Source organism: Dactylosporangium sp. NPDC051485 (assembly GCF_040682015.1).
GTDB lineage: Bacteria > Actinomycetota > Actinomycetes > Mycobacteriales > Micromonosporaceae > Dactylosporangium.
This window is the reverse complement of record NZ_JBFAZW010000025.1, coordinates 57,433-98,430: the sequence shown is the minus strand read 5'-3', so window position 1 is coordinate 98,430 and position 40,998 is coordinate 57,433. Positions and strand designations below refer to the sequence as shown.

The window sequence follows — 40,998 nt, the reverse complement described above, 5'->3', positions numbered from 1 at the left end:
ATCGGTGGGTCAATGCTCGTGTAAGTGGCGTCACCGAGGCGACCCGCCGGTGCATGCGACGGCGAATGGTGGCGATCACCGCGGCTGTCCGCTGGTCACGTGGCCCGCTCGTGCCGCTGGGCGGGGACGGCCTCGTCGGCGCGCGGGGTCACGTCCAGCGGATCGTGGCTCGCTCGCGCCACTGGGCGAGGACGGCCTCGTCGCCCTCGACGTGCAGGTCGGTGGTGGCGCGGCGGTTCCACAGGGCGAGGTAGAGCTCGCCGGCCGGGCCGCGCAGGGTGCAGTCGGTCGGGCCGGTGACGCCCCGGGTGATTGCGGCGCCCGTGGGGGCCATGGTGACCGTCCACGAGTGCGGGCCCTCGGCGCGGGCGCCGTCGGTGATGTGGACCGCCAGGCTGCACGGGGCCTCGCAGCGCAGGCGGCCTCCGCGCGCACCGTAGAAGCCCATGAGCAGCTCGTCGATGCCGTCGATGCCGAGGTCGGCGTCGACGCCGGCGATGTCGCCGATCGCGCCCTGCAGGTCGGCGCGGTGCACCGTGGTCTCGTGGGCCTGGCGGCGGGCCCAGAAGGCGAGCGGGGAGCCGGCCGGCAGGAAATACCAGCAGGCGAGGTCGGGGGCGGCGGCCCGCAGCACGTCGACCAGGTCGGTGTGGCCGGACTGGAACCAGGCGACCAGGTCCCGGTCGCCCGGCATCGGGCCGACCGCGTCGGCCTCCTCCTCGTCGGACAGGACCGCGGTGCGCCGGTCGCGGACATAGGTGGCCGCCCAGCGGTGCACGTAGCCGACGTGCTGCACCAGCTCGCGGACCGTCCACTCCGGGCAGGTCGGGACCGCGGCGTCGAGGCCGGCCTTCGCCGCGGCGTCGACGAGATCCAGGCCGGCCCGCTCCAGGGCGTCGATGTGGCGACCGATCTCCATGCGGTCACTCTGCCAGAGGGGTACGACAATTTTGGCCGGCAACCGGATCGACGGGTCAACGGCAGGGGTCAGCCGAGCCAGACCCCGGCGAGCCAGATCACCGTGATGAGCAGGGCGGTGCCTAGCTCGATGAGGGTGGACACGCCGGCCGCCTTGAGCGCGTGCAGGGTGGCCTGCCACGCCCTGCCCCCGTTGCGGCGGCGGGCCAGCTCGACCAGGAACACGCCCAGCACGAAGCCGAGCACCAGGCCCACCACCGGAACGACGAAGAAGCCGACGATCCCGCACAGCCCGCCGAGCAGCAGGGTGAGGTTGGAGACCCCGGCGCGCTTGAGGTTGCGGCCGGGGACCAGATACTTCGCCACGAGCCCCAGCGCCAGCACCACGGTCGCCGCGATGCCGACCGCCCAGCCGGTCGCGCCATGGCCGCCGAACGCGGCCCAGACGGCGACGCCGGCCCAGCACAGCACCAGGCCGGGCAGCATCGGGACGAGCACGCCGAGCAGGCCGGCCACCACGGCGACCGTGGCGATCAGCGAGACCAGGCCGCCGCTGTCGGTCGGATGCACCTCGACCACTGTGCCCCATCACGGGGCCGGGCGCATCAGGAGCCGGCAACCTCCCGCAGCACCGCGGCGAAGTCCTCTGGGCGCTCGATGTGCGGGCTGTGGCCGACGCCCTCGTAGACCACCTCGCGGGAGGTGCCGCCCTGCTCGACGTACCGCTGCAGCACCGCCCTGGTCTGTCCGACCATCGGCTGGGGCGGGCAGGCCTCCTCGCCCGGCCAGCCCGGGACCAGGCCGAGCTTGCCCAGCTGGGCCAGGTCGAACAGCGAGGCATCGGAGACGATCGCGTCCTGGTCGCCGCGGATCCAGACGATCGGCGGCTTGACCGGCAGCTCGGTGATGCCCGACAGGTTCAGCCAGCGCGGGGAGATGGTGTTGAGCACGCCGCGGGTGCCGGGGGCGGTGCCGGGCCAGTTCTCGCTCGCGGTGCCGTCGCCGGGGTACTGGCCGTCGGCGACGACCGTGGACAGCATCGTGTCGAGCAGGAGCTCCTCGTCGTCGCCGAAGTCGAAGCCCGGGGCGGCGTAGAAGGCCCGCATGACGTTGCGCGGGCTGGCCTGCTCCTCGGTGCCGCGGTCCTTGGCGGCGAGCAGCCGCACGAAGTCGGGGTTGACCGCGCCGCCGCCGGAGCCGGCGAAGTCGGGGCTGGTCGGCGTGCCGTCCAGGTCGCGGGTGCCGCCGAAGCCGTACGGCGAGACCGGCGACTCCAGCACGAGCGCCTTGACCTTCTCGGGATGGTCGAGCAGCAGCTGCATCGCGACGCCGCCGCCCAGGGAGTGCCCCACGACCACGACCTGTCCCGATTGCTCGTACAGCTCGGACAGGATCGGGGCGATGTCGTCGGCGAAGTCGCGCACGCCGCGCGTGGCGTCGAGGGCGAGGGTGGGGCCGTCGCCGTACCCGCGCAGGTCCGGCGTGACCACCCGCCAGTCGGCGGGAAGATGACGCAGCAAAGGGGCCCAGAAGCCCGACGAGGAACAGTTGCCGTGGATGAGCAGTACCGGTGAAGTCGTGACGGACATCACCGCATGGTGGCACCGAGCGTGGGCCGGTCACATGTGGCCGGCCCACATACCTCTAGTGCAACACCGCCTCGTCGCGCCCATAGCGGGTGAGTGCCCAGATGACCGCCACATCGGCCGCGATGATCAGCATCGACCACAGCGGGTAATACGGCAGGAACACGAAGTTGGCCACCGCGCTCAGCGAGGCCAGCACGATTCCGAGCACCCTCCCCCACAGTTGCCCGGCCAGTACGGCACCCCCGCCGACCGCCACGACCACGCCGAGGGCGAGGTGGATCCACCCCCAGGTGACGACGCCGAAGCCGAAGAGGTAGTTGTCGGTCAGGACGTAGAAGGTCCGCTCGAAGATGGCGGTCAGGCCGACCACGGCCTGGAAGATGCCGATCACGATCATCATGCTGCCGCCGAAGACGGCGAAGCCGGTGACCCATCGGGACTGCCGCGGCAACGTCTCCATGGGCTCACGGTCTGCCGGGCCGGGGTGAACGCCCCTCACCCGGGCGTCAGGAAAGCAGGAGCTTGACGCTTCAAGTACGTGACCCTAGATTCACTTGAACCGTCAAGTATGAGAGGTACATCCATGAACATCGTGCTGTGGGTCCTGCAGATCCTCCTCGGCGCCGCGTTCCTCATGGCCGGTGTCATGAAGACGACTCAGCCCAAGGAGAAGCTCGCGGGCAACATGTCCTGGGTCAACCGCCGCTCGGCGGGGACCGTGAAGTTCATCGGCGCCACGGAGCTGCTCGGCGGCCTCGGGCTGATCCTGCCGTGGGCCACCGGCATCGCCCCGGTGCTGACCCCGCTGGCCGCCGTGGGCCTTGCGATCATCATGGTGCTGGCCATCGGCGACCACGTGCAGGCCAAGGAGTACAACGTGATCCTGGTCAACGTCATCATCGGCGCGCTCGCCGTGATCATCGCGGTCGGGCGATTCTAAAGGCACCATGGAGCACATGACCGACGAGCCACGATGGCTGGACGACGACGAGCGCCGCGCCTGGATGTCGCTGCTGGCCGTCGTGCTCGTGGGCTTCCCGCAACTGGAGCGCACCTTCCGCCCGCACGGCCTGGTCCACGTCGAGTACGGGCTGCTGGCCGCGCTGGGCAGCGCCGGCGAGGGGCTGCGCCTGTCCGACCTGGCCGGCCGGATGAACATGTCCCCGAGCCGGCTCAGTCACCGGATGCGCAAGCTGGTCGACCTCGGCTACGTCGAGATCACCGGCGACGCCTGCGACGGCCGGGTGAGCATCGCCCGGGTCACCGAGGCCGGCCGGGAGTTCGTCGAGTGGGCCGCCCCTGCCCACGTGGCCGACGTGCGCCGGCTGATCTTCGACCACCTCGACCCGGCCCAGACCGCGGCCCTGGCCGACGCGCTCGGCACGGTCGCGGAGAACCTCGGCGAATCCTGCCCCGGCTCCCCCGCCGCGCCGAAGGGACCATCCGTGCCCGGTGCCCGGCCCATGGGAATGCACGCCCGACAGGAATAGAGTGACCGCATGCGTGCCGTCGTGATCACCGGGGTATCCCGCGGCCTGGGCGCCGCCCTCTTCGACGTGTCCATTGCCCGTGGTGATCGGGTCCTGGCGATCGGCCGCCAGTTCTCAGCCGAACAGCAGCAGTTACGCGACGAGCGCCCCAGCGACGTCACGCTGTTCTCCACCGATCTCGCCGACGCCCACTGGCTGCCCGACTACGACACCGTGCGGTCGTTCCTGCGCGACGCCGACGAGGTGGTGCTGATCCACAACGCGGCCGTGGTCGAACCGATCGGCGCGGTGGGCCGGCTCACCACCGAGGCGATCACTCACGCGATCGCGGTCAACCTCACCGCGCCGGCCGTGCTGACCAACACGTTCCTGCGGGCCGCGCCCTCCGACGCCCGGGTGCGCCTGCTGTTCGTCTCATCGGGTGCGGCGCACCGGATCATCGACGGCTGGGCGCTGTACTGCACCACGAAGGCCGCTGGCGAGACCTTCTTCGAGGCCGTCGCCTCCCAGGTGCGCGACGATCCGCGCATCAGCGTGGCCAGCATCGACCCGGGCCAGATGGACACCGGGATGCAGCAGAACATCCGCCGGGCCGCGGGCTCCGGCGCCTTCTTCCCGGGCCAGCAGCGCTGGCTCGACGCGGCCGCCGAGGGCCGGCTGGTCGACCCGCTGGTCGTCGCCGAGCGCATCATCAAGGAGCACGCGTCATAGCCGAGACGCGCTAACCGAGGACTTCGCGGAGACGCCGCGCGAACGGCGCGGCGTCGCCGAAGCCGCCGTGCCCGCCTGGGAAGACCTCGGCCGCCTTCTCCAGCCGCGCCGCCAGCTCCAGCCCGGCCCGGTTCGGCGGCTCGCCCGTGCTGGCCGACCCGACCGCCGGCACCACGCGCACCGGGAGCGAGCGCAGCCCGTCGAGGTCGGGCACGTAGGCGGCGACCGGCGGGATCTCGGCGGCCACGAACGTCTCGAGGTTGCCGCCCATCCGGGCCGCGAACTCGGGCGACGGCGGGGCGCCCTGGGTGTTGTCGTCGCCGCGCATGCCCATGGCCGTGCCGAAGGTCTCCATCGCGGGGCCGACGCCGCCGTCGCGGTACGCCTCGGCCACCTCCCCCATCACGGCGCGCCAGTGCTCGAGGTCGGGCAGCAGCTCGAACACGGGCGGCTCGTGCGCGACCACGGTGCGCAGCATCTCCGGGTGGCGGGTGGCCAGCTCGAGCGCGATGGTCGCCCCGGAACTGTTGCCGAACACGTCGGCCGGCTCGTCCTCGGTCACGCCGACCGCGCCGAGGATGCGGTAGGCGTCGTCAGCCTGCTCCTCGACGATCAGCCGGGCCGGCGGCCCGGTGAGCGCGCTTCGCGAGTTGCCGCGCCGGTCGTAGGTGACCACGGTGCGCTCGGCGGCGAGGTGCTCGGCCAGGCCCGCGAAGCCCTCGGCGTCGTAGATGCCGCCGCAGATCAGCAGCAGGACGGGGCCGGAGCCGCGGACCTCGTAGTACAGGGTGGCGCCGGGGACGGACAGCTTCTCGGTCTGCACGGGATTCCTCCTCGGGATGGTGTACCCATCGGTCGGAACTGGACGCGGGCGCTCGACGACGAATCCTGGCCTACTCGTGAGTAATTTCCGGGTTTACACTCGCGCCATGACCGCCACGCGAACGCCCGGCGTCCCCGCCATCGACGAGGGCTCGCTGATCTCGACCAACCCCGCCACCGGCGAGGAGGTCGGCCGGTTCCCGGTCGCCTCCCCCGATTCTGTCACCGCGGCCGTGACCCGCGCGCGTGACACGGCCGCGTGGTGGGCCGGGCTCGGCTTCGACGGGCGCAGGCGCCGCCTGCTGGCGTTCCGCAGCGTGCTGACCAACCGCCTCGACGAGCTGGCCGCGCTCATGCACCGGGAGGGCGGCAAGCCACGGGCCGACGCGCTGGTCGAGGCGATCGCCGCGATCGACCACGTGGCCTGGGCCGCGCAGCACGCGCGCAAGGTGCTGGGCCGGCGGCGGGTGGGCAGCTCGATCCTGCTCAAGGAGCACGCGTCGTACCTGGAGTACCTGCCCTACGGGGTGATCGGCGTGATCGGGCCGTGGAACTACCCCATCCTCACCCCGATGGGCTCGATCGCCTACGCGCTGGCGGCGGGCAACGCGGTGGTGTTCAAGCCCAGCGAGTACACCCCGGCGGTCGGGCAGTGGTTCGTGGACCGCTTCGCCGAGGTCGTCCCCGAGCACCCGGTCCTGCAGATCGTGCACGGCCTCGGCGACGTGGGCGCCGCCCTGTGCCGCAGCGGCGTGGACAAGATCGCGTTCACCGGCTCGACCGCGACGGGCAAGAGGGTCATGGCGGCCGCCGCCGAGTCGCTCACCCCGGTCCTGCTGGAGTGCGGCGGCAAGGACGCGATGATCGTCGCCGCCGACGCCGACCTCGAAGCCGCCGCGGCCGCCTGCGTCTGGGGCGGCCTGACCAACGCCGGCCAGACCTGCGTGGGCATCGAGCGGGTGTACGTCGCCGACAAGGTCTTCGACGACTTCCTCAACCGCGTGGTGTCCCGGGCGGCCAAGCTCAGCGTCGGCGCCGAGGCCACCGACGACATCGGCCCGATCACCATGCCGTCGCAGATCGACATCATCCGCCGGCACATCGAGGACGCCCTGACCCGCGGCGGCCGGGCCGTGCTGGGCGGCGCCGAGGCGGTCCAGCCCCCGTTCGTCAGCCCGACCATCCTGGTCGACGTCCCGGAGGACTCGGCCGCGGTGCGGGAGGAGACCTTCGGCCCGACCCTGACCATCGCCCGGGTGCGCGACGCCGCGGAGGGCGTCCGCCTGGCCAACGCCACCGGCTACGGCCTGGGCGGCGCCATCTTCTCCCGCTCGCAGGGCCTGGACCTGGCCCGCCAGGTCCGCTCGGGCATGACCTCGATCAACTCGAGCCTGACCTTCGCCGGCATGCCGGCCCTGCCCTTCGGCGGCGTCGGCAACTCGGGCTTCGGCCGCATCCACGGCGCCGACGGCCTGCGCGAGTTCACCCGCCCGAAGGCGGTCGTGAAGCGCCGCGGCCCGACGATCCTGGCCGCGATGACCTTCGACCGCACCGAGAAGACGATGCAGCAGATCGTCCGCGTGGTGAAGCTCGTGCACGGACGCAGCAAGTAGAAACCCCCGCAAGGGCTCTCAGAAGAGCGTCAGCTCGTCGCGCTCGATGCCGCGCAGCGCGTTGTAGTCGAGGACCACGCAGCGGATGCCCCGGTCCTCGGCCAGCACGCGGGCCTGGGGCTTGATCTCCTGGGCGGCGAAGATGCCGGAGACGGGGGCCAGCAGCGGGTCGCGGCCGAGCAGCTCCAGGTAGCGGGTCAGCTGCTCGACGCCGTCGATCTCGCCGCGGCGCTTGATCTCGACGGCGACCGCGGCGCCGGCGCCGTCGCGGCACAGCAGGTCGACCGGGCCGATGGCGGTCATGTACTCGCGGCGGATCAGGGTGAAGCCCTCGCCCAGGGTCTGCGGGGCGGCGGCGAGCAGTTCCTGCAGGTGCGCCTCCACGCCGTCCTTGACCAGGCCCGGGTCGACGCCCAGCTCGTGCGACGTGTCGTGCAGGATCTCCTCGATCGTGATCCGCAGCTCCTCGCCGGACTTGTTGACCACGCGCCACTGGCCCTCGGCCTCTTCCAGGCGGCACGGCGGGCTCATCCAGTTCAGCGGCTTGTACGCCCGGTCGTCGGCGTGGATCGAGATCGAGCCGTCGGCCTTGACGAGCAGCAGGCGGGTCGCGGGCGGGAGGTGGGCCGTGAGCCGGCCGATGTAATCGACCGAGCACTTGGCGATGACGAGGCGCACGGCCGACAGCCTAACCTGTGCGACTGGCACCCCGATGTCATGCTGAGGGGGTGTTGGAGTCATTGACGGGCCTCGGGCTGGCCACATCGGCCGGGCTCAACGCCTATATCCCGCTGCTGGCGATCGGGGTGCTGGCGCGGTATACAGACCTCATCACCCTGCCGTCGAACTGGGCCTGGATGGACAACGGCTGGACGCTGACGATCGTCGCGGTCCTGCTGGCCATCGAGTTCGTCGCCGACAAGGTCCCGATGGTCGACCACGTCAACGACATCCTGCAGACCTTCGTCCGGCCGACCGCGGGCGGGCTCGCCTTCGGGGCCGCGTCCAGCTCGCAGACGGTGACGGTGAGCGATCCCGGGTCGTTCTTCAGCGGCCATCAGTGGGTGCCGATCGTGGCCGGCGGGCTGATATCGCTCGTGGTGCACGGCATGAAGGCGGCCACCCGGCCCGTGGTCAACGCCACCACGGTCGGCTTCGGCGCGCCGATCGTGAGCACGATCGAGGACGTCCTGAGCGTGGCACTGTCGTTGGTGGCGATCGTGCTGCCGGTCGTCGTGCTGCTGTTCCTGGTGCTGATCTTCCTGAGCTTCGGCTGGCTCATGCGCCGGCGCAAGCGGCGCAAGGACGAGAAGGCCGCGGCGCAGTGGGCCGCGGCCCAGGGCTGGAGACCGAGCTAACCGGCCAGGTGGTGCGCCTCGCGGACGACGGTGACCAGCTCGTTCACCACGTCGGTGATGGCGAAGTCCTTCGGCGTGAAGACGCGGGCCACGCCCGACTCGCGCAGGACGGCGGCATCGCCGGGCGGGATGATGCCGCCCACCACGACCGGCAGGTCGGCCAGGCCCTCGGCGCGCAGGCCCTCCAGCACCGACGCCACGGCGGCCAGGTGGGCACCGGAGAGCACCGAGAGCCCGACCAGGTCGACGTCCTCCTCCACGGCGGCCGCCACGATCTGCGCCGGGGTGAGCCGGATGCCCTGGTAGACGACCTCGAAGCCGGCGTCGCGGGCGCGCACGGCGATCTGCTCGGCGCCGTTGGAGTGCCCGTCCAGGCCGGGCTTGCCCACCAGCATCCGCAGCCGGCCGGTGCCGAGGTCGCCGGCGGTGCGCCGGACCCGCTCGCGGACCCGCTCCAGGTCGCCGGCCGCGGCCGGCACCGCGGCGGCCAGGCCGGTCGGCGCGCGGTACTCCCCGAACACCTCCCGCAGCGCCCCGGCCCACTCCCCCGTGGTCACGCCGGCCCGCACGCACTCCAGGGTCGCGGCCATGAGGTTGCCCGGGCCCTGGGCCGCCTCGCGCAGCGCGGCCAGCGCGCCGGCAACGTCGCCCCGCCCGGCCCGCCAGCGCCGGACCGACTCGACCGCGGCCTGCTCGACCGCCGGGTCGATCCGCTCGATCGCGGCGGCGCCGGCCGCCGTGAGCGGCGACGGCTCGGTCTCGGTGAACCTGTTCACGCCGACCACCACGTCGTCGCCGCGCTCCATCCGGGCCCGGCGCTCGGCCAGCGAGCCGACGAGGGCGCTCTTGAGGTAGCCGGACTCGACGGCGGCCACCACGCCGCCCATCTCCAGCACCCGCCCGAGCTCCTCGGTGGCGCCGGTCACGATGCCGTCGACCAGCTCGGTCATGACCTTCGAGCCCTCGAAGAGGTCCGGGTACTCCAGCAGGTCCGACTCGAACGCGAGCACCTGCTGCATGCGCAGCGACCACTGCTGGTCCCACGGCCGCGGCAGCCCGAGCGCCTCGTTCCAGGCCGGCAGCTGCACGGCCCGGGCCCGCGCGTCGCGCGACAGCGTCACGCCGAGCATCTCCAGCACGATGCGCTGCACGTTGTTCTCGGGCTGGGCCTCGGTGAGGCCGAGCGAGTTGACCTGCACCCCGTAGCGGAACCGGCGGGCCGCCGGGTCGCGCACGCCGTAGCGCTGCAGGGTGAGCCGGTCCCACATCGCCGTGAACGCGCGCATCTTCGCGGTCTCCTCGACGAAGCGCACCGAGGCGTTGACGAAGAAGGAGATCCGCGCCACCACGGCGGCGAACCGCCCGGGCGGCACCTGGCCCGAGTCGCGCACCGCGTCGAGCACGGCGATCGCGGTGGCCAGCGCGAACGCGACCTCCTGGACCGGCGTCGCGCCCGCCTCCTGCAGGTGGTACGAGCAGATGTTGACCGGGTTCCACTTCGGGCAGTTGGCCACGGTCCAGGCGATGGTGTCCGTGGTCAGGCGCAGCGACGGGCCGGGCGGGAAGATGTGGGTGCCCCGGGACAGGTACTCCTTGACGATGTCGTTCTGCGTGGTGCCGGCCAGCCGTTCCAGCGCCACGCCCTGCTCCTGGGCGCACGTGACGTACAACCCGAGCAGCCACATCGCCGTGGCGTTGATCGTCATCGAGGTGTTGGCCCGGTCGAGGTCGATGCCGTCGAACAGGGTGCGCATGTCCCCGAGGTGAGCCACCGGCACGCCGACCCGCCCGACCTCGCCCTTGGCCAGTTCGGCGTCCGGGTCGTAGCCGGTCTGCGTGGGCAGGTCGAAGGCGACCGACAGCCCCGTCTGGCCCTTGGCCAGGTTGCGGCGGAAGAGCGCGTTGGACGCGGCGGCCGACGAGTGGCCGGCGTAGGTGCGCATGACCCAGGGACGATCCCGCTCGGGAAGCCTCATGCGAAAACCCTACTGAACGGTAATTAGTGGTAGGCGGTGAAAGTTGTCACCGGTTCTATAGTGGGCGCCGTGACGGATGCGATCACGGTGCGCGGCCTCCACAAGGCGTACGGCAAGCATGTCGCCGTCGACGGCGTGGACCTCGACGTGCGCGCCGGCGAGATCTTTGCGCTCCTGGGACCCAACGGCGCCGGCAAGACGACCACGGTGGAGATCCTCGAGGGCTTCCGCAAGCGCTCGTCCGGCGAGGTCACGGTGCTCGGCATCGACCCGCAGGCGGCCGGCTCGGACTGGCGGTCCCGGGTCGGCGTGGTGCTGCAGAGCACCGGCGAGTTCGACGACCTGACCGCCCGCGAGGTGCTGCAGCACTTCGCCGCCTACTACCCGTCCGCGGCCGACCCCGTCGAGATCATCGCCCGGGTCGGCCTGGCCGAGCACCAGGACCGGCGCACCCGGCGCCTCTCCGGCGGCCAGAAGCGCCGCCTCGACGTGGCCCTGGGCATCATCGGCCGCCCCGAGCTGCTGTTCCTGGACGAGCCGACGACCGGGTTCGACCCCGAGGCCCGCCGCGAGTTCTGGGGCCTGATCCGCCAGCTCACCGCGGCCGGCACCACGATCCTGCTCACCACGCACTACCTGGAGGAGGCCGAGGCGCTGGCCGACCGGGTGGGGGTGCTGGCCGGCGGCCGGCTCATCGCCGTGGACACCCCCGACCGGCTCGGCGGGCGCGGCGAGGGCGAGGCCACCGTCTCCTGGCTCGGCCCCGACGGCCCGGCCAGTGAGCGCACGGCCGCCCCGACCGTGCTCGTGGCCCGCCTCGCCGAGCAGTTCGGCGGCGAGATCCCCGGCCTCACCGTGAGCCGGCCCAGCCTCGAGGATGTGTACCTGCGGATGATTGGCGCCGGCGCATGAACACCCTGCGGCTCGGACTCCTGCGCGGCGGCCTGGAGATCAAGCAGTTCCTGCGCAGCCGCGAGTCGGTGGTCTTCACCCTCGCCTTCCCGCTCATCCTGCTGGTCGTCTTCGGCTCCGTCTTCGGCGGCGAGATCGTGCCCGGGGTGACCTTCACGCAGTACTTCGCGGCCGGCATGATCGCCGCCGGCCTGCTCTCCACCGGCTTCCAGGCCCTGGCCATCCAGATCCCGATGGAGCGCGAGAAGGGCATCCTCAAGCGGCTGCGCGGCACCCCGATGCCCCGCGCGGCGTACTTCATCGGCAAGGTCGTCATGGTCCTGGCCATCGGCCTCGTGGAAACCGTGCTGCTGGTCACGGTGGCCGCGCTCTTCTTCGGCGTGAAACTACCCTCGGCCCCCGGCCGCTGGCTGACCTTCGGCTGGGTGGCGCTGCTGGGCATCGCCGCCTGCACGCTGTGCGGGATCGCCTTCTCGTCGCTGGCCCGCTCCGGCCGCAGCGGCCCGGCCGTGGTGACCCCGGTGGCCATCGTGCTGCAGTTCATCTCGGGCGTGTTCTTCCAGTACTCGGAACTGCCGTCATGGATGCGGGGGATCGCCTCGGTCTTCCCGCTGAAGTGGATGACCCAGGGCATGCGCTCGGTCTTCCTGCCGGACTCGTTCGCGCCCCAGGAGACCGCGCACGCCTGGCAGCACGGCACGATCGCGCTGGTCCTGGGCGGCTGGATCGCCCTCGCCCTGGTCCTGTGCCTGCTCACGTTCCGCTGGACCGACCGGGACTAGTTGCTTTTTTAGGACTCAGGTCCGCGCAACCAGGGGCCGTTGCTCCCGTCAGAGACCGGTCGGCCCTGGGGGGCCTCCCTGCCAGCTCCGTCGTGCCAAGATCCTCAGGCGTCGAGGATCACGGCCGATCAGGTTTGGGTGACGGGTCGGCTACGAAGAGCGGTCCGCCAGGTCGGCGCGACCTCCGTCCTGGCGATCGCCGCGGTGCTCGTCCTCGGCCTCGGGGCCTCCTGGCAGGCCGCCTCGGTCATCCGCCACGGCCAGCACGAACGGGCCCAGGCCGTCCTGGACCGGGCCGCCAGCCTGTCCGAGGCCGCCGTCGGCGACGAGATCCACCGCTACCTCGACACCCTGCGCACCGTCGCCGCCGCCGTCGGCTCGCACGACGAGCTCACCGCCGGCGACTTCGCCGCCATCACCGCGCCCCTGCGCCAGGCCGGCCTGGTCGGCGCCACGTCGCTGGTGTTCCTGGTCGCGGCCGATGACGGGCAGCTCCCGGCGGTCCAGCAGTACTGGCGCGAGCGTGGCCTGACCGGCCTCGAGCTGCGCCCCGACGCCCCCGGCCGCGAGCACCTGTTCACGATCTTCACCCGGACCCTGGACCCCGGCTCGCCGCTGGCCGCCGGCACCGACCTGTCCCAGCTCGCCGAGCCGACCGCGGCGATGTACGAGGCGCGGCGCTCCCGGCAGCCGGCGGTCTCCGACACGTACGTGCTGCTGCGCGACCGCAGCCTGTCCCCGCAGGCCCAGCAGCTGTCGTTCCTGCTGGCCGCGCCCGCCTACGGCGACCCCGCCGCGGACGGGCAGCAGCAGTTCAAGGGCTGGGTGGTGCTCGGCCTGCGCGGCCAGGACTTCGTCGGCGGGGTGCTCAGCCGGGCCACCCAGGGCCAGGCCGGCGCCGAGCTGTGGGCGCAGAACGGCAGCGGCCAGGCGGCCCGGGTGGCCGCCCTGCGCCAGCCCGGCGAGCCCGACCTGCACCGCGACGTGCAGGTCACCATCGCCAACCGGCAGTGGCGGCTGGCCATCTCGGCCGACTCCGCCCGCCTCGGCGGCTCGGCCCCGCAGCTGCCGCTGCTGGTCGGGCTCGGCGGCACCGCCCTCACGCTGCTGGTGTGCGGGATGCTGTGGGCGCTGGCCGGCGGGCGGGGGCGGGCCGAGGCCCGGGTGGTGGCCGCCACCGCCGGGCTGCGCCAGGCCGAGCGCGAGGCCAGCCGCCAGGTCGCGCTGCTCAACGGCATCCTGGACCGGATCAGCGACGGCGTCGGCGTGGTCGACGAGACCGGCGCGTTCCTGGTGCACAACCCGGCGGCCAAGCAGATGCTCGGCCGCACGCTGGACGCCGACGGCTCGGAGCACTGGCAGGAGCACTACGGCATGTTCCGGCCCGACGGCACCACCCCGTTCCCGACCGAGGACATGCCGCTGGTGCGCGCCCTGGCCGGCGAGTCGACCGACCGGGTCGAGATGATCATCCGCAACTCGGACCGCCCCGAGGGCCTCCTGCTGTCGGTGAGCGGCCGCCCGCTGGAGGCCGACGGCCGGCGCGGCGCGATCGCCGTGTTCCACGACATCACCGAGGCCCGCGAGCGCGAGGCCGACCTCACCGCGTTCGCCGGCATCGTCGCGCACGACCTGAAGAACCCGCTGACGGTCATCGGCGCGCACGCCGAGATGGCCCGCGACGCGCTGCCGGACCGCCCGGAGCAGGCGGCGGAGAGCCTCGATCGGGTCGGCGCCGGCGTGGTGCGGATGCGCCGGCTCATCGACGACCTGCTGGCCTACGTCACCGCCCGCGACGCCGCCTTGAAGACCTGCGAGGTCGACCTGGCCGCGCTGGTCGCCGACGTCGTGGGCGAGCGGGTCAACCACCTGCGGACCCCGCCGGACGTGTACGTGGGCGCCCTCCCCCGGGTGCTCGCCGACCCGGCCATGCTGCGGCACGTGCTGGACAACCTGCTCGGCAACGCGCTGAAGTACGTCCACCCCGGCCGCGTCCCGAAGGTCGACATCAGCGCCGGCCCCGTCGGCGAGGAGTGGGTCCGCGTCGAGGTCGCCGACCGCGGGATCGGCATCCCCGAGGAGGACAAGCCGCACGTGTTCGAGTCGTTCCACCGGGCGCATGCCGGGCAGTCCTACGGCGGCACGGGCCTCGGCCTGGCCATCTGCCGCCGGATCGTGGACCGCCACGGGGGCAGCATCGCGGTGACCGACAACCCGGGCGGCGGCAGCCGGTTCAGCTTCACCGTCCCCGCCGCCCCGGCCCTCACCCCCGCGGCCCCGCATCACGAGTACGTGTAGAAGCCCTTCCCGGTCTTCCGGCCCAGGTCCCCGGCCACGACCATGCGGGCCAGCAGCTCCGGCGGGAAGAACTTCGCGTCGTCGGTGTCGGTGTGGATGTTCTTGGCCGCGTGGTAGAGCACGTCCACCCCGGTCAGGTCGGTCGTGGCCAGCGGCCCCATCGCGTGACCGAACCCGAGCTTGCAGGCCAGGTCGAGGTCCTCGGCGCTCACCACGCCGCTCTCCACCAGCTTGACCGCCTCGACGATCAGCGCGGCGATGAGCCGGGTGGTGACGAACCCGGCGACGTCGCGGTTGACCACGATGCAGGTCTTGCCGATCTCCTCGGCGAACGCCCGCACGGTGGCCAGCGCGGCGTCGCTCGTCTTGTACCCGCGCACCAGCTCGCACAGCTTCATGACCGGCACCGGCGAGAAGAAGTGGGTCCCCACGACCTGCTCGGGCCGCTCGGTCGCGGTCGCGATCTGGGTCACCGGGATCGCCGAGGTGTTGGTCGCCAGCACCGCGTCGGCCTTGCAGATCTTGTCCAGCGCCCGGAATACCTCGTGCTTGACGTCGAGCCGCTCGAACACCGCCTCGACGACGATGTCGGCCTCCGCCGCCGCGTCGAGGTCGGTGGTCGGGTGGATGCGCCCGAGCGTCGCCTCCACGTCCTCGGCCGCGATGGCCCCCTTGCTCGCGAACTTCTCGAGACTGGCCCGGATGCCGGCCAGGCCCCGCCCGGTGGCCTCGTCGTTCAGGTCCCGCAGCGTCACCTCCCACCCGGCCTGCGCGGCGACCTGGGCGATGCCCGCCCCCATGAGCCCCGCTCCGATGACCGCAAGACGACCCGCCATAGCTGCTTCCCTTCCACGCCGTCGTGAATGCTGTTGACCATATCCGCCTCCGCCGCGTGATCATGCGGTGGCAGACTGTCATCGTGCCCCTCATGTACCTCGCGGGATGGGCCGCCTCGGCCGGAGTGCTCGCCGCGCTGCTGCTCATCATCCGCCTGTTGAAGTACGGCAGCCCGCTCCCGCCCCGGAGCCCATCGGCGGCCGACTACGGCCTGCTGCGCTCGGTCTCGAGCGTCGGCGACCTGGCCTTCGCCCGCGAGGTCCGCGAACGCCTGCGCAGCAACGGCGTCCGCGCCACGCTGGCCACCGGGCCGGACGGCATGGTGCGAATCCTGGTCTTCGCCGACGAGCTGGACCGCGCCCGCCGCCTGATCAACTCCTGACCCGCCCTACCCACAGATCGGGTCATGTACGAAAAGTCGGGCGCTGCGCGCCACGACTTTCGGAGGCGCACCTGATGATCCTCGGCCCCGGCTACACCTCACCCACCGTCACCCAGCGCCGGCAGACGGCCGCCCAACTCCAACGGCGGGGCGGGGTGGACGTCAACGTCTCCTCCCTGACCATCGTCTCCGTCCCCACCGGCCCGGACGGCGGGTTGGCCGCCAGCCGGGTCACCCTTCACCCCCGGCATGCTCCTGACCGCGCTGCGCCGCGAAACGACCGCGGTCGCCGCCCACACCGGCCGCGGGCCTGGGCCGGGGCTGGTGCGGGCCGGGACCCGGCGCACTGCATGGACCCAGCACTGCCTCTGCGGCCAGCGGGTCCCGAAGGACTTGGCCGACCGCCGCCACCACTGCCCCGGCTGCGGGCTGACCGGGGACCGCGACCTCGTCGCCGCCCTCATCGGCGCGCACACCGTGCTCACCGGCCCCACCCAGCCCGGCACCACAACCGGACTTCGACACAGACCTTAGAAGTCGAACTGATCCGGCGGGGCCGCCGAGCGCTCCACCTCGACGCCCAGCGCGCGCAGGTCCGACTCGAAGCTCGGGTACCCCCGGTCGATGTGGTGCACGTGGCGGATCTCGGTGACGCCGTCCGCGCACAGCCCCGCGATGGCCAGCCCCGCCCCCGCGCGGATGTCCGTCGCCGTCACCGGGGCGCCCGAGAGCCGGTCCTTGCCGCGCACCACGGCGTGGTGGCCGTCGGTGCGGATGTCGGCGCCCAGCCGGGACATCTCGTTGAGGAACATGAACCGGCCGTCGAAGATGTTCTCCGTCACCAGCGAGGAGCCCTCGCTCACCGCGGCCAGGCCGACCGCCACCGGCAGCAGGTCGGTGGCGAAGCCCGGGAAGGGCAGGGTGACCACGTCGACGGCCTTCGGGCGGGTCGGCATCACCACGCGGAAGGAGTCCGGGGCGGTGGTCACGTCGCCGCCGGCGGTCGCCACCTTGTCGAGGGCGATCTCCAGGAACGCCGGGTCGATGCCGTGGACCGTCACGTCGCCGCGGGTCATGGCGGCGGCGAAGGCCCAGGTGCCGGCCACGATGCGGTCGCCCACCGTGCGGTGCTCGACCGGGCGCAGCTCCGGCACGCCCTGGATGACCAGGCGGGAGGAGCCGGCGCCCTGGATGTCGGCGCCCATGTCGGTGAGCATGCGGCAGATGTCGACGATCTCGGGCTCGCGGGCCGCGTTGTCGATCTCGGTGCGGCCGTTGGCCAGGACGGCGGCCATGAGGAGGTTCTCGGTGGCGCCGACGCTGGGGAAGTCCAGCCAGATCGTGGCGCCGTGCAGCTTCGGGGCGGTGGCGATCACGAAGCCGTGCTCGCCGGAGATGTCGGCGCCCATCCGGCGCAGACCCTCGACGTGCATGTCCAGGCCGCGGGAGCCGATCGCGTCGCCGCCCGGGTGGGCGACGCGCACGTGACCGCGGCGGGCCAGCAGCGGGCCCAGCACGCAGATCGAGGCGCGCAGCCGGCGCACCAGGTCGTAGTCGGCCTCGGTGCCGAGCTCGTCGGGCACGTCGATGACCACGCGGTCCGCGTCCTGCTCGACGCCGCAGCCCAGGCGGCGCAGCACCTCCGCCATGATGGCGATGTCGGTGATGCGCGGAACGTTGGTCAGCACGGTGCGCCCGTTGGCCAGCAGCGCCGCCGCCATCAGCTTCAGGGCCGAGTTCTTGGCGCCGACCACCGACACGTCGCCGGCCAGCCGGGCCCCGCCCACAACACGGATCACGTCCACGTCCGTCATCGTAGGGGGGTTCCGTACCGTGAAGACCATGGCCATTCACCTCACGCGTATCTACACGAAGACCGGCGACACCGGCACGACAGGACTGGGGGACTTCACGCGGGTGTCCAAGACGGATCCGCGGATCGTCGCGTACGCCGACGTCGACGAGGCCAACGCCGCGATCGGCGTCGCGCTGGCGCTGGGTGCGCTGGACGAGCAGGTCGCGGCGGTCCTGCGAGCCGTCCAGAACGATCTGTTCGACGTCGGCGCGGACCTGTGCAACCCGATCGTCGCCGAGCCGGCCACCCCGCCGCTGCGGGTCACCGCCGGCCAGGTCGAGCGGTTGGAAGGCTGGTGTGACGAGTTCAACGAGACGCTGCCAAAGCTGGACTCCTTCATCCTGCCCGGCGGTACCCCCGGCGCGGCACTCCTACACGTGGCCCGCACGGTCACTCGCCGGGCGGAGCGCAGCGCCTGGGCGTTGTGGGAGGCCGACGCGGCGCGCACCAACGAGGTGGCGCTGCAGTACCTGAACCGGCTCTCCGATTTGCTCTTCATCCTGTGCCGCGTGGCCAACCCCGGCGGCGACGTGAAGTGGGTGCCAGGAGGTCAGCCCGCCTTGTAGCGGTACGGGCGCGTCTCGGGGGTCGACTCCCCCGGCGGCGCCGCCTCCACCCAGGACAGGAAGCCGGTCAGCGCCCGCTCGGCCATCGCGATCTCGACGGGCGCCTGCCGGCTGACGCACCGCACGATCACCCAGTCCGGCGGCAGCACCAGCAGCTCCGCGGCGTCGGGCGTGCGGCGGCGATCAACGGCGAGCCCGCGGCGCGACAGGACGCGACGCGGGCCCGGCCAGAAGCTGAAGATGCGATACCACCGCAGGTCGTCCCCGGCGAACCGGGCGAGGCCGGCGGACCAGCCGCGACCCGGGAGGATGGTGCTCAGGCGGACGCCGAGCTCGATCGTGCCACCCTGCCGGGCGATGATGATGCGGCGCAGGAACAGCACCGCGAGCGCGAAGAGCAGGATCAGGACGCCGATGCCGATACCCTCGACGATCCTCACCCTCGCCGCCCGGTCGTCAGTGCTTGACTGCGTTGGTGGACGCGGGGACGCAGCTCTCGGCGAGGATCGTCACGTCGGTGCCGGTGACGGAGATGAACCCGCCGGCCACGTCGTAGGCGAGTTCCTGACCGCCCTGCTTGATGCGCACCTGGCCCTCCTCGGCCAGCTGCCCGAGCAGCGGCTCGTGGCCGTACAGGACGCCGAGCTCACCCTCGGTGGTGCGCGCGACGAGCATGTCCGCGTCGCCGGACCAGACTTTCTCCTCGACGGCTACGAGCTCAACATGCAGCTGCCTCGCCACGCTAGTAACTCCTCGTGTGCGCGATTCGGTTTGGCCGAGTCTAGTCAATGATCCGCCGCGCCGAGCAGTGGGCCTCACCACGTTGGCACACATGGGGAGCGGCCTCGGCGGCGGCGCGTACGGATCGGAACGTTGAACACTTCAGAGCGTGACGCACGTCACCGCCCATCAAAGTGTCTTTGCCGAAAATTTCCGGCGATCGAAACAACAAGAAGGCGCGCCGCTCGGGTGAGTGACGCGCCTTCCCGACGTACTGCGAAAAATCAGTCGTTCAGAAGCTTGTGCGCGTTGCGCTCGAGGTCCTCGAGGCCGCCACACATGAAGAAGGCCTGCTCGGGGAAGTGGTCGTACTCGCCCTCGCTGATCTTCTTGAACGACTCGATCGTCTCCTTCAGCGGAACGGTCGAGCCGGCCACGCCGGTGAACTGCTCGGCGGCGTAGGTGTTCTGCGACAGGAAGCGCTCGATGCGCCGGGCCCGGCCGACCGTCACCTTGTCCTCTTCGGACAGCTCGTCCATACCGAGGATGGCGATGATGTCCTGCAGGTCCTTGTACTTCTGCAGGATCCGCTGCACCTCGCGGGCGACCCCGTAGTGCTCAGCGCCGACGAACTCCGGCGCGAGAATGCGCGAGGAGGACGCCAGCGGGTCCACGGCCGGGTAGATGCCCTTGTCCGAGATCGACCGCTCAAGGTTGGTCGTCGCGTCCAGGTGGGCGAACGTGGTGGCCGGCGCCGGGTCGGTGTAGTCGTCGGCGGGCACGTAGATCGCCTGGAGCGAGGTGATGGCCTTGCCCCGCACGGAGGTGATGCGCTCCTGCAGCTGACCCATCTCGTCGGCCAGGGTCGGCTGGTAACCAACGGCCGAGGGCATGCGGCCCAGCAGCGTGGAGACCTCGGAGCCGGCCTGGGTGAACCGGAAGATGTTGTCGATGAAGAGCAGCACCTCCTGGTTCTGCACGTCACGGAAGTACTCCGCCATGGTCAGCGCGGCCAGCGCGACCCGCAGACGGGTGCCCGGGGGCTCGTCCATCTGACCGAAGACCAGGGCGGTCTTGTCCAGGACGTTGCCCTCGGCCATCTCCAGGATGAGGTCGTTGCCCTCACGGGTGCGCTCACCCACGCCGGCGAACACCGAGGTACCGCCGAAGTTGCGGGCGACACGGATGATCATCTCCTGGATGAGCACCGTCTTGCCCACGCCGGCGCCGCCGAACAGGCCGATCTTGCCACCGCGCACGTACGGCGCGAGCAGGTCGAGCACCTTGATGCCGGTCTCCAGCATCTCGGTCTTGGGCTCCAGCTCGGCGAACGCGGGCGCCGGGCGGTGGATCTCCCAGCGCTCGTTGATCTCCAGCTTCGAGGCGTCGGCGTTGAGCACGTCGCCCAGGGCGTTGAACACGTGGCCCTTGGTCACGTCGCCGACGGGCACCGAGATGCCCGCGCCGGTGTCGTGCACCGAGGTGCCGCGGACCAGGCCGTCGGTCGGCTGCATGGAGATCGCGCGCACCATGTTGTCGCCGAGGTGCTGCGCGACCTCGAGCGTCAGCGTCTTGGTGCCCTCGGAGAGGGTCACCTCGACGTGCAGCGCGTTGTAGATGTCGGGCATGGCGTCACGCGGGAACTCGGCGTCGACGACCGGGCCGATGACCCGGACCACGCGGCCGACCGCGGTCTTCGTGTCTGCTGGTGCAGTCATCACACATCACTTCCCGCCGCCGCCAGCGCGTTGGCGCCGCCGACGATCTCACTGATTTCCTGGGTGATCGCCGCCTGCCGCGCGGAGTTCATCTCGCGCGTGTACCGCTTGAGCAGATCGTCGGCGTTGTCGGAGGCGCTCTTCATCGCGCGCCGGCGCGCGGCCGACTCACTGGCCGCGGAGTCCAGCAACGCCGCGAAGATGCGCGTGTTGATGTACTTCGGCAGCAGCGCCTCGAGCAGCGCCTCGGCCTCCGGCTCGAACTCGTAGGCCGGCAGCGGCCCGCTCACTTCCTGCTCCTCGACCTCCATCGGCGCGACGATCCGCGCGACGGGGCTCTGGGTCATCAGGGAGCGGAACTGCGTGTGGACCATGTAGAGCTCGTCGATGCCGAGCACGCCATCGGGGCCCGGACCGTCGGCCGAGTCGTCGGCGCCGTTGACGAAGGCCTGGATGAGCGTCTCGCCGATCTCGGCCGCGTTGTCGTACCGCGGCTGCTCGGAGAAGCCCGTCCAGCTCCCGGCGATCTCGCGCCCGCGGAAGCGGTAGTAGGCCACGCCCTTACGCCCGGAGATGTACAGCGCCACCTGCTTGCCGTCCTGGCGCAGCCGGGAGATCAGCTGCTCCGCGGTGCGGATCGCGTTGGCGTTGTACCCGCCGCACAGGCCGCGGTCGCTGGTGACCAGCAGCACGCCGGCCCGGCGGACCGGGGTGCGCGGCACCAGCAGCGGGTGGTCGACGTTCGCGTTGCTCGCCAGTGCCGTCAGCACGCCCGTGATCGCCTCGGCGTACGGCAGCGAAGCGGCAACCCGCTCCTGCGCCTTGCCGATGCGGCTCGTGGCGACGAGCTCCTGCGCCTTGGTGATCTTCTTGGTCGACTTGACCGTGCGGATCCTGCGGCGCAGTGCCTGTACCTGACCGGCCATGCGTCAGCCCGACTTCCGGACCTGGCGGGTGACGGTCTCGCGGCTCTGCTCGCCCTGCAGCGCCTTGGCCGGCGCCTCGTTGACGTGCAGGTCGTCGGCCTTGGCCGAGAAGCTCTGCTTGAAGTTCTTGACCGCCTCGGTCAGCCCGGCGACGGTGTCGTCCTCGAGCAGCCGGGTCTCGGCGATCGTGATCAGCAGCTCCTTGCGGTTGGACCGCAGGTACTGCAGGAACTCCGACTCGAACCGCCGGACGTCGCTCACCGGGATGTCGTCGAGCTGGCCCGTGGTGCCGGCCCAGATCGTGACGACCTCCTCCTCGACCGAGAACGGCGAGTACTGCGGCTGCTTGAGCAGCTCGACCAGGCGGGCGCCCTTCTCCAGCTGCGCGCGGGAGGCCTTGTCCAGGTCGGAGGCGAAGGCGGAGAACGCCTCCAGCTCGCGATACTGGGCCAGGTCCAGCCGCAGGCGGCCGGCGACCGAGCGCATGGCCTTGACCTGGGCCGAACCGCCGACCCGCGACACCGAGGTGCCGACGTTGATGGCCGGGCGGACGCCCTGGTTGAACAGGTCCGACTCCAGGAAGATCTGGCCGTCGGTGATGGAGATGACGTTCGTCGGGATGTACGCCGAGATGTCGTTCGCCTTGGTCTCGATGATCGGCAGGCCGGTCATCGAGCCGCCGCCGAGCTCGTCGGAGAGCTTGGCGCAGCGCTCCAGCAGCCGCGAGTGCAAGTAGAAGACGTCGCCCGGGTAGGCCTCGCGGCCCGGCGGGCGGCGCAGCAGCAGCGACACGGCGCGGTACGCCTCGGCCTGCTTGGTCAGGTCGTCGAAGACGATCAGGACGTGCTTGCCGCCGTACATCCAGTGCTGGCCGATGGCCGAGCCGGCGTAGGGGGCGAGGTACTTGAAGCCGGCCGGGTCGGACGCCGGGGAGGCGACGATGGTGGTGTACTCCATCGCGCCCTGCTCCTCCAGGATGCCGCGGGTGGCGGCGATCGTGGAGGCCTTCTGACCGATGGCCACGTAGATGCAGCGGACCTGCTTCTTCGGGTCGCCGGACTTCCAGTTGTCGCGCTGGTTGATGATCGTGTCGAGCGCAACCGTGGTCTTACCGGTCTTGCGGTCGCCGATGATCAGCTGGCGCTGGCCGCGGCCGATGGCGGTCATGGCGTCGATCGCCTTGATGCCGGTCTGCAGCGGCTCCTTGACGGGCTGGCGGGCCATGACGTTCGGCGCCTGCAGCTCGAGTTCGCGGAAGCCCTCGTTCGGGATGTCGCCGCGGTCGTCGATCGGCTCGCCGAGCGGGTTGACCACGCGGCCCAGGAAGGCGTCGCCGACCGGGACCGAGAGCACACGGCCGGTCCGCTTGACCTGCTGGCCCTCCTCGATGCCCTCGAAGTTGCCGAGGACGACGACGCCGATCTCGCGGACGTCGAGGTTGAGCGAGACGCCGAGCGTGCCGTCCTCGAACTCGAGCAGTTCGTTGGCCATCGTCGAGGGCAGGCCCTCGACCTGGGCGATACCGTCGCCGGCGTACGAGACGACGCCGACCTCCTCGCGGGAGATCTTTGAGTCAACGGACGAGACGTAGCGCTCGAGTGCGCCCCGAATGTCGTCCGAGGAGATGGTCAGCTCGGCCATCCTCAACCTTCTATCTGGAGTATCAAGCTTCGGGGTAATTACTTCGCGAGCGCCGTCTTCGCCTCGGCGAGGCGACGGGCGACCGTGCCGTCGTAAAGGTCGGCACCGACCTTGACTCGCACGCCACCGATGATGCGCGGATCGACGTCGACCTTCAGGGAGACATCTCGACCGTACAACTCGGCCAGACGTGCAGCCAGGCGCTGCTCCTCCGCGTCGCTCAGCGCGACGGCGGTGGTGACGTAGGCAACCGACCGGTCCCGCTTCGCCGCGGCCAGCTCGACCAGGCGGGTCAGCGAGCTGTCGAAGCCCCGGCCGCCGAAGCCGGCGGTCGCGAGCTGCGCGAGGCTGAGCGTCGCCGGCTTGACCTTGCCCTTGAGCAGGTCCCGGATCAGCTCGTTGCGGTCGGCCACGGCCGCGGTGGAGTCGCTCAGCGCACCGGACAGGCGGGGGTCGCCGGCCACGATCTGGCTGAACCGGAACAGCTCGTCCTCCACGTCGGCCAGTTCGCCGCCGCGGTCCGCCCCGGAGAGCAGCGCGTCCACGCCGAGCCGCTCCGCGCCGTCGAGCAGCGCGCCCGGCCCGGACCAGCGCCCGGCGACGAGCGCGGCCAGCAGGTCGACCGTCTCGGCGCGGACCTTGCCGGCGAGGATCGAGCGGATCAGCTCCGCCCGCTCGCCGGCCGGGCGAGCCGGGTCGGCCAGCGCCCGGCGCAGCCGGGGCTCGCGGCGCAGCAGGCCCGCCACCGCGAGGATCTCCTCCGCGACGGTGGCGATGCCCGCAACGTCAGCGCTCGCCGAGAACTCGGCGAGCTTGTCGGAAGCGGCCCCGTAGGCCTCGCGGTTGGTGGTGTCCATCAACGCCGCCCGCCGGCGCCGACACCGGCACCGCCGTCTTCGCCGATCTCCGCGAGGAACCGCTCGACCGTGCCACGGCGGCGGGCCTCCTCCTCGAGGGACTCCCCGACGATGCGGCCGGCCAGGTCCACGGCCAGCGAGCCGATCTCGGCCCGCAGCTGGCGGACGATGGTCTGCCGCTCGGTCTGCAGGGCGTCGCGCCCCGCGGCGATGATGCGGTCGCTCTCCTCGCGGGCCTTGGCGAGGATGTCCTCGCGGATGCCCGCGGCGTCGGCGCGCGCCTCGTCGCGGATGCGGGCCGCCTCGGTGCGCGCCTCGGCCAGCTGCTCCTTGTACTGCTGGAGCAGCTGGTTGGCCTCGGCCTGCGCCTCCTCGGCCCGCTTGATCCCGCCCTCGATCGCGTCCACGCGCGCCCGGAAGGTCTCCTCCATACGCGGGAAGACGAACTTCATGAGCACGAAGCAGAGGATCAGGAAGGCGATGCCGCCGACCACGATCTCCTGCCAGATCGGGATGATCGGGTTGTGCTCTTCAGCCAAGATGAGCATGGGAAACCTCCCGGCTTGTGTCGATCAGGAGGGAGGTCTACTTGCCGAACACGAAGCCGAAGGCGATACCCAGCAGGGCGAGCGCCTCGACCACGGCGAAGCCGAGGAACATGTACGTACGGGTCAGGCCGGCCGACTCGGGCTGACGGGCGGTCGCCTGGATGTAGGACGCGAAGACGATACCGACACCGATGCCGGGGCCGATGGCGGCGAGGCCGTAACCGACGGCGGCGAGGCTACCGGAGATACCTTCGGCGAGAGCCATGTGAATTTCCTCCTGAGATCTCGCGTGCCCGATGCACGCGGGACAACTGAAAAAGGTGGAGCAGTAACGCTTTCGAAGCTTCGAAGCGGGGGAGTGGGGCGGCGGCTCAGTGCTCCTCGGCCAGCGTGCCGGCGAGGTAGTTGGCCGTCAGGAGCGTGAAGACGTAGGCCTGCAGGGCGGCGATCAGCAGCTCGAAGAACGTGAGCATGATCGTCATCGCCCAGGAGACGACGGAGATCGGCTTCAGGAACAGGCTCTCGGCGTTGAGCAGCGCGAAGCCGCCCAGGGTGAACACCAGCAGCAGCATGTGCCCGGCGAACATGTTGGCGAAGAGCCGCAGCGCCAGCGTGACCGGCTGCAGGATGAACGTCTGCAGGGCCTCGATCGGCAGCAGCAGCGGCTGCATGAACCAGGGGGCCGGCAGCACCGCGGCGTGCTTGAGGTAGCCGAGGAAGCCGTGCTTCTTGAAGCCCTGGTACAGGTACAGGAAGTAGGTGCAGAGCGCCAGCATCGCCGGGAAGGCGATGTGGGCCATCGGCGAGACCTGGATGAACGGCACGATCGAGAAGACGTTGCCGACCAGGATGAACAGGAAAAGGCTGGCCAGGTAGGGCGCGAAGCGCAGGCCCTGGTGGCCGATGACGTCCTTGGCGACACCTTCGCGCACGAAACCGTAGAGGCTCTCCGCGAGCCACTGGCCCTTGGTCGGCACGATCTTCGGCCTGCGGTAGGCCACCACGAAGAACACGATCACGACGGCCGCGGCGAGCCACAGGAACAGGCTGAACTTGGTCAGCCACGGCGCAGCGTCCAGCAACGCGGGGGGATAGATGTCTTCCACGCTGGGCGGGAAGGGCACCTCCGCCAGAACCTGACCGCTCACCACGTTCCTCTCGATATCCTCATGCCGACCGGGCTCAGGCGCCCAGCCGCTTGACTACCAGATAGATGCCGCCCGCGGCGCCGAGCACGCACCCGATAGCGGTGGCAATCCCGTCCCAGCCCAACCAACGGTCGACGAGCCAGCCGACGAACCCCCACACGGCGATGCCCGAGATGAGGTATCCGACGGCGGCCCAACCTTGGTTGGACCCGCTCGAACCGGACTGCTTCGGTGTCTGCTGGTTACCGGCCATGACGCGGTGACCATATCAGCCTGCCGGGGGCACCCGTGCGTCGACCCCCGCGTGCTCGTCGCGCGGGGGTTCACTCATCGGGCCGGGGCCATCAACCGGCGGCCGTCAACGTTACTACGCCCACTCCTCTGCGAACGTCAACTACACGACTGATGCATGAGTGAATGTTGCGCATGGTCACCCCCACCGGGTTAGCTGAGAAGCCAGTCTAACCATGCGTGTTGGAGTGACGACCTTGCGCAACGCCGTCATCGCGTTCTTCCTCATCCTGGCCGCGGTGGTGGTCACGAAGACCGGGCGCGACCAGACGCCGAGCCCGGACCGGCCGGCGGCCTCCCTAGTGTGTGACATTTCACCGCAACGCGTAACCGAGGGTAGCGGCAAGCTCGTCTCGGCGGTGCAGTACCGCTGCGACTCCCCCGGCCCGGAGAAGCTCACGATCACCGTGCGCCTGCAGCAGTCGCGCGGCGGGAGCTGGCACACGGCGGCCCAGCAGCAGTTCAGCGCGGCGGGGGCCGAGACGTTGCGCTCCGTGCCGGTCGCCCAGCGCACCCGCCAGGTCAGCGCGCCCTGCGTGGCCGGCGCTTACCGTACGGAGGCGGAGTGGACGATCGGCGGCCGGACCCGCACGAAGCTCAGCGCCGAGCGCACCAATCCGTGCGACTGAGGCTCAGACGTCGACGTACATGATCTTCGCGCGCCACACCCAGATGGCGTGCGCGGTCATCCAGGCGATCACCGCGACGATCACGGCCACGCCCATCCACGGCAGGCCGGCCCAGTCGGTGCCCAGCGCCGCCCACATGGCGAACCCGATGAACGTGAACTTCACCAGGTAGGTCGCCATGGCCACCGGCAGCAGCATGTGCCGGGCCTTCAGGTCGGTCCACGCGATGATCAGGCTGGAGACCACGTAGCTGACGGTGACCAGGCCGACCCCGGCGGCGTCGCCGGCCGCGCCCACGCCACCGTCGCGCCACAGCGCGATCGGGATGGTGACGGCGAGCACGATCGCCATCGCGAGCAACTGGGCGGGGAGGTGGGTCAGCCTCGTCTTCATCGAGGTGAAGGATACGCGGGAAATGCGGACGTGAGCTCGCGCACCCGCTCGCCGACCGCCTCGCCGCGAAGCGCCGCCGCGATGAGCGCCGCGATCGCGCGCATCTCGGGCTCCTTCATGCCCTGCGTGGTCACCGACGGCGTGCCGACCCGGATGCCCGACGCGGTCATCGGCTTCTCCGGGTCGTACGGGATGGCGTTCTTGTTCAGCGTGATCCCGCTCGCGTCGCAGCGCTCCTCGGCCTCCCGCCCGGTGATCCGCAGCGCCCGCAGGTCGATGAGGGCCAGGTGGGTGTCAGTGCCGCCGGAGACCGGCCGCATCCCCTCGCCGGCCAGCCCCTCGGCCAGCGCCCGGGCGTTGGCCACGACCTGGCGGGCGTAGTCGGCGTAGCTCGGCTGGGCCGCCTCCTTGAGCGCCACCGCCTTCGCGGCCACGGCGTGCATGAGCGGGCCGCCCTGGGTGAACGGGAACACCGCCTTGTCGATGCGCGCGGCGAGGGACTCCCGGCACAGGATCATGCCGCCCCGCGGGCCGCGCAGCACCTTGTGCGTGGTGGCGCAGACCACGTCGGCGAAGGGCACCGGCGACGGGATCGCCCCGCCGGCGACCAGCCCGATGAAGTGCGCCGCGTCGACCATGAGGTAGGCGTCGACCTCGTCGGCGATGGCCCGGAACCGCGCGAAGTCGATCAGCCGCGGGTACGCCGTCGCCCCGCAGATGATCAGCTTCGGCCGGTGGGCCAGGGCCAGGTCGCGCACCTCGTCGTAGTCGATGAGCTCGTCGTCGCGGCGCACCGGGTAGCCGACCGTGTTGAACCACTTGCCGGAGAAGTTGACCCTGCTGCCGTGCGTCAGGTGGCCGCCGTGCGCCAGCTCCATCGCCAGCACGGTGTCGCCGGGCATGAGCAGCGCGGCGTAGGCGGCCAGGTTGGCGCTCGCCCCGCTGTGCGGCTGCAGGTTGGCGTGCTCGGCCCCGAAGAGCGCCTTCGCCCGCTCGACCCCGAGCGCCTCGGCCCGGTCGACCTCGGCGCAGCCGCCGTAGTACCGCCGGCCCGGATAACCCTCGGCGTACTTGTTGGTCAGCGTCGAGCCCAGCACCGCGAGCACGGCGGGCGAGGTCAGGTTCTCGCTCGCGATCAGCTGGAGCCCGCCGCGCAGGCGCTCGAGCTCGGCGAGGACCACGTCGGCGATCTGCGGGTCGGTGGCCCGCAGCGCGTCGAAGTCGGGCCCCCAGTAGGTGTCGCCCATGAAACGAGTCTAGGGGCCGATTGCGCAGGGTAAGCATGAAGTCATGCGATGTCTGGTGACCGGGGCGACCGGCTACGTCGGCGGCCGCCTCGTCCCGCGCCTGCTGGCCGCCGGGCACGAGGTGCGCTGCCTGACCCGCGACCCCCGCCGGCTGCGCGACGTGCCGTGGGCGCCGAAGGTCGAGATCGCCGAGGGCGACGTGGCCGAGGACACCGGCCTGCTCGACGCGCTGCGGGGTGTCGAGGTGGCGTACTACCTCGTGCACGCGCTCGGCCAGGACGCCTTCGAGGACGTCGACCGGCTCAGCGCGCTCAACTTCGCCATCGCGTGCGAGGCGGCCGGGGTCGAGCGGATCGTCTACCTGGGCGGCCCGGTGCCCGGCGGCCGCGCCTCGGCCCACCTCCGCTCGCGGGGCGAGGTCGGCGACATCTTCCTGCGCTGCGCCGTGCCGGCCGTGATCCTGCGGGCCGCGGTCATCATCGGGTCGGGGTCGGCGTCGTTCGAGATGCTGCGGTACCTCACCGAGCGCCTGCCGGTGATGGTCACGCCGGCCTGGGTGCGCAACCGGATCCAGCCCATCGCCATCCGCGACGTGCTGCGCTACCTGGTCGCCGCGGCCACGGTCTTCCCGCCGCCGGTCAACCGGGCCTTCGACATCGGCGGCCCGGACGTGCTCACCTACGCCGAGCTGATGCAGCGGTACGCCGGGGTCGCCGGCCTGCGCCGCAGGGTCCTCGTCCCGGTGCGGGCGCTCACCCCCTGGCTCTCCTCGCACTGGGTCGGCCTCGTCACCCCGGTGCCGAACCGCATCGCCCGCCCGCTCGTCGGCAGCCTCATCCACGAGGCGGTCTGCCATGAGCACGACATCGCCGAATACGTCCCCGACCCGCACGACGGCCTCACCGGCTTCGACACCGCCGTGGCCCTGGCCCTGCGCCGCATCCGCGACGCCGACGTCGAGACCCGCTGGGCCAACGCGGCGCTGCCGGGCGCCCCGAGCGACCCGCTGCCGAGCGACCCGTCCTGGTCGGGCGGCACGGTGTACCGCGACGAGCGGGCCCGCGGCGTGTCCGCCCCGCCGGACCGGCTGTGGCGCGTGATCGAGGCCATCGGCGGGCAGAACGGCTGGCACTCCTTCCCCCTCGCCTGGTCCGTGCGCGGCTGGCTGGACCGGCTGGCCGGCGGCGTGGGGCTGCGCCGGGGCCGCCGGGACCCCGCGCGGCTGTACGTCGGCGAGGCCCTCGACTTCTGGCGGGTGGAGGAGATCGTGCCGGGCTCGCTGCTGCGCCTGCGGGCCGAGATGAAGATGCCCGGCCGCGCGTGGCTGGAGATGCGGGCCGGCTCGGACGAGCGGGGCGCGACGGTGTACGAGCAGCGGGCCGTGTTCCTGCCGCGCGGGCTGGCGGGGCACCTGTACTGGTGGGCGGTCGCGCCGTTCCACGCGTTCGTCTTCGGCGGGATGGCGCGCAACATCGCCCGGTCCGCGGAGCGCCAGCGACTGCGCGTCAGGGCCTGAGCGCGCGCGTGGCTCAGCCCGGGAAGAGCGCCTCGGCCAGGGGCTTCGTCGTCGCGTGGATCTCGTCGGCGACCCGGCTGAAGTAGGCGTCGCCGCGGCCCCACGGGTCGTCGAGCTCGTCCGAGGCCACGGCCCGCTCCCCCGCCCGCGCCGCGTCGGCCGCCTCCACCAGGGCGACGCCCCGCGCGTAGACGTCGCCCAGCGGCGGCAGGGGCAGGTCGCGGATCAGCCTGCCGAACTCGCCGAAGACAAAGGTGCGCGGGGCCGCGTCCGGGCACAGCCCGACGACGAACTCGACCTGCTCGATGGTCGCGGTCAGGATCAGGTCCGAGGCCTCCACGTGCTCGGCGAGCAGCTTGCGGGCGCGGAAGCCGGTCACGTCGCCGCCGCGGGCCAGGACCTGCTTGGCCGCCTGCGGGTCCATGGGCTCGCCCGCGTGCCAGCCGCCGGTGCCGGCCCCGTGCACGAGGAGCTGGTCCGAGGTCGCGCCCAGCGCCAGCGCGTCGGCGACGAGCAGGCGCTCGGCCATCGGGGAGCGGCAGATGTTGCCCATGCAGACGCAGAGCACGCTGAACGGGGGCATCAGGACTCGGGGACGATGAGATCGGGGACGACCTCGCGCAGCTTCTCGACCGGAATCGCGCCGGCGCGCAGGATGCGGTGCTCGCCGCCGACCACCGAGATGATCGTGCTGGCGACGGGCTCCGGGCAGGGGCCGCCCTCGAGGTACACGCTGACGGAGTAGCCGAGCTGCTCGCGCGCCTCGGCGGCGGTCTCGGCCGGCGGCTGGCCGTGCTTGTTGGCCGAGGACACGGCCATGGGGCCGGTCTCGCGCAGCACCTCCAGCGCGATGGGGTGCAGCGGCATGCGTACCGCCACGGTCCCGTCGTTGCTGCCCAGGTCCCACTGCAGGCTCGGCGCGTGCTCGACGACGATCGTGAGGGCGCCCGGCCAGAAGGCGTCGACGAGGTCGCGGGCCGCCTGCGGCAGGCCGAAGACCAGGCCGTCGAGGGTGTGCCGGGACCCGACGAGCACCGGCACCGGCGTCGTGCGGCCCTTGGCGTTGTTGAGCGCGGTCACCGACCAGTTCTTGAACGCGTCGGCGCCGATGCCGTAGACGGTGTCGGTCGGCATCACGATCAGGTCGCCGCGGCCAACGGCCTCGATCGCGGCGGCGATCCCGCGCTCGCGCTCCGCGAGCGAGCTGCAGTCGTAGAGCATCACAGGGACCCATCTTGCCAGGCCCGCTCCGCGCCCCGGCGGGCGGTTGTGTAGCGGGGACGGCCGGCAAGATCGCGATGGTCCTCGACGTCGCCGAAGTGACCGGTGGCGGCCAGCAGCCGCGGCAGCGACCCGCCCTGGGTGTCATCGTGCTCGATGGCCAGCAGCCCGCCCGGGCGCAGCAGGCGGGCCGCCGCGCGGGCCACCGCCGGCATGAGGTCCAGGCCGTCGGCGCCGGCGAAGACCGCCTCGTGCGGATCGTGCTCGGCCACCTCGACGTCGACCGGGGCGGACTCCGGGACGTACGGCGGATTGCACAGCACCATGTCCACCGTGCCGGTCAGCCCGGCGAGCACCGCGTCGTCGGCCACGTCGCCGACGACCACCTCCACCCCCGGGGCGAGCCGGGCCACGTTGCCCCGCAGCCAGGCGAGGGCCGCCTCCGATCGCTCCACGCAGTACACCTGCGCCGTGGGAAGTCGCGTGGCGACGGCCAGCGCGATGGCCCCGGACCCGGAGCACAGGTCGACCACGCGGGCCTGCGGGGTGAGGCGCGCCAGCGCCCACTCGACCATCAGCTCGGTCTCGAAGCGCGGCACGAACACGCCGGGCCCCACCGCCAGCTCCAGGCCGTAGAACGGCGCGTGGCCGGTCAGGTGCTGCAGCGGCACGCGGGCGGCACGCCCGGCCACCAGGCGCGCGAACCCGGCGGCCCCGGCCCGGTCCAGCGACGCCGTCAGCAGCCGGGCCCGGGGCACGCCCAGCGCGTGCGCGGCCAGCAGCTCGGCGTCGACCCGGGGCGAGGCCACCCCGGCCGCGGCGAGGGTGCGGGTCGCTGTCGCGAGCACGGATGAAAGCGTGGGCAACTCGTCTTCCGGCGTGTCATCTTCGAGGCGGTGCACCCCATAATTATTGGGCGCGCTGAAAGGGGGTCGGCGATGGCGGTTGGCGACCGCACGTCGGAGCTATCGCGCGCCCGCCGCCTGCTCTTCGATGACCACATCGGGGAGGCACTGGCGGTCGTCGAGCGGGTGCTGGAGGGCGATCAGTCGCCCCTGGAGCGCATCGAGGCGCTGAAGCTGCGCCTGATCGCGCTGCTGAACCTCGGCCGGGCCGAGGAGTACGTCGGGGCCCTCGACGCCGGCCTGGCCGCCGCCCGCCAGGTGCAGGACCCCGGGCAGTACGGCGAACTGCAGGCCCTGGCCGCGATCGTGGCCCTGCGCACGGGCTCCCTGCACGACTGCGTGCGGGCGCTGGTGCACGGGTCGCGGGCCCTCGGCGCGGTCGAGCTGCCCGACGAGAGCACGGCGTGGGGCTGGCACAACCTTGCGATGGCGTACTCGTACACGGGCTTTCACGGCCACGCGTTGAGCGCCATGGAAAAGGCCCGCGACGTCGCGCTCGCCGCCGGGGTGCCGACGGCGAGCACCGACTTCGCCGCCCCGCAGATCCGGCTGCGCCTGGCCGTCGACCTCGACCACCGCGGGGACAGCGAGGGCTGCCTGCGCATCCTGCTCGACATCGCCACCGACCTGCAGCGGCGCGTCCACGACAACGAGGTCGGCCGGCTGCGCCCGGTGGCCCGCGGCGCGATGGGCTACACGCTGGTGCGCCTGGGCACGCTCGGCGCGCCCGCCCCGGCCATCGACCCGTGGCCGCTGCTGGAGTCGGCCGGCCTGTCGACCCGGGCCGGCGACCTGCGCACGATGGGCGCGGCCTGCCAGGCGATCGCGGAGCGCCGGCCGATCGAGGCGATCGCCCGGCTGGAGACCGCGCAGGTGAGCGACGACTCCCTCGGCGCCGCCGAGCTGCCCCGGCTGCGCGCCCTGGCCCACCTCGGCGCCGGCGACTACCGCGCGGCCTACCACGCCGACCGCGCCGCGTTCCGGGTCGCCTACGCCCAGCTGGACCTGCTGCGCGACCTGTTCGTGGACGGCGTCGCCGCGCTGCTCGACCACGAGGACCTCGTCCGCAAGGTCGACTTCCACCGCGGCGAGGCGCAGACCGACCCCCTGACCGGCCTGCCGAACCGCCGCTACCTCGAGGAGCACATCACCAAGCTGGTCGCCGCCGGCGGCCACGCCGCCCTGGGCGTGTGCGACCTGGACGGCTTCAAGCAGGTCAACACGGTCCACGGCCATCTTTCCGGCGATCTGGTACTGCAACGCGTCGCCGGCGTGCTCAACCGCGTGATACGCAAGGGCGACTTCGTGGCCCGCTACGGCGGGGACGAGTTCGTGGTGGTGCTGCCGACGACGTCGGCGGCGGAGGCGCGGGAGATCTCGCGGCGGATCGTGCACGCGGTGGCGGCGGAGGACTGGCAGTCGCTGGTGCCGGGTACTCCGGTGGGGGTGACCATCGGCTGGGCGGGGCTGTCGGGCGAGGACTTCCAGACGGTGACCGAGGCGTTCGAGGCGGCCGACCACGCGATGCTGCGGGCCAAGACTCCCCGCCCTCGCGCCGCGTCCTGACGGGCCGCGGCACCCTGGCGCGACCCCGGCGCAAACCGAGGCGCGCAGCGACACAGGCCGCCAGGCGACAACCACCCGGCACTCTGACACGACAACGGCGCGAACTGAGGCGCACACTGACGCAGGCCGCACGGCGACAACCCCGACACGCGGCGGGTCCTGACTGACCGCTGCGCTCTGGCACGACACCGGCGCGAACCGGGGCACGCCAGCGGCGCAGGCCCCGCGGCGACAACCCCCGAAATGCCCCGCGGCCTGGCTGCCCGCTGCAATCTGGCGCGACACCGGCGCGAATCGAGGCGCGCAGCGGTGCAGGCCGCAAAGCGACAACCTCCGAAGTGCCCTGCGACCTGGCTACCTGCTGCAATCTGGCGCGACGCCGACGCGCACTGGAAGGCGAAAACCACCCAAAAAAACGATAAGTCGGGCGCTCCGCGCCGCGACTTATCGGATTTATACCCCGTCAGGGTAAATGTCTGAAAGTCGCGGCACGAAGTGCCCGACTTTTCGGGTTTGACCGAACCTGGAGTGGCGTTTGAACGAAGCTGAGAGTGGCGCGCCTCAGCCGGCGGCCAGCAGGACCCGGGCATCCTCCTCGCGGATACGAGCCCGCTCCTGATCGGCACAAACGGCCGCCCACGCGTTCGCCTTCGCCGTCGGCATGCGCTCGGAGCCGAGCACCGAGCGGCCCACCTTGTAGATCAGCTCCGCGGCCGTGCCCACCACGGCCCGCGGGCCGGCGGAGATGTCGACGAGAGTCGACGACGCCATGACTTCCCCCTGGATGTGTCGGCGTTCACGTTGGGTGCAGATCATTCGCACCGAAACGGTACCGGAGTCCAGGGTGCCCCTGCACCGTTTCCGGAATGTGACGTCGACGTTAGACCCCCGTCACCCCCGGCTGAGCTGGTCCTCCCCCGCGAGGCGAGCCTTGCGGTCGGCCTCGGCCAGGGCGTCCAGCACGCCATCGAGCTCGCCGCCGAGGGCCAGGTCGAGGTTGTACGCGGTGTAACCGATCCGATGGTCGGAAATCCGATTCTGGGGGAAGTTGTACGTCCGGATGCGCTCCGACCGGTCGACGGTGCGCACCTGGGAGCGCCGCGCGTCCCCCGCCGCCGCGGCCGCCTGCTCCTCGGCCAGGGCGACCAGCTTGGCCCGCAGCATGCGCATCGCGCGGTCCTTGTTCTGCAGCTGGGAGCGCTCGTTCTGGCAGGAGACCACGATGCCGGTGGGCAGGTGGGTGATGCGCACCGCGGAGTCGGTGGTGTTGACGCTCTGCCCGCCCGGCCCGGAGGAGCGGAAGACGTCGATCCGCAGGTCGTTCTGGTCGACCTCGATCTCGCCGGTCTCCTCGGCCTCGGGGGTGACCAGCACGCCGGCGGCCGAGGTGTGAATGCGGCCCTGGGACTCGGTGGCCGGCACGCGCTGGACGCGGTGCACGCCGCCCTCCCACTTCAGCCGCGACCAGACGCCGTTGCCGCCGTCGGGGATGCCCCGCGTCTTGATGGCCACGGCGACGTCCTTGAAGCCGCCGAGGTCGGACTCCTGCGAGTCGAGCACCTCGGTGACCCAGCCGTGCCGCTCGGCGTAGCGCACGTACATCCGCAGCAGGTCGCCGGCGAACAGCGCCGACTCCTCGCCGCCCTCGCCCGCCTTGACCTCGAGGATCACGTCCTTGGCGTCGTTGGGGTCGCGCGGGGCGAGCAGCTCGGCCAGGCGCTCCTCCAGCTGCGGGATGCGCGCCTCCAGCTCGTCGGCCTCCCCGCCGAACGCCGGGTCCTCGGCGGCCAGCTCACGGGCGGCGGCGAGGTCGTCGCGAGCCTGCTCCAGCTCGCCGGCGGTCTTGGCGATCGGGGACAGCTCGGCGAACCGCCGACCGGTCCGGCGGGCCAGCGCCTGGTCGGCGTGAATGCCGGGGTCGGCGAGCTTCTGCTCCAGCTCCTGGTACTCCGCCAGGAGCGTGGCGAGCCTGGTATCGGTGCTCATGATGCATCCCTCGAACGTAAGACCGGCCGGAAACAACGTCGGCGCCCGCACCGAACCCTGCGGACAGGGCGGTGCGGGCGCCGGAAGCGCAGCTAGTTGCCGGCCTTCTTGGCCTGGACCTTCGCGTACTTCTGCTGGAACTTCGCGACCCGGCCCGCGGTGTCGAGCACGCGCTGCTTGCCCGTGTAGAACGGGTGGCAGACGGAGCACGTCTCCACGTGGATCTGCCCGCCCTTGGCGGTGCTACGGGTGGTGAAGGTGTTGCCGCAGGAGCAGCTGACCTCGGTGGTCGCGTACTGCGGGTGGATGTCCGGCTTCATGGCCGCGGTCCTTTCGTTCGGTCGGTCGCCGGGTCGCCCGGTGCGCGGGCGTGAACCGGAACCTGAGTTGGCCGTCGGTCAAGTCTGCCATGACCGGGTCACGACTCCTCGACCGGTGTCTGTAACGCCCTCTCCCCCGCCGGCATTCCCGCCCGATAAGGCGTCGCTGACGCAGGTGCGGCTCACCTACGCTGTACCGCGCTATGAGCCTCCACATCGACGCACTCTGCGACCCGAAGCTGCTGACCGACATGGTCGACGGCGGCTACATCCGCACGCAGCGCCACCCCTCGCTGCCGCTGCTGATCCACAACTACACGGAGCGGGCGCAGTACGAGAACGTCTGGAACGCCGCGACGCTCGCCTGCCGCGGGCTGGTCGTGTCGGCCGGCGGGCGGGTGCTGGCGCGGCCGTTCGCGAAGTTCTTCAACCACGGGCAGCCGGGCGCGCCCGAGCTCGACCTCGAGGGGCCGGTCCGGGTCACGGACAAGGCCGACGGGTCGCTCGGCGTGCTGTTCCCGACGCCGGCGGGCTGGGCGGTCGCGACCCGCGGCTCGTTCGACTCCGAGCAGGCGCGGCACGCGACGAGGGTGTGGCTGCAGCGGTACGCCGGAAGCTTCACGCCGCCGCCCGGCTGCACGCTGCTGTTCGAGATCATCTACCCGGCCAACCGCATCGTGCTGGACTACGGCGGGCTGGACGACCTGGTGCTGCTCGGCGCCGTGGACATCGCGACCGGGCGCAGCCACGGGCCGGACGCGGTGCCGGACTGGCCCGGCCCGGTGGTGGAGTCGTTCGGCTACGCCACGCTGGCCGACGCGCTGGCCGCTCCCCCGCGGGACAATCGCGAGGGGCTCGTCGTGCACTTCACCGGGCCGGACACCCGCCTGAAGATCAAGTACGCCGAGTACGTCCGCCTGCACCGCATCGTCACCGGGCTCAACCCGCGGGTGGTGTGGGAGGCCATGCTGGCGGGCCGCCTGGCCGAGCTGCTGGAGCCGCTGCCCGACGAGTTCCACGCCTGGGCCAGCAACATCGCGGCCGGCCTCACGGCGCAGGTGGAGGACCTCGTGGCCGAGGTCGAGCGGGAGTACGCCGAGGTGGTCGTGGCGCTGCCCGAGGGCTGGGCCCGCAAGGACTTCGCGCTGGCCGTCGCCCGCCACCCGCGGCGCGGCTGCCTGTTCCTGCGCCTGGACGGCAAGGACTACCACCCGCTGCTGTGGCAGCAGGTGCGCCCGCCGGTCGGGGAGAGCCAGACCGAGGAGGGGGCCTAGATGGCCACGCTCACCATCACCCGCGGCCTGCCCGGCTCGGGCAAGACCACCTGGGCCAGGCAGCAGGCGCACCTGACCCGGGTCAACCGCGACGACATGCGCCGGATGCTGCACGGCGGGCGCATCGACGACCCCGAGCGGCGCGGCCGGGCCGAGAAGGAGGTCACGGCGGCGCAGCACGCGGCGGTCGAGGGGCTGCTGCGCGCGGGCGCCGACGTGGTCTGCGACGACACCAACCTGCGCGGCCGCGTGGTGCGCGAGTTCGCCGAGCTGGCCGGCAGGTGCGGGGCGCACTTCGCGGTGCGCGACTTCACCGATGTGCCGCTGGAGGAGTGCATCCGCCGCGACGGGCTGCGCTCCGGGGACGCGCAGGTGGGGCCGGACGTGATCCGTTCCATGCATCAGCGGTACCTCGCGGGTCGTGCCCTGCCTCTGCCGCTCCCGGTCATCGACCCGGCGTCCGGCGCCGCCTACGAGCCGCCGCCGGACGCGCCGCGGACCGTGCTGGTCGACATCGACGGGACCGTGGCGCTGTTCAACGGCCGCAGCCCGTACGACATGACCCGCGTCGGCGAGGACAGGCCCAACGCCCCGGTGATCGCCGCCGTGCGGGCCATGCACGCGGCCGGCCACGAGGTCGTGTTCTGCTCGGGCCGCAGCGACGACTGCCGGGAGGCGACCGAGGACTGGCTGGGCGAGCACGTCGCCGTGCCGTACCGCGCCCTCTTCATGCGGGCCACCGGCGACCAGCGGCGCGACTCGATCGTCAAGGCCGAGATCTTCGAGAAGGAGATCCGCAGCCGCTACCACGTCGTCGGCGTCTTCGACGACCGCCAGCAGGTGGTGCGGATGTGGCGCGGCCTTGGCCTGACCGTGTTCCAGGTCGCGGAGGGCAACTTCTAAGCCCCAGCGAAAAGGGCCCCCGGGGTGTCCCGGGGGCCCTTCGCTTGGTGCAGGTGCTTACTCGCCCGGTGTGGTCTGGGCGATCTGCATGAGGAACTCGACGTTGGTCCGGGTCTTCTTGAGCTTGTCCAGCAGCAGGTTGAGCGCCTCCTGCGAGTCGAGGGCGTGCAGCACCTTGCGCAGCTTGATGACGATCGCCAGCTCGTCCGGCGCCAGGAGGATCTCCTCCTTGCGCGTGCTGGACGGGTCGATGTCGATGGCCGGGAAGATGCGCTTGTCGGCGATCTTCCGGTCCAGCTTCAGCTCCGCGTTGCCGGTGCCCTTGAACTCCTCGAAGATGACCGTGTCACCGGTGGAGCCGGTCTCGACCAGCGCCGTGGCGATGATGGTCAGCGAGCCGCCGTTCTCGATGTTGCGGGCCGCGCCGAGGAAGCGCTTCGGCGGGTACAGCGCCGTCGAGTCGATACCACCGGACAGGATGCGGCCGGAGGCGGGCGACGCGTTGTTGTACGCGCGCCCGAGCCGGGTGATCGAGTCGAGCAGCACGACCACGTCGTGGCCGAGCTCGACGAGGCGCTTGGCCCGCTCGATCGACAGCTCGGCGACGGTGGTGTGGTCCGACGGCGGCCGGTCGAAGGTCGAGGCGATGACCTCGCCCTTCACCGAGCGCTGCATGTCGGTGACCTCTTCGGGCCGCTCGTCGACCAGCACGACCATGAGGTGGCACTCGGGGTTGTTGCGGGTGATCGCGTTGGCGATCGCCTGCAGCACCATGGTCTTGCCGGCCTTGGGCGGCGACACGATGAGCGCCCGCTGGCCCTTGCCGATCGGCATCACCAGGTCGATGACGCGCGTGGTGAGGATGTTCGGCTCGGTCTCCAGGCGGAGCCGGTCCTGCGGGTACAGCGGGGTGAGCTTGTAGAACTCGGGGCGGCGCTTGGCCTCCTCCGGGTCCATCCCGTTGACCGTGTCGAGGCGCACCAGCGGGTTGTACTTGTCCCGCCGCTGCTCGCCGTCGCGCGCCTGGCGCACGGCGCCGGTGACCGCGTCGCCGCGACGCAGGCCGTACCGCTTCACCTGCGACATGGCGACGTAGACGTCGTTGGAGCCGGACAGGTAGCCGGTGGTGCGCACGAACGCGTAGTTGTCCAGCACGTCGAGGATGCCGGCCACCGGCACGAGGACGTCGTCCTCGCTGACCTGCGGCTCGTTGGCGCCCCGGCCGGTCGTCTCGGCGCCCTCGCGGTCGCGGCCCCGGCGGCGGTCGCGGAACCGGCTGCGCCGCCCGCGGCGGCCCGTGCCGTCGTCATCGCCCTCGTCGTCGACGAAGCCACCGCGCTGGTTGCGGTCGCCCCGGTCGGCGCGCTCGCCCCGGTCGCCGCGGTCGGCGCCGTTGCGCTCGGCCCGCTCCTGACGCTCGGTCCGCTCGCCGCGCTCGGTCCGCTCGCCGCGCTCAGGGCGCTCCGCGCGCTCGGCCCGCTCAGGGCGCTCGGTCCGCTCCGCCCGCTCAGGGCGCTCGGCCCGCTCCGCACGCTCGGCCCGCTCAGGGCGCTCGGTGGTGCGCTCGGCGCGTTCGGTGGTGCGCTCCGCCCGCTCGGTGGTGCGCTCGGCCCGCTCAGCGCGCTCGGCCCGGCTGGGGCGCTCGGCCCGCTCAGGGCGCTCCGCGCGCTCGGTGGCCGGCGCGGCCGTCTCGGCGGGCGCGGGGGCCGTGGCGGCGGTCTCCTCGCGCGCGGCCCGCGGCTCCGGCGGACCGGCGGCGCGGGTGGCCCGACGAGGGGTGCGGACCGGCGGCTCCGTGACCTCGGTGGCGGAGGGCCACTCGGCCTCGGGGGTCTCCGTGCGGGTCTCCTTGCGGGCGCGGGTGGCCTTGACGGGCGCCGCGGCCGGGCGCGACTCGCCCGCCTGACGCTCCTGGATGGCGGTGACCAGCTCGCCCTTGCGCATCCGGGCGGTGCCGGAGATGCCCAACGACGCGGCCAGGCTCTGCAGCTCCGGAAGCAGCATGCCGGCCAACCCCGTGCCCGAGCGCCGCCGACGGGTCGCGCCGGCCTCGGCGCCGTCGGCCTCGGCCGCGGTGCGGCCGGTGGAGACATCCGACGTGACGTCGGTGGTGTCGCTCAATGGATTCCTTCCCTCGTTAGGCCGGGGCTACCCGATTGATGCATGTGCCGGGCGGCCTGCCGGTACTCCCGCCTGGCGTTGCGTGCGGGAGGTGTTGCAGCGCTGCGGTGGGCTTGGACGCCACCAGGTGCGTCACGGGCCCAGCCGTGCGCGCGCGACCACAGAAAACGCGGGTTGGCGGCCGGGCGTGCGCAAAGGGGTGCCACGGAATTCGGAGCACGCCGCCCCGCATGAGATCGCCGCACTGAGCGGCTGCTGTAGGACTAGAGAGTAATCAACTCCGCTAGCCAGCGGCAACAGGGTCCCATTCGGCGTGTTCCAGCGTACCTCATCCCGACCTGTGAGTGCCCCTCGGCAGCAGCTCATCGCCGAGACGCGCGCCCGTCACATCGACGTCCAGCGGCAACACTCGCCATCCCGGCACCGGCCGCGGCGCCCATCCGTCGATGCCCAGCGCGAGCACGCTCGGCCCGGCGCCGGAGACGACCGCGGCCACTCCCTCGGCCCGCAGCAGCGCCACGAGTTCGGCGGTCAACGGCATACCCTGCGCGCGGTACTGCTGGTGCAGCCGATCCTCCGTCGCGGCGAACAACCGCCCGGGGTCGCCGGCGAGCGCGTGCACGAGCAGCGCCGCGCGCCCGGCGTTGAAGGCGGCGTCGGCGTGCGGGACGTCCTTGGGCAGCGCGGCCCGGGCCACCTCGGTGAGCCCGCGCTCCTCCGGCACGAAGAGCACAGGCCGGATGCCCGGGTCCGGCTCGCGTCGCACCGCCGTGGCCACCCCGTGCTCCTGCCAGGCGATCGTGAACCCGCCGAGCAGGCAGGGCGCCACGTTGTCGGGGTGGCCTTCGATCGCCCCGGCCAGCGCGAGCGCCTCCGCGTCGGGCATCCGCTTCTCGCCGTCCTCGACGAGCGCCCGCGCCAGCACGATGCCGGCGACGATGGCGGCGGAGGAGGAGCCG

Annotated in this window: 45 protein-coding genes (1 of these 45 only partly in view); 16 read left to right on the top strand and 29 right to left on the bottom strand. The window is 71.9% G+C overall.

Translation table 11 applies throughout. The features are described from left to right. Window positions 1–148 precede the first annotated feature (148 nt). From AB0M46_RS17215 to AB0M46_RS17200, 4 genes are all read right to left on the bottom strand, one after another. Complete coding sequence (locus tag AB0M46_RS17215; protein ID WP_363336958.1) at window positions 149–919, bottom strand: maleylpyruvate isomerase family mycothiol-dependent enzyme; 771 nt, start codon at window positions 917–919, stop codon at window positions 149–151. Window positions 920–987: 68 nt separating this feature from the next. After that, window positions 988–1,488, bottom strand: a complete 501-nt coding sequence (locus tag AB0M46_RS17210) for a DUF456 domain-containing protein (RefSeq protein WP_363336956.1) — start codon at window positions 1,486–1,488, stop codon at window positions 988–990. 35 nt (window positions 1,489–1,523) lie between these two features. Continuing rightward, window positions 1,524–2,507 (bottom strand): alpha/beta hydrolase, encoded by a 984-nt coding sequence (locus AB0M46_RS17205; protein ID WP_363336954.1) that lies wholly within the window; start codon window positions 2,505–2,507, stop codon window positions 1,524–1,526. 55 nt (window positions 2,508–2,562) lie between these two features. Continuing rightward, the gene (locus AB0M46_RS17200; protein ID WP_363336952.1) at window positions 2,563–2,967 is read right to left on the bottom strand and encodes a hypothetical protein; all 405 of its coding nucleotides are present in this window, start codon (window positions 2,965–2,967) and stop codon (window positions 2,563–2,565) included. A gap of 123 nt (window positions 2,968–3,090) precedes the next feature. On the opposite strand from AB0M46_RS17200, the gene AB0M46_RS17195 reads away from it, so the two are divergent. From AB0M46_RS17195 to AB0M46_RS17185, 3 genes are read left to right on the top strand one after another with little or no spacing between them, the layout of a single operon-like run. Continuing rightward, complete coding sequence (locus tag AB0M46_RS17195) at window positions 3,091–3,447, top strand: DoxX family protein (protein WP_363336950.1); 357 nt, start codon at window positions 3,091–3,093, stop codon at window positions 3,445–3,447. A gap of 16 nt (window positions 3,448–3,463) precedes the next feature. Then, complete coding sequence (locus AB0M46_RS17190; protein ID WP_363336948.1) at window positions 3,464–3,997, top strand: MarR family winged helix-turn-helix transcriptional regulator; 534 nt, start codon at window positions 3,464–3,466, stop codon at window positions 3,995–3,997. Window positions 3,998–4,006: 9 nt separating this feature from the next. After that, on the top strand, window positions 4,007–4,708 hold the full coding sequence (locus tag AB0M46_RS17185; protein ID WP_363336946.1) for an SDR family NAD(P)-dependent oxidoreductase: 702 nt from the start codon (window positions 4,007–4,009) through the stop codon (window positions 4,706–4,708). A gap of 10 nt (window positions 4,709–4,718) precedes the next feature. On the opposite strand, the gene AB0M46_RS17180 is transcribed toward AB0M46_RS17185, so the two are convergent. After that, window positions 4,719–5,531: an alpha/beta fold hydrolase gene (locus tag AB0M46_RS17180; protein ID WP_363336944.1), complete on the bottom strand. Its 813-nt coding sequence runs from the start codon at window positions 5,529–5,531 to the stop codon at window positions 4,719–4,721. 106 nt (window positions 5,532–5,637) lie between these two features. Here AB0M46_RS17180 and AB0M46_RS17175 point away from each other — a divergent pair, with 106 nt between their 5' ends. Then, window positions 5,638–7,143, top strand: coding sequence for an aldehyde dehydrogenase family protein (locus tag AB0M46_RS17175; RefSeq protein ID WP_363336942.1), 1,506 nt, complete (start codon window positions 5,638–5,640; stop codon window positions 7,141–7,143). Between the two features lie 18 nt (window positions 7,144–7,161). Here the strand turns inward: AB0M46_RS17175 and nucS are convergent, their stop codons facing one another. Continuing rightward, window positions 7,162–7,821: an endonuclease NucS gene (gene nucS, locus AB0M46_RS17170; protein ID WP_363336940.1), complete on the bottom strand. Its 660-nt coding sequence runs from the start codon at window positions 7,819–7,821 to the stop codon at window positions 7,162–7,164. 50 nt (window positions 7,822–7,871) lie between these two features. Here nucS and AB0M46_RS17165 point away from each other — a divergent pair, with 50 nt between their 5' ends. Next, complete coding sequence (locus AB0M46_RS17165; protein WP_363336939.1) at window positions 7,872–8,501, top strand: DUF4126 domain-containing protein; 630 nt, start codon at window positions 7,872–7,874, stop codon at window positions 8,499–8,501. Here the strand turns inward: AB0M46_RS17165 and AB0M46_RS17160 are convergent. Continuing rightward, complete coding sequence (locus AB0M46_RS17160) at window positions 8,498–10,477, bottom strand: protein meaA (RefSeq protein ID WP_363336937.1); 1,980 nt, start codon at window positions 10,475–10,477, stop codon at window positions 8,498–8,500. The two genes, AB0M46_RS17165 and AB0M46_RS17160, sit on opposite strands and share 4 nt — an antisense overlap. Before the next feature lie 69 nt (window positions 10,478–10,546). Here AB0M46_RS17160 and AB0M46_RS17155 point away from each other — a divergent pair, with 69 nt between their 5' ends. The 3 genes from AB0M46_RS17155 (at window position 10,547) to AB0M46_RS17145 (ending at window position 14,469) form a co-directional block, all read left to right on the top strand. Further along, a complete protein-coding gene (locus AB0M46_RS17155) occupies window positions 10,547–11,389 on the top strand; it encodes an ABC transporter ATP-binding protein (RefSeq protein WP_363336935.1) in 843 nt (280 codons plus the stop codon). Further along, complete coding sequence (locus AB0M46_RS17150) at window positions 11,386–12,171, top strand: ABC transporter permease (RefSeq protein ID WP_363336933.1); 786 nt, start codon at window positions 11,386–11,388, stop codon at window positions 12,169–12,171. Before AB0M46_RS17155 ends, AB0M46_RS17150 begins: the two co-directional genes overlap by 4 nt. Window positions 12,172–12,309: 138 nt before the next feature. Further along, window positions 12,310–14,469, top strand: a complete 2,160-nt coding sequence (locus AB0M46_RS17145) for an ATP-binding protein (protein ID WP_363336931.1) — start codon at window positions 12,310–12,312, stop codon at window positions 14,467–14,469. Here the strand turns inward: AB0M46_RS17145 and AB0M46_RS17140 are convergent. Continuing rightward, window positions 14,454–15,305: a 3-hydroxyacyl-CoA dehydrogenase family protein gene (locus AB0M46_RS17140; RefSeq protein ID WP_363336929.1), complete on the bottom strand. Its 852-nt coding sequence runs from the start codon at window positions 15,303–15,305 to the stop codon at window positions 14,454–14,456. The two genes, AB0M46_RS17145 and AB0M46_RS17140, sit on opposite strands and share 16 nt — an antisense overlap. Before the next feature lie 83 nt (window positions 15,306–15,388). On the opposite strand from AB0M46_RS17140, the gene AB0M46_RS17135 reads away from it, so the two are divergent. Both AB0M46_RS17135 and AB0M46_RS17130 read left to right on the top strand, forming a co-directional pair. Then, entirely contained in the window at window positions 15,389–15,688 is a 300-nt protein-coding gene (locus tag AB0M46_RS17135; protein WP_363336928.1) for a hypothetical protein, read from the top strand. 249 nt (window positions 15,689–15,937) lie between these two features. Beyond that, window positions 15,938–16,222: a zinc ribbon domain-containing protein gene (locus tag AB0M46_RS17130; protein WP_363336926.1), complete on the top strand. Its 285-nt coding sequence runs from the start codon at window positions 15,938–15,940 to the stop codon at window positions 16,220–16,222. Here AB0M46_RS17130 and murA read toward each other — a convergent pair. After that, entirely contained in the window at window positions 16,219–17,502 is a 1,284-nt protein-coding gene (gene murA / locus AB0M46_RS17125; protein WP_363336924.1) for a UDP-N-acetylglucosamine 1-carboxyvinyltransferase, read from the bottom strand. The two genes, AB0M46_RS17130 and murA, sit on opposite strands and share 4 nt — an antisense overlap. A 28-nt stretch (window positions 17,503–17,530) precedes the next feature. On the opposite strand from murA, the gene AB0M46_RS17120 reads away from it, so the two are divergent. Next, on the top strand, window positions 17,531–18,109 hold the full coding sequence (locus AB0M46_RS17120) for a cob(I)yrinic acid a,c-diamide adenosyltransferase (protein ID WP_363336922.1): 579 nt from the start codon (window positions 17,531–17,533) through the stop codon (window positions 18,107–18,109). Here AB0M46_RS17120 and AB0M46_RS17115 read toward each other — a convergent pair. The 10 genes from AB0M46_RS17115 to AB0M46_RS17070 form a co-directional block, all read right to left on the bottom strand. Then, window positions 18,094–18,549, bottom strand: coding sequence for a DUF2550 domain-containing protein (locus tag AB0M46_RS17115; RefSeq protein ID WP_363336920.1), 456 nt, complete (start codon window positions 18,547–18,549; stop codon window positions 18,094–18,096). The genes AB0M46_RS17120 and AB0M46_RS17115 overlap by 16 nt on opposite strands. Window positions 18,550–18,565: 16 nt before the next feature. Next, window positions 18,566–18,850 carry a F0F1 ATP synthase subunit epsilon gene (locus AB0M46_RS17110; protein ID WP_363336918.1) on the bottom strand — a complete coding sequence of 95 codons (285 nt, stop codon included), beginning with the start codon at window positions 18,848–18,850 and terminating at the stop codon, window positions 18,566–18,568. Between the two features lie 263 nt (window positions 18,851–19,113). Further along, window positions 19,114–20,547 carry a F0F1 ATP synthase subunit beta gene (gene atpD / locus AB0M46_RS17105; RefSeq protein WP_363336916.1) on the bottom strand — a complete coding sequence of 478 codons (1,434 nt, stop codon included), beginning with the start codon at window positions 20,545–20,547 and terminating at the stop codon, window positions 19,114–19,116. Next, the gene (locus tag AB0M46_RS17100) at window positions 20,547–21,473 is read right to left on the bottom strand and encodes a F0F1 ATP synthase subunit gamma (RefSeq protein ID WP_363336914.1); all 927 of its coding nucleotides are present in this window, start codon (window positions 21,471–21,473) and stop codon (window positions 20,547–20,549) included. Before AB0M46_RS17100 ends, atpD begins: the two co-directional genes overlap by 1 nt. A gap of 3 nt (window positions 21,474–21,476) precedes the next feature. Beyond that, window positions 21,477–23,114 carry a F0F1 ATP synthase subunit alpha gene (atpA, locus tag AB0M46_RS17095; protein ID WP_363336912.1) on the bottom strand — a complete coding sequence of 546 codons (1,638 nt, stop codon included), beginning with the start codon at window positions 23,112–23,114 and terminating at the stop codon, window positions 21,477–21,479. A gap of 38 nt (window positions 23,115–23,152) precedes the next feature. Then, a complete protein-coding gene (locus tag AB0M46_RS17090) occupies window positions 23,153–23,974 on the bottom strand; it encodes a F0F1 ATP synthase subunit delta (protein WP_363336910.1) in 822 nt (273 codons plus the stop codon). Continuing rightward, window positions 23,971–24,519 carry a F0F1 ATP synthase subunit B gene (locus AB0M46_RS17085; RefSeq protein WP_363336908.1) on the bottom strand — a complete coding sequence of 183 codons (549 nt, stop codon included), beginning with the start codon at window positions 24,517–24,519 and terminating at the stop codon, window positions 23,971–23,973. The genes AB0M46_RS17090 and AB0M46_RS17085 overlap by 4 nt, the downstream gene beginning before the upstream one ends. Window positions 24,520–24,556: 37 nt before the next feature. After that, window positions 24,557–24,784 carry an ATP synthase F0 subunit C gene (gene atpE / locus AB0M46_RS17080; RefSeq protein WP_363336906.1) on the bottom strand — a complete coding sequence of 76 codons (228 nt, stop codon included), beginning with the start codon at window positions 24,782–24,784 and terminating at the stop codon, window positions 24,557–24,559. A 106-nt stretch (window positions 24,785–24,890) separates the two neighbouring features. Then, window positions 24,891–25,667, bottom strand: a complete 777-nt coding sequence (gene atpB / locus AB0M46_RS17075) for a F0F1 ATP synthase subunit A (RefSeq protein ID WP_363336904.1) — start codon at window positions 25,665–25,667, stop codon at window positions 24,891–24,893. A gap of 34 nt (window positions 25,668–25,701) precedes the next feature. Beyond that, a complete protein-coding gene (locus tag AB0M46_RS17070; RefSeq protein WP_344616198.1) occupies window positions 25,702–25,920 on the bottom strand; it encodes an AtpZ/AtpI family protein in 219 nt (72 codons plus the stop codon). Between the two features lie 226 nt (window positions 25,921–26,146). Between AB0M46_RS17070 and AB0M46_RS17065 the strand changes: the two genes are divergently transcribed. Then, the gene (locus AB0M46_RS17065; RefSeq protein WP_363336902.1) at window positions 26,147–26,587 is read left to right on the top strand and encodes a hypothetical protein; all 441 of its coding nucleotides are present in this window, start codon (window positions 26,147–26,149) and stop codon (window positions 26,585–26,587) included. 3 nt (window positions 26,588–26,590) lie between these two features. Here the strand turns inward: AB0M46_RS17065 and AB0M46_RS17060 are convergent, their stop codons facing one another. Together AB0M46_RS17060 and glyA are read right to left on the bottom strand one after the other, a co-directional pair. Beyond that, window positions 26,591–26,980 (bottom strand): hypothetical protein, encoded by a 390-nt coding sequence (locus AB0M46_RS17060; RefSeq protein ID WP_363336900.1) that lies wholly within the window; start codon window positions 26,978–26,980, stop codon window positions 26,591–26,593. Then, window positions 26,977–28,227, bottom strand: a complete 1,251-nt coding sequence (gene glyA, locus AB0M46_RS17055) for a serine hydroxymethyltransferase (RefSeq protein WP_363336898.1) — start codon at window positions 28,225–28,227, stop codon at window positions 26,977–26,979. Before glyA ends, AB0M46_RS17060 begins: the two co-directional genes overlap by 4 nt. A 43-nt stretch (window positions 28,228–28,270) precedes the next feature. On the opposite strand from glyA, the gene AB0M46_RS17050 reads away from it, so the two are divergent. Further along, window positions 28,271–29,743: an SDR family oxidoreductase gene (locus AB0M46_RS17050; RefSeq protein ID WP_363336896.1), complete on the top strand. Its 1,473-nt coding sequence runs from the start codon at window positions 28,271–28,273 to the stop codon at window positions 29,741–29,743. Between the two features lie 13 nt (window positions 29,744–29,756). On the opposite strand, the gene AB0M46_RS17045 is transcribed toward AB0M46_RS17050, so the two are convergent. From AB0M46_RS17045 to prmC, 3 genes are read right to left on the bottom strand one after another with little or no spacing between them, the layout of a single operon-like run. Beyond that, window positions 29,757–30,326 (bottom strand): phosphotyrosine protein phosphatase, encoded by a 570-nt coding sequence (locus AB0M46_RS17045; RefSeq protein WP_363336894.1) that lies wholly within the window; start codon window positions 30,324–30,326, stop codon window positions 29,757–29,759. Then, window positions 30,326–30,964, bottom strand: a complete 639-nt coding sequence (locus tag AB0M46_RS17040) for an L-threonylcarbamoyladenylate synthase (RefSeq protein WP_363336961.1) — start codon at window positions 30,962–30,964, stop codon at window positions 30,326–30,328. Before AB0M46_RS17040 ends, AB0M46_RS17045 begins: the two co-directional genes overlap by 1 nt. After that, window positions 30,964–31,812 (bottom strand): peptide chain release factor N(5)-glutamine methyltransferase, encoded by an 849-nt coding sequence (gene prmC / locus AB0M46_RS17035; RefSeq protein WP_363336892.1) that lies wholly within the window; start codon window positions 31,810–31,812, stop codon window positions 30,964–30,966. Before prmC ends, AB0M46_RS17040 begins: the two co-directional genes overlap by 1 nt. A gap of 90 nt (window positions 31,813–31,902) precedes the next feature. Between prmC and AB0M46_RS17030 the strand changes: the two genes are divergently transcribed. Beyond that, window positions 31,903–33,435, top strand: coding sequence for a GGDEF domain-containing protein (locus AB0M46_RS17030; RefSeq protein ID WP_363336890.1), 1,533 nt, complete (start codon window positions 31,903–31,905; stop codon window positions 33,433–33,435). A 561-nt stretch (window positions 33,436–33,996) separates the two neighbouring features. Here AB0M46_RS17030 and AB0M46_RS17025 read toward each other — a convergent pair. From AB0M46_RS17025 to rpmE, 3 genes are all read right to left on the bottom strand, one after another. Beyond that, the gene (locus tag AB0M46_RS17025) at window positions 33,997–34,206 is read right to left on the bottom strand and encodes a hypothetical protein (protein ID WP_363336888.1); all 210 of its coding nucleotides are present in this window, start codon (window positions 34,204–34,206) and stop codon (window positions 33,997–33,999) included. 120 nt (window positions 34,207–34,326) lie between these two features. Next, window positions 34,327–35,421, bottom strand: coding sequence for a peptide chain release factor 1 (gene prfA, locus AB0M46_RS17020; protein WP_363336886.1), 1,095 nt, complete (start codon window positions 35,419–35,421; stop codon window positions 34,327–34,329). A 92-nt stretch (window positions 35,422–35,513) separates the two neighbouring features. Then, on the bottom strand, window positions 35,514–35,741 hold the full coding sequence (gene rpmE, locus AB0M46_RS17015) for a 50S ribosomal protein L31 (RefSeq protein WP_363336885.1): 228 nt from the start codon (window positions 35,739–35,741) through the stop codon (window positions 35,514–35,516). A 203-nt stretch (window positions 35,742–35,944) separates the two neighbouring features. Here rpmE and AB0M46_RS17010 point away from each other — a divergent pair, with 203 nt between their 5' ends. Then, complete coding sequence (locus AB0M46_RS17010) at window positions 35,945–37,015, top strand: RNA ligase (protein WP_363336883.1); 1,071 nt, start codon at window positions 35,945–35,947, stop codon at window positions 37,013–37,015. Beyond that, window positions 37,016–37,918, top strand: a complete 903-nt coding sequence (locus AB0M46_RS17005; protein WP_363336881.1) for an AAA family ATPase — start codon at window positions 37,016–37,018, stop codon at window positions 37,916–37,918. 57 nt (window positions 37,919–37,975) lie between these two features. On the opposite strand, the gene rho is transcribed toward AB0M46_RS17005, so the two are convergent. Both rho and thrB read right to left on the bottom strand, forming a co-directional pair. Continuing rightward, entirely contained in the window at window positions 37,976–40,039 is a 2,064-nt protein-coding gene (gene rho, locus AB0M46_RS17000) for a transcription termination factor Rho (RefSeq protein WP_363336879.1), read from the bottom strand. A 328-nt stretch (window positions 40,040–40,367) separates the two neighbouring features. Next, window positions 40,368–40,998: the 3' portion of a homoserine kinase gene (gene thrB, locus AB0M46_RS16995; RefSeq protein WP_363336877.1), read on the bottom strand. 290 nt of this gene lie beyond the right edge of the window; the window shows 631 of its 921 coding nt (coding positions 291–921); its start codon lies beyond the right edge, outside the window; it ends in the stop codon at window positions 40,368–40,370.

Coding starts and splice junctions, on each gene's coding strand:
- AB0M46_RS17215 (WP_363336958.1), bottom strand. CDS start 919: ATGGAGATCGGTCGCCACATCGACGCCCTGGAGCGGGCCGGCCTGGAT.
- AB0M46_RS17205 (WP_363336954.1), bottom strand. CDS start 2,507: ATGTCCGTCACGACTTCACCGGTACTGCTCATCCACGGCAACTGTTCC.
- AB0M46_RS17200 (WP_363336952.1), bottom strand. CDS start 2,967: ATGGAGACGTTGCCGCGGCAGTCCCGATGGGTCACCGGCTTCGCCGTC.
- AB0M46_RS17195 (WP_363336950.1), top strand. CDS start 3,091: ATGAACATCGTGCTGTGGGTCCTGCAGATCCTCCTCGGCGCCGCGTTC.
- AB0M46_RS17190 (WP_363336948.1), top strand. CDS start 3,464: ATGACCGACGAGCCACGATGGCTGGACGACGACGAGCGCCGCGCCTGG.
- AB0M46_RS17185 (WP_363336946.1), top strand. CDS start 4,007: ATGCGTGCCGTCGTGATCACCGGGGTATCCCGCGGCCTGGGCGCCGCC.
- AB0M46_RS17175 (WP_363336942.1), top strand. CDS start 5,638: ATGACCGCCACGCGAACGCCCGGCGTCCCCGCCATCGACGAGGGCTCG.
- AB0M46_RS17160 (WP_363336937.1), bottom strand. CDS start 10,477: ATGAGGCTTCCCGAGCGGGATCGTCCCTGGGTCATGCGCACCTACGCC.
- AB0M46_RS17150 (WP_363336933.1), top strand. CDS start 11,386: ATGAACACCCTGCGGCTCGGACTCCTGCGCGGCGGCCTGGAGATCAAG.
- AB0M46_RS17140 (WP_363336929.1), bottom strand. CDS start 15,305: ATGGCGGGTCGTCTTGCGGTCATCGGAGCGGGGCTCATGGGGGCGGGC.
- AB0M46_RS17130 (WP_363336926.1), top strand. CDS start 15,938: ATGCTCCTGACCGCGCTGCGCCGCGAAACGACCGCGGTCGCCGCCCAC.
- murA (WP_363336924.1), bottom strand. CDS start 17,502: ATGACGGACGTGGACGTGATCCGTGTTGTGGGCGGGGCCCGGCTGGCC.
- AB0M46_RS17120 (WP_363336922.1), top strand. CDS start 17,531: ATGGCCATTCACCTCACGCGTATCTACACGAAGACCGGCGACACCGGC.
- atpD (WP_363336916.1), bottom strand. CDS start 20,547: ATGACTGCACCAGCAGACACGAAGACCGCGGTCGGCCGCGTGGTCCGG.
- AB0M46_RS17100 (WP_363336914.1), bottom strand. CDS start 21,473: ATGGCCGGTCAGGTACAGGCACTGCGCCGCAGGATCCGCACGGTCAAG.
- atpA (WP_363336912.1), bottom strand. CDS start 23,114: ATGGCCGAGCTGACCATCTCCTCGGACGACATTCGGGGCGCACTCGAG.
- AB0M46_RS17085 (WP_363336908.1), bottom strand. CDS start 24,519: ATGCTCATCTTGGCTGAAGAGCACAACCCGATCATCCCGATCTGGCAG.
- atpE (WP_363336906.1), bottom strand. CDS start 24,784: ATGGCTCTCGCCGAAGGTATCTCCGGTAGCCTCGCCGCCGTCGGTTAC.
- AB0M46_RS17070 (WP_344616198.1), bottom strand. CDS start 25,920: ATGGCCGGTAACCAGCAGACACCGAAGCAGTCCGGTTCGAGCGGGTCC.
- AB0M46_RS17060 (WP_363336900.1), bottom strand. CDS start 26,980: ATGAAGACGAGGCTGACCCACCTCCCCGCCCAGTTGCTCGCGATGGCG.
- glyA (WP_363336898.1), bottom strand. CDS start 28,227: ATGGGCGACACCTACTGGGGGCCCGACTTCGACGCGCTGCGGGCCACC.
- AB0M46_RS17050 (WP_363336896.1), top strand. CDS start 28,271: ATGCGATGTCTGGTGACCGGGGCGACCGGCTACGTCGGCGGCCGCCTC.
- AB0M46_RS17045 (WP_363336894.1), bottom strand. CDS start 30,326: ATGCCCCCGTTCAGCGTGCTCTGCGTCTGCATGGGCAACATCTGCCGC.
- AB0M46_RS17040 (WP_363336961.1), bottom strand. CDS start 30,964: ATGCTCTACGACTGCAGCTCGCTCGCGGAGCGCGAGCGCGGGATCGCC.
- AB0M46_RS17030 (WP_363336890.1), top strand. CDS start 31,903: ATGGCGGTTGGCGACCGCACGTCGGAGCTATCGCGCGCCCGCCGCCTG.
- AB0M46_RS17025 (WP_363336888.1), bottom strand. CDS start 34,206: ATGGCGTCGTCGACTCTCGTCGACATCTCCGCCGGCCCGCGGGCCGTG.
- prfA (WP_363336886.1), bottom strand. CDS start 35,421: ATGAGCACCGATACCAGGCTCGCCACGCTCCTGGCGGAGTACCAGGAG.
- rpmE (WP_363336885.1), bottom strand. CDS start 35,741: ATGAAGCCGGACATCCACCCGCAGTACGCGACCACCGAGGTCAGCTGC.
- AB0M46_RS17010 (WP_363336883.1), top strand. CDS start 35,945: ATGAGCCTCCACATCGACGCACTCTGCGACCCGAAGCTGCTGACCGAC.
- AB0M46_RS17005 (WP_363336881.1), top strand. CDS start 37,016: ATGGCCACGCTCACCATCACCCGCGGCCTGCCCGGCTCGGGCAAGACC.